A 57671-nucleotide genomic window follows, 5' to 3' on the forward strand; every position below is an offset into this window, starting at 1 on the left:
AAATTACCCTCGAGTTCGGGAACTTCCTCTATTAAAATTTTAGCAGCTTGCTCCGGATTTTGAATTGCAAATTCAAACCCAAGCGAAGTGGCTTTCATGAAATTTTTAACCAGATCTGGTTCCCTTTTTATTTTATTTTCGCTTGTTATAACAAGAGGTGAAGGTTTATTTAATTCAGAAAAATGTTCATTTGGACAATATGTTCCCACCGAGACACCTTTGAGTTCTGCAGCTAAAATATTCCAAGCTCGGTATTCCCACGTAAAATCAACATTTTTTAATGTTGCTGGCAAAAAATCCTGCGCTCCTGTGGTAAGTATTTTTAACTTATTAAATTGCGCGCCATTTTTTTCAAAAATATATTTTAAGGTTGCATTTTCTTCAGGACTTCCCCAACCTCCATAACGCTTTCCTTCTAAATCTTTTATTGATTTAATTTTTGAATTTGTACGCCAAACAAAACAGGAAGAATCTTTTTGAATAATTCCAGCTAAAGAAACAATAGGAACATGAGCATTGCGTGCATAAATAAGATCATTGGCGTAACTAATACCAAAATCCGCTTTTCCCGTGCCAACAAGAGCTGTTGCTGTCGTCTGTGTTGGATTCAAAATCTTTAATTGAATGCCATATTGAGAATAAAAACCTTTATTTTTTGCAACATAAAATCCAATGTGATTGGTATTGGGCTTCCAATCAAGCAAAAGGCTTAGATTTTTTAATTTTATATTTTTTTCATCTGCATTTGAATCCGCATGGCTTTTTAAAGAAACAAACACAATTGATAAAAGTGCCATAGAAACAATTCTAATTTTAAACATAGCAAGACCTCAGGACAAATCATATTCAAAACACATGAATACTACGAGAGTTTTGTCGCGACAAGGGTTTGCAATCAAAAAAGAGAACATGATTTGTTCAATTTCAAAATAAACAAAAGACAAAGTTTTGACCGCTTTTAAGTTTTAGTCATAAATTTAATTTTATAAATTAGAGATATGATTAAAAGTCATTTTATAATAGGAGCTCAAATTGAAGAGTCATACCTTGGTGAAAATAATCTTCGCTATATTGAGCTTTTTTTTATTAATTTCAAACACTTACTCCGAAGATAGTTCGTTTGAAATTTCAGTAGGCCTTTTACCCCCGCAAGTTATCAAATTGAACAAGACTAAGCCGGAAGGATTGTTCATAGAAGTTCTTACTGAGGCATTAGAAAACTCTCATATCCCTTATAAAATCAAAATTTCCCCATGGAAAAGAGCCGTTGAAGAAAATGCGAGTACAAATCAACTCTATTACTTGATTCGCACTCCCGCACGAGAAACTAAATACAGTTGGATTACTTCATTATATGAAGATCCTTCTGCTCTTTACAATTTAAAAGACTCCCCCACTATTAGAAACTTTGATGATTTCAAAAAATTAAAAAATATAGGAACTTTCGCTGGTGGTGCAGGAGAAAGTCTACTAAAATATTTAGGATTTGAAAAACAAATTTATTATTGCAAAGATGATGAACAATGCATTAAATTATTAATAGATGGCACTCTTGATGGTTGGTTTTCGCAAAATTTAAAATCAAAATATTTGATGAAAAAATTAAAAATTGAAAAAATGTTTAACAAAGAGTTTATCCTTTTTAATGGCCAGGGCTATCTGGCTGCTTCGTTAAATATGAGTAAAAAAGACCAAGATATTATTAGAAATTCCATGGAAAAGTTTAAAAAAAATTCGAAATATAGACACATCTTGAAAATGTACGGAGCAAAACCTCCTGAAACTCACAAATAGATCACCTCTCCGTTTGGGCAGTAGAACTCTTTTACAAATTTTGCATTCTTTTGTTTCCAATCGCAATAAAACTGTGATACCTGCAAGTGCTTGGCGTTAGCGTACTATTTTCTCTAACACATCTCCTGTAAAAAAATTATAAGGGGTTTTTTATGATGATAAGTGCAACGGGTGCATATATTTCCGTAAAAAATTTATCAAAAAAGCATGGTCATTTAGAAGTTCTTCGTGACATTAATCTTGAAGTAACACCTGGTGAACTTACTGTTTTAATTGGGCCTTCTGGCTGTGGCAAATCAACTTTGTTACGCTGCCTGAACGGACTTGAAACATTAGATTCTGGGTCGATTATCATTAATGGTATTGTGCTTGAAAAAAACGAAAAAACGCCTTCATTATCTTCGGATTTTGATAAAAAAGCCCGTGCTATTCGTGAGAATGTAGGAATGGTTTTTCAAAATTTTAATTTATTTCCTCATCTCACTTTACTTGAAAATATTACAAAAGCACCCGTTGTCGTAAAGAAAATGGCTGTAAAAGAAGCTCAAGAAAAGGCAAAAGATCTTTTGGTAAAAGTGGGACTGGCTACGCACGCAAACCACTATCCTTGCCAGCTTTCTGGGGGCCAGCAACAAAGAGCCGCTATTGCGCGCGCGCTTGCCATGTCACCTAAAGCTATTCTATACGATGAACCCACATCCGCATTAGATCCAGGATTGGTTCATGAAGTTCTGCAAGTCATGAGAACTCTTGATGATGAGGGCATGACACAAATCGTTGTGACTCATGAAATGCGCTTTGCCCGTGATGTAGCTGACCATATTGTGCACATGCAAGAAGGTAACATTGTAGAAATCGGAACTCCCGAGCAAATTTTTACAGCGCCTAAAGATGAAAGAACTCGTCATTTTCTTCGTAATTTTCTTTAAAAGAGGGGGGTGTTTTTATAATGCTACAACTCCGTTACTTTGTTGTTTCTTTATTTTGTTTCTTTAACTCTCTTCCTGTCTTTGCCCAAGAAGGGCAAAAAACCCTACGCTGGGGCAGCGATGCGGACAGCGGCGCTCCCTACGTCTTTCGCAATGCCAAAGACCCTTCCCAAATCATTGGTCTCGATGCCGACATCATCCATGCTGTTGCCGATCACTTGGGTATGAAAGCCGAATTTGTCCAAAATCAGTGGGATGGCCTTATTCCAGGACTGCTCGCAGGCAATTACGACCTTGTGATTGACGGTCTCGAAATTATTGAAGAAAGAAAACAAAGCATAAGTTTTTCTGACCCCTACTACATAACTCATGAACAAATTGTAGTGAATAAAGAAAACTATGAAATAAACAAATTAGCCGATTTAAGAGGAAAACGCGTCGCGACTTTACCAGCATCTCTCGCCTATAAAATTTTAGAAGATGTTGGTGGCGTACAAGTTAAAATATATGATGAAGAGGTTAATGCCTACGCTGACTTAGCCGCAGGCGATAGACTCGATGCGGTTTTACTCGATCAACCCATTGCTCAATACTATGCCAAGCATAATCCAAAATTAAAATTTGTTGGATCCCCTATTGGTCATATGGAATACGGAATTGCATTTCGTAAAAATGATAAAGAACTGCGCTTAAAGGTAAATAGAGCTCTAAATGAACTCATTAAAAATGGAAAAATTCAACAAATTCACGAAAAATGGGGTCTTTGGAATAAAACCACTGCTGAAACTTGGAATGTTTCAGCTGAATATAAATCAGAACCTTATGGGTATGAAGATTATCTCAGCAACATGGGTCTAGAAAAAACCTGGCTTGATAAAGTAAAGCAATATGTGAGCTTTTTGCCATTATTAGCTAAGGGGGCTGTAGTTACTTTAGAAATTTCTATTTTAGCTATGATTCTTGCTGTTACTTTAGGTCTATTCATAGCTTTAGTGCGTTTATATGCACACCCATTTTTTTCAAAATTAGCGCTTATTTACGTTGAAATAATAAGAGGAACGCCTTTATTAATTCAACTTTACATTATTTTTTATGGACTTCCTCATCTTGGCCTTAAATTAAGTCCGTTTTTTGCCGCCGTCATAGGACTCGGTCTTAACTACGCCGCCAATGAAGCAGAAAATTACCGCGCCGGTTTAACTTCAATTCCTTCCAGCCAAATGGATGCGGCCTTCGCTTTAGGCATGTCGCGCTTGGAATCTTTGCGTCATATTATTATTCCCCAAGCCGTGCGCGTAGTCATTCCCCCTGTGACAAACGATTTTATTTCACTTATTAAAGATTCATCTTTAGTTTCTGTCATCACACTCATTGAATTGACCACTATTTATGGTCAGCTTGCTTCCACCTATTTTGATTATCTTGGCATTGGCCTCCTTGCTGCATCTGTTTACTTTTTGATAGGATTGCCATTCGCACGCCTCTCAAGAATGGCGGAACGTTACTTTGCGGTGTCCAACAGAAGAAATTTCAATAAAAACATTCAAGCACAAGGAAGTGTGAAATGAAAACAAGAATTGCAATTGAATTATTTGAAACTTTACCAGAAAAAGTAGATACTCTTTTTTCTTTAATTTGTGAAAATTCACTGCATTCGCCTTGCTTAACAGATCTTCCAGCACGATTAAAAGAAATTGGTTTTACAGGTACAGCTCAAGAGAAAAAATTAATTTCACAAAGTAACAAAGTAATTGTCGCTATTGGTGCTGGTTCCACTTTAAAAAATACGGAGCTGAGCGGTTTTCGCAAAGCCATTGGAAAAACCATATCCGAAGCTAAAGATCAAAACTTGACTCAAATATGTGTTGAAATTTATCCTACAGAGCATTCGGATTTAGAATATATTTCCTATGTATTCGCAGAAACTGTTACGTTAGCTTTATATTCTTTTGAACACAATTATTCAAATCAAGTATTTCCACAAAAAAAAGCACACTCCGTTGAAGAAATTAAATTATTTATTAGTGGCTCAGCAACAGTGCATGAAAAATTAAAAGAAAATATTACAAAAGGAATGGCAAGAGGACAAAGTTTAAATTTTGCTCGTTACTTAAGTGATTTGCCTTCAAATCAATTGCGCCCTAAAGATTTGTCTTTACTTACCCAAGAAAAATTCTCAGAACTAAAGCATACCAGTTCCACTATTTTAGACAAAATAGAACTTGAAAAACAAGGTTTTGGTGGGATTATTGCTGTAGGAAAAGGCAGCATTTATGACCCTTACTTAGCCATTTTCGACTACAATCCTCCCGATGCCAAAGAAACCATCGTCCTCATTGGTAAAGGTGTTACCTTTGATACGGGTGGTTATTCTATAAAACCCAAAAAATTTCATGATGAAATGAAATATGACATGTGTGGTGCTGCTAATATTTTTTCCGCAGCTTATATTGCTGCTAAAGAAGAAATGCCGTTACGTATTATCTGTATGCTCGCCTGCGTTGAAAATAGTATTGGTGATTACGCGCAAAGACCAAGTGATGTCTACAAAGCTTGGAATGGAAAGTTAGTCGATGTCTACAATACCGATGCCGAAGGACGCCTTATTCTCGCCGATGTCATTGCCTACTCAGCTTCTTTTGCTCCTAAAATGATCATCGATTTAGCCACGCTTACAGGGGGCTCAAGTCAAATTGCAAGCAACATGGCCGCTATTTTATGTGTGAATCAAGAGTCTCTTGTTCCCTTAGTGAAAAACGCTGCCGCCCTTGCTGGTGAAAAGTATGTGCATCTCGAAATTTTACCCGAAGCCACAGAGAGTATTAAAGGAACAGTTTCCGACTACACCAACATGAATAACAAATGGCAAGAGGGTGCTGCGACCATGCATGCCGCCGCTTTTTTACAGGAATTTGTACCTCCCGAATCGCAATGGATTCACCTTGACATTGCGAGCATGGCCTATGGAGGACGCGATAATAGCTATTTATCCACCACAGGTGCCACCTCATTTGGAGCGCGCACCATTGTCCACATTTTGAAAAAAATAGCTGAAGAATAAAATCAAGTCTTTACGTAAGAATATCTAAAAAATTTGTAAATAATAACAGGAATACATTCTGAAAAACTTCCTATAGAAATTCAAACTCCTTTTAAAAATATAGAAAAAATGTTGCCACGCGAAAATAATTTAATTATTTTAGGTTCTGATGAGAATCATTTAAAATCATTAATAACTTATGATAGTAAAACAAAAATATTTAAGACTCTTTATTCTGACAAAAATTTAAGCATTACAAATTTTTCAGTTTCCCTTAATGGTTTGATTACATTTTTTACTCTAACAAGCTGTAAAACAAAGCTTATCAAATCAATGGAAGAAGCTCAGGAACGTATTAACGATTCGCAATTAGCATATCAAGTTTATCCAGAAAGAAATAACAGTGAATTTCAACAAGGAGATATTATATATTTTGATATATCTGAAGACTCAATGAATAATCATAAAAGTTTTTTCAACTACAATTATGCTGTGTCGCCTCAGATATTGGAAAATGAGGAAATAAAAGGGCTCTCACCTAGCAATATGTGCCAAGATTTATTTGGAAAAAATGCCAAAAATAAATGTTTTGAAGTCGTAGAAAATTTTGAATATACTTATAAAATATCTGGTGATTTTCAACACATAGAAAAACCTTTTTCAAGAGCTAGTAAGGGTCAAAGAACCGTTGAAACAGAAGTGAGAACATTTCAAGGGATTGTAAAATTTTTCAATTAAAATAATTTTTAGCTGTATTTATTGCGGTTTCAACCGCACCTTCAATATAACCATAATGATTATAGCTCGTATGTTCTCCAATAAAAAACAATCGATTGTTTAACTCGGGTAAATTAAAATTTCCAAATAGAGTAGTCATTTGTCCCACCAAAGGACAGCTATAAGATCCGTGGGTGTATTTATCGTGTATCCAATATTTTTCGACAAATTAATTAGTGTAATATTGCTGTGATTCTGGCCATACTTTATTATAAAATTCTAAGGTTTTTTGAATAAGATCCTTATCCACTTTTTTTCCAAAGTGACCACCAAACCAAGTGTTCAAAGCACCACTTTTCCCATCTTGCTCAAGCGTAGAATCCCAAAAACAACCCCCAAGTTCATTTGCTGCAAATCTTTCTGAAGTATTATTTAACCAAAAACGATTGTTAAAATTCAATATTAGTTTTCCATTTGTACCAAAACCAAATTGATTTATATTTTTCATTTTAATAGGATTTAAATTTAATTTATCAAAACCATCAATGCGTCTTAAAGCTCCAAGTGGAATTGCCATGACAACTTTTTTTGCTTTGACTTCTTTTTTTCCAAAAGGAGTTATAAAAGTAAGTAAAAAATAAGTTATTCTATCGGAAATTCTTATTAATTTATGTCCTATATTCAATTTAATTTTATGAGGTATTTTTTCTTTTAAAGTTTCAATTAATTTTATATTTCCTCCTTTAATATAATACTTTTCATCTAATGATTCATAAATTGTAAATGTTTCTTCACTGCTAAAATCAGTTGGAAATGTTTGCAAAAATACAATGGAACTGATTTCGCTCATATCGGGGCCCATGAGTGTACTATATGCTTTATTCAGAATTTCAATAAACCAAGGTTCCACGTCTCTGGCATATTGTTCCAAATATTCTGTGCCCGATATGTTATCAAGCTCTTTCAAGGCCTCTTGGTTTGTTTGATAATCGGGCCATATTATTTCATTATCAACTTTGAATTTGTCTAATATGTTTTTATTAATATTTCCTAATTTTTGAGCTTCCTTAAATATTTCTGCGTTGCTTTTCATTTCATTTTGCGCAAAATAAATATCTTTAGAAATATTCTATCCCCTACGAGTTCAATATTCAACTCTTTACACAAATTAAGGGCAAAGAGTTGATCGCTATTTATATGCTCCCCGCCCAGCTCCACATGTTGATCGTCGCCATTAAAATTTAAAATGGTTTGAACACGTTTATCATTTAAGCTCTCATTTGGAAAATAGATTTTTAAAAATCCAACTGCTTTCCTATACAAATATTTGACTCTAATTATTTTTTTGACATACTATTTTAAAAAAATCAGCCTATATTTATTTAGATCCCTAACGCAATATAAATTATAGGAGCATATATGTTTGATTTGCCGCCACAAGTTTATAATGTTGATAACAATCAAATAGAAACCATCACTATACCTGAATATTACCAAATACCTTTAGCAAGTCCCAAACCTACAGTATTGCAAATTAATAATCAAACGGGATATAAAGTCTATATTACTTCGTCTGTAAATAATCCTGCTGACTGGTATAATGGAGCAAATCCGGGTGTTAATTTTAATGGTGTCACTATTGATAGCTCAAATTATTTAAAAAGAAATGAAAATGTTAATTCAACAACAGCAGCAGCTTTTTTTAATATGACTTTAACATTTACAGCCAGAAGCGGTGATGAAGCAATTGGTATGACCATTAATCAATTGGATGTATTTAAACCAAACGCTACAAATATATTTTACCCAACTTTTAGAGTTGGAATTCAAGATTTTACTGGTAGTTATAGAGTCGATCAAACTATTTTAGGTAATGCAAATATATTTACATTAACTCACAATCAATAACATTTACTTTCACTAATTTTAAAATCATAGGGATATATTTCAAGATTTATTAAGCTTTTTTCTCAATTGAAAATGCAGAATTGATTCACTTCTTAGAGTAGCATCTCAATATAACATTATCCTTCTCAAAAGAACAGTTTTGCAATTCTTTTGAGAAATTTTTTTATCATAATGATTAAAAAATTTCTCAATAGCATGATTTAATGAAGTGGAAATTTCAAAACCCTTTCCTTTTCCTAAAGCTTCATTCTCTGGCTTTTTTAAAAATGCCTGAACCTTAGAAATTTGATAAGCTTCCTGTTCCAGTAAGGTCGCCGCATCAAAAAAATCACCATGATTTGAATAAGTAGTATCCTCTTTATTTTTTGTAAGAATCATTTCATAATTTGCACTTCCTAAATTAAAATGAGCTTTAAATTTATCTTTAAAATAAGCAGACCAAATGATCATAGTAGGAAAATTTTGAGGAGGAAAAGGGTAATTATCAAAACCAGAAGAATTTCCAGGATCCATTAATACAACACTTTTAATGGAAGTTATTTTTTGATTTTCTTTTATACTATTAACAATAGACATTCCACACATGGAATGGCCTAAAAATGAATGAGAAGAGGTATTTATTTTATTTTTAATTTTCTGCAGGGAGGGATAATATAATTTTAAATTGACATCGTTGCATATTTTATGAAATTCAGTTTTGAAAATGGTTTTATTATTGGATAAATTTTCAGCACAGTATCTCGGATTTTTAATAAATAATTCTTTATAACCAACATTATAATTTGGATAGACCCAAAAAACTCATACATTCCTCTAATAAATTCAATAGAATGAAATAATATTTTTGTTACTTCAATATCATACATATTAAAAAATAAAAAAAATATCAGATAATATAGATTACCAAAATATTTTTAACTTAAAGAATTAAATTTCTTGCATAATTTACATTTTTTAAGTATAAATCTATATATTAAATATAATAAGGAAAAAAATATCATGAAAATATTTAAATTAAATTCTATTTTATTTCTTTTTTACTCAAATTTTATTCTAAATATATCAAGCAATTCACAAACAATAAATACCAATAAAATAAATGAGTCTCCAACCGAAATATATGGAAATCATAAAAACGAAATCAAAATAAAAATAAGCAATGGAGGTGCTGGGCCTACAGGAATAATTAAAGCACTGGCAGAAGATTACCTTTCACAAAATATCGACAAAAAATTTGCCATAGCCTGGTATCAAAATATTTCCTTAAACAGTTTAAATCTATTAAAAGGAAAAAAAGTAGACATAGCCTTGGTGTACGAACCCATTGACGCACACAAATCAGTGAAAGAGGGACTCACAAGTCATTATACTTTAATATTTTACGATCATTTTTTAATTGTAGGCCCAAAGAAAAATAAAGCAAATATAAATAGGTCAGACTCTCCCAGTGCCGCTTTTGCAAAAATTGCAAAATATGGCGAACAACAAAATTCGAAAAAATTATTTTTATCTCGCAACGATTTTTCGGGAACTAATATAAAAGAAAGGCTCATTTGGACTCTCATTCAAAAAGCACCTTTTGAAGAAGACAATTCCCATTGGTACTTTAAATACTCCACATTTCCAATGGAAGCTCTATTAAAAGCGGACAAAGAAGAAATGTACACCATTACCGACTGGGGAACTTGGTTAAATGCTGCTAAAAAAATGAAAAATACAGAAATTTTTATTCGTGGCGGTGATGACCTTTTAAACCCCTGCGTGGCCTTATTGCAAAACAACCCTTCAAAAGAGGCTCTTGATTTTCTGAGCTATTTAAAAAGCGATCGCGCACAAAAAATAATTGCAAATCATGGCAAGGAAAAATTTGAAAGCCAAAGCTTTTTTACATCAGCACACCAACCAGAATTTGAAAATAAGTTGTAAAACTAATTTTCAATTTGACAATTTAATAATATATAATTAAAATAAAAATGATAAATTTTAAGGGGTTTTATTCATGCAGTGCAAAATATGTCAAAATTCAGTAAAATTTTTCGCTAAAGCTTCTATAATGGTTCAAAATTTTGAAGCAAATTACTATTTATGCGAGCAATGCGAATATGTATTTGTAGACAATCCTCATTGGCTCCCAATAGCTTATGAAGAAGGCATTACCGATTCTGACATTGGCCTCGTGAATAGAAATACAAGATTTTCAGTCATTACATTTGCTTTAATTCGATTATTTTTAAATTATAAAAGTAAATTTTTAGATTTTGCCGGAGGCTATGGTTTATTTGTCAGACTCATGCGCGATCTGGGTATTGATTATTACTGGCAAGATAAATACACAAAGAATTTATTTGCAAAATCATTTCATGCTAGGGAAAAGTTTAATACCTATGAGTTGGTGACAGCATTTGAAGTTTTGGAGCATTTGGAAAATCCCATACCAGAAATTGAAGAAATACTAAAATACTCCAACCACTTTTTATTTAGCACAGAATTGTTACCTAAACATAAGCCTTTACCTCATGAGTGGAATTATTACGCTTTAGAGCATGGACAACACATTGGATTTTTTTCTTTGAAAACCTTAAAGTTCATGGCTAAAAAATACAATTATAATTTTTATACAAATGGAGTCGACCTGCATTTTTTTACAAAAAGAAAAATTTCAAATTTCTTTTTTAAATTAATCACTAAATACTACATCGCTCTTTTTATTCGTTATGCTTTCAGATTAAAATCACTGCAAACAAATGATGAAGGAATTGTTAAAAATAAAATCTGTGTCTGAATTTAAATTCCACGTAAATAAGCAGGGATTTCAAGATCCATCTCAAAATTGATTTTGAGTTTATATTTGCCTTCGTAATTATGCTCTCCTCTTACGATGACATCAAATTCTTCAGATGAAATTTCCTTAATAGAATGTACGAAATCTTTATATTGACAATGAATTTCAACATATAACTCAGCTGCCGCAAGCGCATTGCGCGCAAATACAGTCACATGTTCTGTCCAGACGTCTTTTTTAAGAACATCTTGTTTAAAAATGTGATAATAAAATCCTCTTTCTTTGTATTCCGTTGCCATTTCCACAGATTTTCCGTCCCGTTCAGAAAGCTCAACTTATTGCGTATGTCATGGTTAAAAAAGATAAAAAACTCTCCTGATACCCAGGGCTTTAAAATCTATCCCGGCAGTATACGGCGCATGGCCTATTTTGCAACTCAGACAACCATATCTCCCGTTGCCAAAGGAACACAATATGAGGTAAAGCCTAGAGCATGGGATTCATTCCCTTTTAAATCACTTTAGGAGCCCTTCCATGCCGCACACCCAAAAAGAAGTTCGAGTTCGTATTGCGCCTAGCCCCACGGGTGACCCGCATATTGGAACCGCATATATTGCTTTATTTAACTATGTATTTACTAAAAAAAATAAAGGTAAATTCATTATTCGTATTGAAGATACCGATCAAAAAAGATACCGTTCTGATAGTGAAGCGATGATTCTCGATGCCTTAAAATGGGTAGGTATCCAGTGGGATGAAGGTCCCGACATTGGAGGACCCTACGCACCCTATAAGCAAAGTGAACGCAAAGAAATTTATAGAGAATATGCTGAAGCTTTAATTCAAAAAGGGCATGCTTACCGTTGTTTTTGTACAACACAACGTCTCGATGTTTTAAGAAAAACGCAACAAGCACAAAAACTTCCTCCAGGTTATGATCGACTTTGTCGTGACTTACCTAAAGAAGATGTGGATAAAAAAATTGCAGAAAATATTCCTTACGTCATTCGCATGAAAATGCCGACCGTAGGCAAAACAACGTTTAAAGATACCCTGCGTGGTAATATTGAATTTGAAAACGATGGTATTGACGATCAAGTTTTATTAAAAACAGATGGCTTTCCTACTTATCATTTAGCCGTTGTTGTTGACGATCATTTGATGAAAATAACCCATGTTATTCGTGGCGAGGAGTGGATATCCTCAACACCAAAACACATCATGCTTTATGAAATGTTTGGCTGGGAAAAACCAGATTTTTGTCATTTGCCCTTGTTACGTAATGCAGATAAATCAAAAATATCGAAACGGAAGAATCCGACTTCCATAAATTATTACCGCCGTAAGGGAATTTTACCAGAAACATTGCGTAATTTCCTTGCCTTAATGGGCTGGAATTTTGGAGATAATGTCGAAAAATTTAGCACACAAGACATGATCGAAGGCTTTACTTGGGATCGCATGACTCTAGGCGGTCCGGTATTTGATCTCAAAAAACTTTCCTGGTTAAACGGACAATATTTAAAAATAGAAAGCAATGACAAATGGCTTACCTGCCTAAAAGACATTGTATTTAACGATGAATATTTATTAAAAATCATCCCACTTATTAAAGAGCGCGTTGAAAAATTTGAAGATTTTATTGACAACACAGCCTTCTTTTTTCAAGGCGACTTAAATTATGCCAATGCTCCTTTGGTTCCTAAAGGGCGCACCGCTGCTGAAATAGCAGGCTATTTAAATGATTTGGTGCTTAAACTTGATATCTGTGAAAATTGGAATCATACTGAGATTCACAATATATTTAATGAATATCTTGCGGAAAAAGGATTAAAACCAAAAGATGTTTTTATGCCTATGCGTGTTGCCGTAACAGGAAGTAAAGAAACACCTCCCTTATTTGAATGTATTGAAGTTTTAGGTAAAGATATTGTTCAAAGAAGAGTACGTCTCGCAATTGATTTTTTAAAAACAATGAAAGAGCAATAGGATAATGTTCAATAAAAAAAATCCCATTATACATCGCTATCTGTCCAACGGAATGGAAGTATACTTACATCCTTCTGATTTTGCTCCTGTGGTTTCCATTCAAATCCTTGTTAAAACAGGCTCTCTGGATGAAGAGGATCAGGAAAAAAAAGAAGGCGGCATGGCGCATGTGTTGGAACACATGCTGTTTAAGGGAACAAAAAAATATCCTCTCACAGGTCAAATTGCATCGACGGTGGAATTTGAAGGTGGGGATATAAATGCTTATACCACATTTGACCATACCAATTACCACTTAACAGCTCCAAGCACATTTGCTTTAAAAGGCTCTGAATTACTTCTGGATGTGGTGCAAAATAGCACCTTAGATAAAGAGGAGTTAACGCGAGAACTAGAAGTTATTATTGAAGAAATAAAACGCTATCGCGATAATCCCAACGCTGTGGTATCGCACAATTTGTTTGCTCTCTTTTATGAGGGAACACGCATGGCAAATCCGGTAATTGGATTTGAGGAAGTTGTGCAAAATTTTAAGCGTGACGATATCTATCATTTTTATAAAAAATGGTACATTCCGAACAATATGATTTTTATTGCATCCGGTGACTTTAATTCTCAAGAAATGCTTGAGCACCTTACAAAACTTTCAGAAGATTTTTTACCACAGACCTTACCCCTAAGAGAGCGCCCTGCGCTTTCTGTAAAAAAAGAAAAATACGAGCCTAAAGCTTTAATAGAGCGTGGATCTTGGCAAGAAATACGCGTGCAATTGGCCACGCAGGCTCCAGCATTAGAAGATCACGACATGCCTATCTGGGATGTTTTTGCTTCTATTTTGGGCGAAATTGATACTTCTCGGTTAAATCGTATTTTGCGCGATGAAATGCAAATTGTCACAAGCATTGATTGTTCTTGTTACACCCCCAAATATCCTTGTGGCATGCTTGGGATTGGTTTTTTTGGTATGGCACACAATTCCCTGCATGCCCTAAAAATTATTGTCCAAGAAATTCGGAGACTCTCTGAAGTCCCCCCCACTCGTGAAGAACTGACAAGGGTGTTAAATACTCTTAAAGCACAACGCATTTATTCGCGTGAAAGTATGGATGGTATTTCTCGTTGTGCTGGTTTAAGTTTACAAACATCCCAAAAAATGGAATTTGAAAACTTATATATGCAATCAGTTTCAAAAGTAACGCCAGAACAAATCAGAGCCACTGCTCAAAAAGTGATGACACAACTTGAGCAAGGAAATTTTCACATATCTGTTACATTAGCAAATGAAGCCTTGCCTGAAATTACTGAAAAAGATTTCATTAATGCTGTTCTTCATAGTGCAAATATGATTCATCCCAATAAAGAGCCCTTGGAGTTAAGCTTACGACAAAGTAACAAACCAAATTATTTGAAAGAAGACTGGTTAGCGTTCTATCAAAAAAAATCATCTGAAACGAATCCTGATGTAAAACAAATTAAAATAGCTCTTCCTTTTGGCAAAGTTTTAAAAATTAATTACAGATTATCAAAAAGACTGCCTGTCACAAGTGGGATGTTGTTACTTCAAGGCGGCATGATGTCCGAACCATCTGACAAAAATGGAACCAGTGGACTCATGGCAAGCATGCTGACACGTGGCACACAGCGACAAAATTATCGCAAATTCATTGAAGAACTTGAAGATAATGCTTCCAGCATTAGCGCTTTTGCATCGCGAGATCTTTTTGGAATGCGTTTTGATTCCATAAGTGAAAATAGTTTAAGAACAGCTCAAATGTTGTTAGATTGTCTTTTTAGACCTGAATTTTCATATTCCGAATGGACACGTACTCATAAAGAAACAATTGAAGTGATTATTGCACAGAAAGACAGTCCTAATGCTGTTCTTGCTAAAATATCACACCCTTTATTATTTCCTAGTCATCGTTATTCTTTCTCAGGAATTGGTACAGAACAGTCTTTAAGTAACATTGTAAAAGAAGATATTCATAAAAACTGGTCTGATCTTTTTAATGCTCAGGAATTTGTTTTTTCCATTGCGGGAGATTTCGATTTAAGATCATTTGTAAACTTAATTGAAACAGAATTTAAAACCTTTTTCGATTCCTTTTATGAAAAAAAGGAACACCCCAAACAAAGTACACCGCCCTTCCCCACAGAGCACGATGAACTCGTGGGCTTTCATGAATTGCAAAGAGAACAAGCTCATATCACAGTGTCTTTCCGTTCTTATCCCATTTCCGATCCTCGTCGCACAGCCCTTGAAATAGGAGCCACAATTCTTGCAGGCCAAGGGGGAAGACTCTTTCTCGATTTACGCGACAAAAAGTCATTGGCCTATGCTGTGAGTGCCTCACAATCACCGAATGTTTTAGCAGGAGTGTTTACGGCCTATATTGCCACTGCGGCTCACAAGTCACGAGAAGCCATAGAAGGTCTCAAATCACATATTGAACAACTTGCTCAAGAACTACCTACATTAGATGAAGTAAAAAGAGCCCAACAAACTGTTCTAGGATCGCAAAGTATTGAATCACAGCATCATAGCTATCAGGCTTCGCAATTGGCTATGAGCGATGTCTATGGTCTTGAATTCGATAATTTTTTACGTTTTACAGAACGTGTCAATGCGGTTACGCCTGAAATGGTCAGTAGCGTGTTAAAATCCTTATTGAGTGAAAATCCTCCTGTTATTACAATTGTGGGACCTAAAGAAACATGGATTCCAAATAAAAATGACCCTGTTTTAAAGTGGAATCTTTAATATTACATAGAAAAATACATGAGGGTTTTCTTAAATTAATCGCATCATAAATTAACAATAATTGATGTACATAGGAAGACTCTCATATATGGATTATTCGTTTTTTTTTAATACCTCTAAAGATGCTTTGTTTTTAATTGATAAACAGGGAAAAATAACATCTGCAAATTTTATTGCCAAAAAATATAACTTAACAGAAAATAAAATTTTATATTCTTTATTGGTTCAAAGTGAATCACTTAAAACTAAGGAAACAATTGACAGTCTTATAGAAAAAAACTCTCGAGAATCACAGCTCCTTGAGCTTACATGTTTTCCCGAATTGCTATCACGTACCCGCTGGAAAATCACTTATATTAAAGAATTAGAACAAATTGCTTTTTGCTGCGAAGAACTCAGTCAATTTTCTCCTGAAGATTTTTTACTTCACACCGGACTCATGAAAATCATATTCGATCACGATCCCAATTTAATTGCCATTACAAATCTCAAAGGACATTATTTATTTGCAAATAAAGCAGTTTATGCATTTGCATCACTACCGGAACCTTATAATGTAGAAAAATTAAATCATCTTATTGAAGAAAAAGAATTGTGGCTACCAGGACATGAGTCTCGAAATGAGAATTTGGAAAAAGAAGTTTCTGATATTGAACTCACCACCGATCCTTCAGGTAATGCAACTTGGTTTGAAAATATTCGTGTTCCTATTAAAATGACATTTGGAGAAAATGTACATTTGATCATTTCAAAGAACGTAACAAATTGGAAGTTATCCGAAAAAAGATTAGTTGATCACCAACAAGCTCTTTTCCATTCTAATCGATTATCCTATCTGGGAGAAATGGCGGGACAAATTGCCCATGAAATTAATAATCCCTTATCAATTATATTAGGAAATTCCCAACTCATTAAAAAAAATCTCCAGGAAGAAGGAAGTAAAGAAGAAACTGAAACTCAATTAAAATCGATTCAAAAAATTGAAACCATGGTCGAGCGTATTTCAAAACTCATAAAAATGATGCGTGCTTTAGCAAAACAAAATAATACATTACCACAAACGCATTCAAAAATTGCTGATTTAATCTCAAGCGTTCTCAGTACTTTAAATGATAAATTTAATTCCTATGAAATTAAAATTGATTTTCAAATGAATCACTTAGATAAAATTGAAATCTTATGTTCATCAACAGAAATTTCACAGGTTTTTCTAAATATTCTACTTAATGCTATAGATGCTTTAATTTTATATCCTAATGATATTGAAAGAAAAATATCTGTTAATTTATCGCGTAATCAAAAAAATATTATTATTGATATTTCGAATAATGGTGAAGAAATTCCTGCGGCTATAAAAGATAGAGTTCTTGAACCTTTTTTCACTACAAAACCAGTGGGACATGGAACGGGAATAGGGCTCAGTATTTCTAAAAGAATAATTGATCAGCATCATGGAATAATTACATTTAAAAGCACTCCCGAACTGACAACTTTTACAGTAACTCTTCCTATTGCTGATTGAATTATATTTTTTTAATTCAGTAAATTAGTAACCCCAAAAACAATGGGGGTTTAGCTTTGTTAATTATTAAAAGTGTATTTTTTTTTCGATAAAATTTTACTTATATCACCATTTTTTAAAGCTATTTTATATTTTTCATCGTATTTTTTTAGAATTTTTTTTGCGTTTGGAAAATTTTTTCTTATGCATAATTTAAAAATATTTTTAAATGATTTTCCTAGATTAATTTCTTTAATTTTAATATTATTTAAATTTTCATGTTTTATGATATACTGAGCATTATAAGCAAGAATTCCTGGAATAATATCAGCTCTATTAGCGTTTATCATTTTTAAAGCGTTTATCAAATTTGGTGAAAAATACACATTATTTACCATGCTTTTTTTATTAAACAAATACTCTTTACCCCAACCATTACCAATATAGTCCATTAAATTAAAATTCTCGAAATCTGAAATTTTTTTAATATTTTCAATTTCTTTTATTTTTGAGTTATATTTAGAATAAGCCATAACAATTGGACCTTCATAAGTAATATTTTTTTGGAATAAAAGATATTTCTCTCTTTCTTTAGTGGATACTGTTAAGTGAGCATCAAACTCTCCCCGTCTAACATAATCCTGAGCTCTTTCCCAAGGAAAAGCTTCTTGAATAACTTTATAACCCATCATTTTTCCTAACACTAATTCTGAAATATCAATAAATACTCCAATAGTTACATCATTTTCAATAAAAGATAATGGAGGAAAATCTTTATAATAAGCAATTTTTATTACTTTAATGTCAGGTTCAATTGAATAGACGTATAAACTATTTAATAAAAACACAAAACACAATATACACTTAATTATCAGAGATATTTTTTTTATCATAAAAATAAGTTTTCTCCTTTTTCTATTTTTATTATTCGATTATTTTTAAAAATAAATGAGTTTTTCTTCAAAAGATTGACAAAATTATTTTTAGATATTTTTAATTATACTTCAAAAAATAACACTAATTATAAAATATATTTACACTAATTACTCAAATATATTAAAGACTTTTTAAATAAAAAATGAGAAAAAATATTATTTTTTTAATTATAAAAATTTTAAATGAAAAAAAATCTTATTATTACAAAATGATTAAATCAAGGTTAACAATAATTCAAAATAAGACAGATCAGTGGCAAAAATATTATTTACTAAATAACTCTGGCAATAACACAACTTGTTGTACCGCCTAAACCTAAACTCAATTTTCCACAAATTAACCCTTCTTCAGAAGCGGGAATTTCAATACATTTATCTAATAATAAATTGCGTCCTAAGTTTGATATTTTGAGATTGACTTTGTGAGGCAAAATACCTGAAGGTAACAAATTGTATTTTAAATTATCTAATTTTTTTGTCCCCAAAAGTTGCGCTGTCAATTCCCAACCCCCACCAACGGACATCCCATGACCAAATATTCCTTTACGAGCAGAAATATAGGCAGACTTAGGAACATAATCTTCAATTAAAGTGAACTCATTCCAATCTCCGGGCGTTCCGGTCGCATGCATATCCCAAAGACGAATTTGTGAAGGACTCACCCCTGCATTTTCAAAGGCCCGCTTAATAGCAAGCTTAGGGCCCTCTTTTGAAGGAGTGATAATATGCTCGGCGTCACTGCTCACGCCCGCCCCTAAAATTTCCACAGACAAAGGCTCAATGCCAAAGGCTTGCATGGCATCTTCTGCTGCTATAATCCAAGTGCAAGCCCCTCCTGAAATGTGCGTTCCTCTTAAATCACAGAAAGGCACACCATGGGAATCGCCCAAAACAGCCAAACGGCCATTATAAAATGCAGAAATCAATTCGTTAGAAGGGTTGGCATCGGTGGCACCAATGATGGCCAAATCGGTGCGGCCACTTTGAATTTCTAGCAAAGCATTGTCAATTAATGTTCCAAATGATGCACAAGCACCTGCAAAACCTGTAGAAGTTCCGTGTAAATTGAGAAGCATAGAAGCTTGTGCTGCCGCTACATTGGGAACATTCCAGAGTAAATTAGGAGAAACACATTCCCACGGTGCCTGGGGACACTTATATTTTTCAGATAATAATTTGCGCGCCTTCGTTTTTGAACGGATTAAGGCTAATTTGGCAGCTTCAATATCCAAACCCACAACAGGTTGTGTTTCAATTGCTTTTAATTCCTTGAGATATTCATGATACAACTCAGACTTTTCAGTCCAAAAGGCATTCCATTTTTTAAGAGCCTCAAATCTTTCATGAGAATCTACAGGAAATTGATTTGGATTAGCAGGCGCTAAAGGATCGGTCGTTATTTTTTCCAAATATTCAGCACATGCTTTATTACGTGAAGGGTGAGCCCAAAATGAATTCCATTGAAAGAACCCCGCATCACTTTCGCGTGCCGCCATGCTGATAGTAGGAATATCAGCTAAGCCATTTGCATATTGAATTGTGAGCCGCGGATCTAAAGTTTTAATCACTTTTTCGAGCCCCGGTCGGGATTCAACAGCATCAATGAGAGTACCCACAGCATATTTAACCAAATCACCACTTTTTTCATTTAACAGCGAATAGCGCTTAAAATCATGACGACTTTCAAGCCATTGTTTATATTTAGAAAAATCAAATTTAGGAATACCAGCTAAAAATACATTAGATAGAGATTTCTTTAAAGAAAGAGCGGATTCCCCTTTTTCAACTACAGTTAGAAATTCATCCAAATTGGAGGCACCTGGTGCCACTACGGAAGCAGCGTAAAGAAAAACTTTTCGACGCTTCACAGGAGAGGGAGAATTTATAGTCATGCGCGACACTTCCTCATTGGGGGTTGTGAACATTATATAATAATTAAGCGAGTATAACCTGCTTAGAAAGGACGATACAAGCAAATTTGATAAGAAGACAATCCCTAATATCTGTGCCTTTCATAAAACAAATTAATTTTGCATATCATGTAGACTTATACAAGCTACTCAATTTATTTATAAGAAATAAAAGTAATTTTTATTGAGAAAAGATTTTATAAAGGAAGGAATACTTTATTCATTTCTTTTTTTTACCGGATCATTAATCACGGCAAGCTCGGAAGCGCCCCGACGCACACCATACCATTTTTCAGCGATAATTTTATAATCATCACCTTCTTTGCGTAAATATAAAAATTTTCTACCAAAATCATCCTTATCTGGAGAGGAATATCTCTGAAAAAATTCAACTAATAATTGATTTCTAAAGGCGAGGATTTTAGGTTCACTGATACTCACACGAATATCCCCTTTGCGCATTTTTGCTAAACGGGATTTCATTTCCAGCCAACCATCTTTGTCTTTGCCCAAAGATTGGAAGTTTGCGGAATAAAAGCTCAAATAAGTCTCAAATTGAGAGTCTTCCCAACTTGTACGCCAGGATTCGATCATATCGATAACGCGCGCTTTTTCCTTTTTCACAGATTCATGACTTACGAGTTTCATCTCATCAACAATGACCACAGGTGTTTGGAACTCATAAACATATTGAGTGATATCAAGAACATCTTCATTTTTTAAAGCCACACAACCTTCTGTATCAAAAGGTCTTTGCATGCGATCATTGGTATCAACACCATGAATCCATATCCCTGAACCGGTTTTCCTTTGTCTTTTGTCAAAAATATTAGGATAATCTAAAACAAAGGCACGGGGACCGTATTTGCGTGCGGAATTTCCCCAAATCTGCGTTAAAAAAGAACCTTCTTTTCGCCCTACGATAAAGTAAATTCCTTCCGGAGTTCTATTATCACCTCTAAACTTTTTATCACCTTGTTCTTTCCCTGTAATCGCATGATATGTTTTTACTAAAGCATAATTTCCACTGGCCACAACCTTAAAAACGCTCAAACGATGTAAATTTTTTTCCACCACCATGGCGTAGGTGGGCATAAAAGCACCTAAACTAATAAATGCGGATGGTATTGCTGAAATAAACGAAGGTTTCGCTTCTGTATTCATTTTAGGGATTTGAATATCTGTTTTTTGTTGAATGGGAGCTGGCATAATTTGACTTGGAAATATTTGCTGATAATCCGCATTTTGTACCGGAGTTTGTTGCTGTGGAATAACTCTATTAGGATAAATACAAAATAGAACAAGACCTATATGGAACAATTTTAGGTATTTTTTAATGTAAAACTTTGTCTTCACGCTGCAAAGTCTCCATTTAGGATTTCGCTATTATCTTATAATAGCTTCTACTTGCGAACGGATATTTGAGGATAGCCTTACTCCCATATAGGAAACCGTATCAGAAGCCAAAAGAGTAGCTATTTGTCCGCACTGTTCATAGGTTAGACCCCTACAGAGGCCAAACATGAATCCTCCTGCAAACATATCCCCCGCTCCTGTAGTATCGGCAACTTCTATTTTTTTTGCAGGTATAAATATCACATTTTCATCATGGGCAATATATGCTCCCTTTTCTCCGTCCTTCACAACAACAAGCTCAATTGTTTTAGCTAGTTCCAAAGCAGCCTGTTCAGGGGACATTTCAAGTAAAATGCGGGCTTCCTCAGCATTCAAAAAGACCAAATGAGTTTTTTCTAACAATTTAAGCATGGTTCTTTGACCATGACGCTTGATAACAAAGGGATCAGCGACATCAAACGCAATTTTCACATCATTTTGTAGAGCATGCTTAAAAGCTGCATCAAGAGCATCGATTTGATCTTGAGTATCAAGCATATAGCCTGTTGAAAAAAAGATTTTTGATTGCACAATATCATCAAAAGGAACGAAACTAGGCCGATAACTGCGACAAGCTCCAAGATAGGTGTTTAAAGTTCTTTCCCCATCGGGCGTAACAACAACTAAGCAAGTTCCCGTATGCACACCTTCTACTGTAGAAAGTCTATTGGTAATGCCTAATTCGGTCATTCTTTGCGCAAAAGCTTTACCATATTCGTCATTTCCAACCGTACTGCTATAGCTTGTTTTAGCTCCTAATACAGCTAATCCTCGAATGGCATTGGATGCACTGCCTCCTAATTCCACCTCTGGTTTGGCATTGCCAAGATTTCTAAGCACATTTTTTTGTGTTTCTTCATCCACAAGCTGCATTACACCTTTAGTCATTCCAAAAGATTTTAAATCGGAATCATTCGCGCGGACAAGAAGATCTACCAACGCATTTTCAATAGAAACGACATCAAACACATGCCTAAATTGCTCTGTAGAAAAAAAAGAATTTTGAATCATTTTTCAAACACCTCAATGATTGTTTTCAATGCATCTTGCTTTCACAAGTCATAATTTTTAAGAAAACATTTATTATTGTGCTGTAAAAGGGCCTAAGATTTTAAAATCCACACCACCCAATAAATCACGGACAACAACAAATCCTCCTACCGTTGTCCCAGAGGACACACTCGGATTCCAAGTTGTCGAGCTTGCCGTATCTAAATTCAAATTTCCACTACTGACGTACCATTGCACACGTTGCCCATAGGCATAAATAGGATTTGTAGAATCACGAGGAGAAGGAATGGAAGGTGAATTTAAATTTGCAGTAATAGTGGATTGAAAGCGTCCCGAAATGGTGCTTGATGAAGGAGTCACACTCGTAATTTGTATAGGATTATTTGTAACAGCAAGGCCTTTTTGCACTTGGCTCCATTTTGATGAAGAAATATAAGAAGGAGTATTAGAAGTAGACCACCATGAGTCAGTCGGATCAGGTAAAAAATAAAAGGAATATTCACCTTGATCGCTAGAAATTGCGCTAGACACCGTATAATTCATTTGAAAGCCAGGGAAGTCGCTAACTCCTGCCATGTAGTTATTAATTAAATTTGTTGTTGTTACAATGCATTGCACATCATATCTAAAGACAGTAATTCGAAAAGGTGTTGTTTGGACTGCCGTTATTGGATTTACAGCGGCAGGTTGCAAAAAAGTTGAAGGAGTATAACTTATCCCCGTTGTCCCTGCGGCAACACCACGTGCTCCTCCTCCCCCACTCAAATAATTGTTACCTAAAGCAAATAAGATAATATTATTCATTGTGAGAGAAGGAGTTTCATTTGTTGGAGAAATAACAACAATATTTAATTGCTGTGCAGAGGTGCATCCACTATTATTAATTCTAATAGGAAATTGTTGTGATGCTGTTCCAGAAAATACATTTGCCGATTGAACTAATGACGCCACCACTCTCACTTTGTTAATTTGATAATAATTATTATCTGCTCCGCTACAACCATTTATAAATACCATAAATAACAAAGAGCGTATCAAAAAATTCTTATTCATATTAAAATTAAACATAACCATCCTTAATAAAAAAAGGAATTTAAAACTTTGCAATAACCCCTAATGAAGGAATTAGAGGCAGTCCATAAACCTGAACAGTATTTGAATAATCTCGATTGTAAGTCGTATAAGCAACGTTACTTCTATTAAATAAATTTAAAATATCCAAATATGTGGTGAGCTTCCAATCGGAAAAATAAAAATCATATTCCGTTCTAAAGTCCACTTCCATATAATAGGGATTGCGAGCATCATTTTTATTTATCAAATAAGTATTGCCATCGGCTGTTGGTTCATAGGCACCTGTATTTTGATTATATGTACCACCAGGGACAGAACTGTAAGGAGATCCTGAAATATATTGAATGCGCGTTCCTACATTCCAGCGGCCGGTGATTTTTTGTCCGTAAACGATATTTAAGGAATGCCTTCTGTCATAGGCCGAATAACGCCAAATACCACTTCCCGGATCTCTTTGCTCCGCAATACTGTAACCATAACTGACCCAACCAAACCAAAAATCAGAAGCTTTTTTCTTAATAAAAACTTCCACTCCTCGTGCACGTGACTGAATGGAATTCTCATATTTGTTATTTGCATTACTCACAGCGGGTCCTGTTAAATTTTGACTTGTCTTATACCAAAGTTGAGTATCTGTGCTGTAATTTTCTAAAAATTTAGATTCGTGACCTAATACATATTGCTGACTGCGTTCTAGCTCTAAATTAGGATTACCATAAACAGGAATAGTAAATTGCACAGCTGGTTGTTGACTATAATAACCCCAAGCAAATTTTAAAGTCTGCCCCTTCATAAAATCGAAACGAACACCAATGCGAGGATCAAGGGCTTGTTGTGTCGAAGTGGGACCTTTTAAAACATTTATACCGGGATTTATTTTTATACTTTTAATAGGAGAATAACTAATATCTATAAAAGAATCAGCATAATATTTTGATGCCTTAATCGTGTCATTGGTACGCGGTGCCAATTCGGGATCAAAGTAAACAGTGGGATCGCCACTGGGATATTGCACAACATTAAAACCTACTTGATCATAGGCATATTTTGGTCTCACACCTACAGAAAAAGACAAATCTTCGTTTACTTTTTTATCTAATATAACACCTATACCATATAATTGGCTTTTCGCATCAACAACATCTCCTAATATATTTTGTTGCCATATAAAGTAACGTTGTTCAACAACGAAACGAAGTCCATATCCATTGCTTAAATTTAGACTATAACGCAATCCTGTCAATTCCATAGCATTATAAAAGCTAAACGAATTTTGACCTGAAGACGTGGTGCTATTTCCAATAGGAGCTGATAATGAAGCGCTATCAACAGCCCCTAATAAATACGCTTGCCAAGTGCCATTAGAGTGATTTCCATTTAAAATAATTTGATAGTCTGTTGCTTGGGGCACTGTAAAAACACTTGTATTATTAGATAACTTCTGAATTAATGGCTTGTATAATTCTAAATAAGTGCGGCGAAATCCAACCCGATAACCGATACCATCATTTTCTTTTTCATTAGCTACAGTATTATGAGTTGTATTTGTTACGTTATTATTATGAGTTGTATTTACCTCGGTAGAGGTAGAAGCATCTGTTAATTTAGCATTATTCTCATGACTAGAAAAAGCATTTCCCTCTAAATAAACTCCTGATTGAACTAATCCCAGTTCAAATTCACCGGAAAATCTAGAAGGAATATTTCCCGGACTTCTTAATTGAATGACGCCTCCAATGGTATCAGAATACCTCGCACTAAAAGCACCGGGATAAAAATCCATAGACTCAATCATCCGAGGAGGGATAATTGTTTCTGCACCCCCAAAGTGAAAAATAATGGGTAGAAGCAAATCGTCATAAAAATAGGAATTATCTCCAGGCAATCCTCCGCGCACAACGACATCAGCACTTCCTACATTTGCGGGTAACACCGATGGCAGTGTTTGCAATGCTTTGACGGCATCACCACCTGTACCTGGCAAATGGGATAATTCTTCTTGCTGAAAAGAATTTTGTGAAATTTCATCTTTTTGTTTTGCACGGATAATCCCATAGGTATTATAATCTGCAGAAGGTTCCATTGAAAAGGGCGAACTCAGAGTTAATTTTCCATTTTCAATATTAATATTTAAATCTTGATAATTATCAGCACGAATCAAAATCCCTTTAGAGCTTTTTGTTACCTTAAAAGAAAAATATCCTTTTTTATTTGTCTGCGTATTATTTTCTTTATTGCCCAAATCTATAACAAGGGCATCTGGAATAGGTGCTGAGCTACCTAGTGCCTTCACCATCCCTTCCAAGGCTATGCCATCTACAGTCTGAACTTTATCCTGTTGGGTATTTTGAGAAAAAGATCTAAAATGACTAAATAAAAAAATAAAAATAAGCAAAAAACTTTTTTGCATAAAATTTAACCCATTTTTTAATATAATAGCATAAGTTGAAATGACTTAGATTTACAATACACGACTTGTTTCAAAATTCAAATATCTATGTAAAATTAGGCAATTAAAAAGTTATAATTAAAATTGCTATAAATAAAAGCTTTCCTATAAAATCAGAAAGGAGAATTTACAAACTCGCTATAAAATTATAAAAATCAACTCTCAGTTTAAAAAAATTGAGAATTAAATTAATATAAAAAAATGTTCATAAAAAAATCTAAGGATCGAGAGTGACTAAAACAAAGCTTCAAAAGTATTCGCCCTTCCACACCAAATTGAGTCAATCATTTCAATGGAAAACTCATTGGCTATGGTCAACTCTTTTCTTTTTTCTATTGCTCCGTTTATTTTGGTGCATCAATTTTCCCATGGCAAATGATGAAGTTTATTATTGGGATTGGTCAAGGCATCTTCAATTAAGTTACGTTGACGCGCCTCCTTTTGTGGCATGGATTTCATATGTAGGAAGCATATTATTTTCAGGATCCTTCGGTGCTCGGTTTTTACTGCCCTTTATTCATATTGGAACAACAATTTTTATAATACTCAGTTCAAAGAAAATTGCTGAAATAACCCACCAACAATTTTCAAACGAAACCGTTATTGCCATACTCATTTTAACACAACTTGCTCCCGTATTTAATTTAGAAGGAATTATTTTATTACCAGATGGATCATTATTATTTGGAATTGCAGGTGCATTATATTTTTTACTTAAAGCGTTACATGAAAATATCATAAAAAATCATAATGCGCTTAACATAAAATATGGTTTATTTTTTGGAATATTTCTAGGCATCTCTGCTCTTTCAAAATATCATGCTCTTCCTATAGCTATTGGTTTTTTTATAGGAACGATTTTATTAAGAAGCTTCGAAAAATCTATTAAAGATATTCCATTTTGGATTACCACAGTCATTTCGGCATTCATTATTTCAAGTCCCGTTTTTATTTGGAATTACTTAAATAATTTCGCTTCATTTCACTTTCAAAGTCAACATGGCTTTTCTGGTTTTTCATTTCAAATAAAACCATTTTTACGCTATTTATTTGGCTCAATGTTTTATTTATTACCTTGGTTTTTTATTCCACTCTTTTACTTTGCCTTTAAAGGTATTCAAAAAAAATCCTCTTTAAAATCTATTCATACTATATGCATTTTACCTTTTTTTATTTTATTTTTTATAATTTTATTTTCTTCACTTGGAAAACAAGCTTTGCCTCATTGGGCAATGCCAGGATTTCTTTTATTAATTCCCGCATTTTGTGTAACATGGAAACCATTCACAGGTAAATATAGAAAAATTTGGAAAAAACTTACTTTTACATCAATTGGAATCTGTATTTTAATACCTTCTTTTTTAAGTATTCCTTTAACAAACCAAATTATTGTGAACACTTTTACAAAAATTATAGGCAATGCTGACCCTTTATTTCAGGCATTTGTTTGGCAAAATTTACAAGAGGATCTTGAAAAACAACAAAATATAAAAATAGTGAGTGCACCCTATCAGCAAGTCAATTCCATTGAAAACTGTCAAAATCAATATAGAATTGCATCGTTAAAATGGTACTGGACATCACAAATAGCCTTTCACTTTAAAAATCAACCTAAGGTATATAATTTTGATTTTAATAATTCTTCATTTTATACTTGGCGTGATGAAATTTTTAAATTTGCAGAATGTAAATTTATTATATTAGGAAGCATGGATCATTTTAATCAAAATGAGATTTTTAAAATCATGAATGTAGAAGAAATTAAAGAATTTTATTTATCTCCCTATTATGGAGAAACAATTGTTTATATTAAAGGTGTATTAAAAGAAGAATCAACATTAAAGCAAGTTTATGCAAAAATGAAAGGCGATATCCGCTACTAAATAAATTGTTTTAATTTTTCAAGCACATCATGAAGGGCACAACGGACAATTTCCACTTCCCATGTATGACCTTTGGCATAACGTTCCAAAGTATTTACCCACTCGCTTAATGATTGCGCAACAGCAGGAAAGGACTGATCTTCTTGAATATTGAGATCATCGTCAGACAATTGTTCCAAATAAGACTTCCAAGAAACCAATGGGGCGTCTAGCAAATTTACAAGTCTATTCAAGCGTTTGGTTTGTTCCTGCCCCTCCCAATCACCACTCACCTGAAAAGGATACCAATCGAGTTCATGACGATGTAACCAAAGATGCGCCCCATTACTGAGAGCAATTCTGCGAAAATCGTCGGGTAAGGCATTTTGAAATCCATCAGGCCTTTTCCAAATTACATGCATGATACTATCCCCATCTGCTTAAATAAACAAAGACGCACCCTCCAAAGGGCTTAATTTAAAACCTGATAATACAACTGAAAAAAAAATACACAAGCTCAAAAAATAATTTAGCTTATTACCAAGAAAAGATGACAATATTTGTACTTAGTATTACTCTAATCAAAGAAAACACACATTATTGATGTGCGTGTATTCTTCATTAAAAAAGGAGTCTCGTTTTGGCTAAAGTTTTAATATATACAACAACAATTTGCCCCTACTGCAATGCTGCAAAAAATCTTTTTAAAAGTCTTCATGTTGATTACGATGAAATAAATTTAGACGACAAACCTGACTTAAGAGCAAAACTTTCCATGGAAAACAACGGCTGGCGCACAGTTCCTATGATCTTTATCAATGATAAATTCGTAGGTGGCTTTGATGACACAAATAAACTCCATAAAGAAGGTGAGCTGGTAAAACTTTTGGGGATAGAAAATAAAAATATATAATTATTTAAGAATGATATATATAATTAACTTTAAAAGTAACAATAATGAAAATAAATATTTTAATTTTTACAACAATCGCCTTAATTTCAAATAGTTGTGTTATAGGCTTTAGCAATATGCAAAACCATATCCCCGAAGAGTTTTCTAAGGTTTATTTTCCTTCAACCAAAGATGCATCGGTATATGCTGGAAATTCCAGCCGTTTATCATTTGCTATCAGACAAAAAATAGCTTTGCGCAGCGATATGCAATTAACCACCTTAGAAAACGCCAGATGGGCTTTACAAGTAAAAATTCTTGATAGAAATCAGAGCATTGTGGCTGTTGATTCCTGCAAAAACCCATCCACCCCCTCTGTTGCCAGTGGTTCTTATTTGTGCACATCAATTCACCCCGAACTGACTAACACCGCAGACACGCCGACAACATTCCCCACTTCCTTCAACCAACCCTCAATTTCCCCTTCCCAGGAAAAAATAGATCTCAACGTTGAAGCAAAAGCCATCGATTTAAACACAGGTCAAACCATGTGGGCTAAACTGTATAGCGCAAACAATATCCCCTCTATTGTGTTTAATGAAATTGGTGATACCGACGGCAACACCACTAAGTACACACAGTGGACTCCCGATCTTCACGGCCTCCGCTACCAAGAAGCTATCGACAATACAGTAAAAGCCTATTCTGAAGCCATCGCATTTGATGTTCAAAAAATGATTTTTTCTTCAATGCCTAAAAAAGGCGACTTAGAAAAAAGTAACGCAAAGTAAAATATCTTTCGTAAAAAAGACGGGAGTTCATATTGAAAAAGCAAACATCTGAATGTAGTTTGAGGTCGATTTAGAGACAAGAACCCATGCAGGAGATCTCCGCTTATGTTTTTGAAATTTGTTTCTGACCATAAAAAAGATTTAGAAAATATAGCCCTTGCCGTCCGCATTCTAGGTATGGATGCTGTGTTAAAGGCAAAATCAGGTCATGTTGGATTGCCTTTGGGGGGCGCTGAAATGGGCGCCCTCCTTTATTTTGTAACAATGAATCATTCACCCACAAATCCCCAATGGATCGATCGCGACAGATTTATTCTCTCAGCGGGTCATGGAAGTATGCTGCAATATTCTTTGTTGCATCTTGCCGGCTACAATTTATCAAAAGAAGAAATTATTCAATTTAGACAACTAGGCAGCAAAACAGCGGGACATCCCGAATACGGTCACACCGAAGGCGTAGAATGCACCACGGGTCCTCTAGGACAAGGAATTTCACATGCCGTAGGAATGGCTCTTGCCGAAAGAATGCTCGCTGCTAAATTCAACGAACCACAGCATGAATTGATCGATCACAGAACATATGTGATTGCAGGTGATGGCTGCTTAATGGAAGGCGTAAGTTCGGAAGCTTCTAGCTTTGCAGGCCATTTAAAACTCAATAAATTAATCGTACTTTATGATGCGAACAATATAACAATTGACGGAATTATAGATATTTCATTTACTGAAAATGTGGGTAAAAGATACGAATCCTATGGATGGAATATTTTACAAGCAGATGGCAATGATTTTGTTTCTTTAGCAAAAGCAATGGATAAAGCTTATGAAAATTCTAATTTTCCCAACGGAGAAACGGGACCAACATTAATTATATGTAAAGGTATTCCTGGAAAAGGTTCTCCAAAATGGGAAGGAAAGCCAAAAATTCATGGCAATCCTATGAGCGCTGATGACGTAATCGACGCTAAAAAGCATTTAGGAATTGACAATACAGAGCCTTTTTATATTCCTGATTATTGCATTGCTTCTGCAGCAAAAATCATTTCATTCCGTTCTGAAAAATCTAAAAATTGGCTCAATCAATTTAACGAAACAAAAGCCCATTGGGAAAGCAAAAATCCTGAAAAATTAAATTTATGGAATCAGCATTTTAATAATAACGAAGTGATTCATTTAAACCCTGAATCTTGGAAAATCGCAAAGGGTAAAATGGCAACGCGCATAGCAAGCGGAAAAGCACTTTGTGAACTTGCGTTAAATAATCCCAAATTAGTGGGTGGCTCAGCTGATTTAGCAGGAAGTAACTTAACCACGTTACCTTTCTCCAGTTTCGTAAATGCAAAAGACTTTTCAGGACGTAATATCCATTTTGGCGTGCGCGAACATGGCATGGCCGCTATTTGCAACGGCATCACATTACACGGCGGACTCCAGGCTTATTGCGCAACTTTCGCTGTTTTCTCAGATTATATGCGACCTGCCATCAGACTCGCCGCTCTTATGAAAATTCCAACCTTATTTATTTTAACTCATGACAGCTATGCTGTAGGCGAAGATGGCCCCACACACCAACCTATTGAACACGCCGCATCGCTGAGAGCCATTCCCGATCTCAACGTATACCGTCCCGCCGATGCTCTTGAAACCTTTGTCGCTTGGGAAAAATCCGTTCAGTGTAAAAACAAACCTAGCGCCTTGCTGCTTACAAGGCAAGATTTAGAAGATCTCGATACAAATTCAGCAACACCTCGTTCGCTGGAACAGGTTCAAGATGGATTTATAAAGGGCGCTTACATACTAAAAGATTTTTCAAACAGCAACGATAAAGCTCAAAAAATTGTTTTAATTGCCGCAGGAAGTGAAGTTTCCTTAGCTCTTCAAGCAGCTCAGCAATTAGAAAGTAAAAGTTTTACAACGACTCAAGTCGATAACATCACACTAAATGTGCGAGTTGTAAGTTCACCATCGCCGCAACTTTTGGTCGAACATCCTGTGACTTTAAATCATTTCTTACCTAAAGAACTGCCTTTATTTGCCATCGAAGCAGGCTCACCTCAAAGCTGGGGTGAAATTGTGGGTCGCAGTGGAGCTATTTTTGGAATCAAATCCTTTGGAGCATCTGCTCCCGCCGGAGAACTTGCAAAACATTTTGGATTTGTTCCTGAAAAAATTGTTACGTTTGTACTTAACCAATTACATTTAAGGTAAGAATATGACCTCAGTATTAAAGTGGTTTAATAATTTAAGTTTATATATAACGAAACAAAACACTAATATTCTGTATTTTGTTTGTCTCGCAATTGTTTTTATCATAAACATAATTATTAATATTAAAGAACCCTTTCATATTTGGGTCGAAATCATAGGCTCCATTATTCAAATTGCCATTCCCATGTATGTTTTAGTCCCCATTTTATGGAAAAAAGATGCAGAAGGTACAAAGCAAATGCTCAAACATTTGCTTTGTATTTTAGGAATCACCTGGTCTTTCAAAATGGGTCTGAGCGATGTTTTTGGAATCAATGACATCCGTCCCCGAGGAGGCGGCATGAGCTTCCCCAGCGGCCATACTTCGGGAGCCTTTTCAGGAGCTGTTTTTTTAGCCATCCGCTACGGATGGAAATACGCCTTAATCGCTCTTCCTCTTGCTTGTTTCGTTGGATTTTCTCGAATTTTCGCCATGGCACATTGGCCAAGCGATGTTGCAGCAGCCATAGCATTATGCATCTTTACGGGACTCTGTTTCGTTAGACCTTACAAAAAGAAAATTTAAATCTTAATGCTTTTAAATTTTCTTAATCAACTAGGAAACACGGATGTTACCTCGTTATTTGCAAGAGTATTTATCAAATATTTCAGTTTATTTTATTTTAGAAATATTTACATTAAATACAATAGTATTTTTATTTATATTTTTCTATTCTTTAAGAAATGAAAAATTAAATATCAAAATTATTAATATTATTTTAAATTTATCAATAATAACATCATATTTGGTTCAAACAAAAGAAAAATTAAATATTTTTTCTGATCTATTTTTTATAGTATTTATTATTTTTACTTCACACATAATCACAAAATTAATAATTATTTTAAATATTTGTTTTATTACTTCAAAAAATTTTTTCATATCAACAAAAAAAAGATATTCAAATTTAAATGACAAAAATCAAAAAAATAATTCTCAAGCAAAAACAATCACAGTAAACTCTCCCAAAAGAACTTCACCCTATGGTACACCACAAATTATGACTTCTTTTGGTTTAAAAGTACGCAGTAAAAGTGAAGTATTTATCGCAGAAAAATTATACGAAAAGAAAATTAATTTTAAATATGAACAACCTTTATCTGCAGGTGAAAAGACTTATTATCCCGATTTTACAATTTATTTAGGTAACAAAGAATTTTATTGGGAACATTTTGGCATGCTCAGTGATGAGAATTATGCTTTAAAAACAGAAATAAAAATAAAATGGTATAAAAAGCATTTTCCCGATCGCTTAATATGGACTCAAGAAGATTCTAATTTAGTTCCGCAAATTCATGAAATCGCGGAATGTATGGCAAAATCTAAGCGGCTGCCGCGTCATTTTCCTCATCTTCCAAAGTTCCGTGAGTCAGAGGGACATGCATTTCAAAATCGCCGTACTTAACCTGTAATTTTCCTGCTACATTTTCTATTATAAAGACTTCGTCTTCTACTTGCATTTCAATAACTTTACCTTCTTCAATGTGCTTATATGGAATTCTAAAATCAGAACCATCAGATAAGACAACTGTGACATAATCACCACGAACTTGTATGGAGGTTTTATTGCTTGTCGTCGGTATGTGAGAGGGATCTGCATCTTCATCGAGACCTATGGAAGCATCTTCACCAATACTTTCACTTCCTCCGCCCCCCTCACTTTGTGGAGCGGCATTTTGCAAAGAAACATCCTCTCCCATGCCATGATCAATGGGCTCTGGTGCAGGATGATCTTCTTGAGCCGCCGGAGCAGCACCTGAATCCGAAGTATCATCAACAATTTCAAGATCTTTCATTTCAGCAGAAGCGCCTTCAACAGGAACTTCTTCTGCGGGTTTTTCTTGTTCTGACATAGACTCCTCCCCTTTAGGGACTTCAGCAGCTCCGGCCATCTCCAGGGGAGCTACATCTTCTGAAGCATTTTCAGATGCCTCAATCGCAGGAACCTCTTCTGTTCCCGCCACTTCCAAGGGCGCCTCTTCCTCTTTCACATCTGCAACCGAAGCTTCTTCCGCATCGGCCACAGGTGCGTCCGCTTCTGGAGGCGTCTCACTTGTAGATGCATCCACCTCGGGAACTGCTTCTGCTTCTGCAGCGCTTTCAGCTGATTCGGAAGGAGGAACAGGCTCTGCTGAACTTGCATCTAAGGGAGTTTCGTCCACAGGCTCGGCTGCAATGTCTTCATCGGAAGATTCCGACGCAGAATCACTAGAAACTTCCAAACTTTCTTCTTGAATAGGAACTGCAGCAGCATCTTCTTCCTCAGGTGCTGTTGCATTTTCAGTTTGAGGAGCTTCTTCGGTAGATTCCTCAATAACAGATTCGGTTGCAACACCTTCATCAGCTGAGGGAGGAGCATCGGCTTCTAATGGAACTTCTTCTGCTGCTGCATCAGCTTCTAATGGAACTTCTTCTTCTGCATCCGCTTCGGCGGGCGCTGCTTCCTCAGCTGAGGGAGGAGCATCAGCTTCTAATGGAACTTCTTCTGCTGCCGCTTCGGCGGGCGCTGCTTCCTCAGCAGGAGGAGCATCAGCTTCTAATGGAACTTCTTCTGCTGCCGCTTCGGCGGGCGCTGCTTCCTCAGCAGGAGGAGCATCAGCTTCTAATGGAACTTCTTCTGCTGCCGCTTCGGCGGGCGCTGCTTCCTCAGCTGAGGGAGGAGCATCAGCTTCTAATAGAACTTCTTCTTCTGCTGCTGCTTCTACAGAATCCGCAAGAGCTCCTTTTTCAATAGCATCTTTAAAAGCAGCAATACCTAAACGAGAAACAACTTCTGATAAGTTTTCAGCACCTTGTTTATTTTGAGAATAAGTATCGAGAACATTTGCAATTGCTTGGCCTATTTTTGCCCTAGGAATAGCCTCAATAACAGGCTCTGAGAGTTTTGGTTCACCAGAAACCCGGCCTCCAATGGACATATTGTAGCCTTTTGAATCACCTACAATATGAATATCATCTGTGGCAGAAGCGACACAGGCTACGGCACAGCCGTTCATTCCAATTGTCAAAGCAGTAAAAGAATCTTTAAATTTTTCGTTTAATATAGGTGAGATTTCAATTGCATCTCCAAGGGCATCTTGTTCACATTTAGGACATAACTCTCCCAGACAAGCTTTAGGAGAAAGAATGGAGTGATTTCTATAATGTTTTAATAATATTCCAGCCTTAGATAACTTTGCATGAAGCTCCAGAAGTTTGTCCTTAGGAACCATAAAACCGATACGCTGGTCTTCAGTTACCTTCAAAAACACCGAGACATCATCAGCAACGTCACAAATTAATCTTAATTGGCTGCCATTATAGACCCCTCCCGCCGCTTCTGCGAGAACAAACAGATTCCCATTTTTAAGTTCAAACTGTCCGGCCGCCAAATTTATACCTCCATGCTACAGTTAAGGTATCGTTAGCTGGGGAGAGAACTTGAGGTTGCCTCCATTTTGTTGAAATAATAATTTAATTTAGTTACTAAAGCTGACACGGCAATCAACCGAACACCAGCCGAACGCGATATCTTGTTGTGGTAACTGTTACATTCAGGAAGGAGTTTTCCCTTATGTCCACCTCCTCTGCATCTTCCATGCGGGAATTAATTGAATATGTCGCAAAATCGCTTGTAGACAACGCTGACAAAGTCGAAATTAACGAAATAAATGGAGCTCAAACTAATGTTATTGAGCTTAAAGTAGCTAAAGAAGATGTTGGCAAAATTATTGGTAAAAGCGGGCGTACAGCCGATGCCATTCGAACCATTTTAAATTGTGGTGCTGCAAAACAAAATAAAAGATATATTTTACACATTATCGATGAATAAAAATTTATTATTTCTAATTTATTCACTCTTTATTATCAAAAAATAAATAAAAATTAATCTAAAATCAAAAAATAAATTCAAATAAGATACTTTATATTCCGAAACAAAAATTATAGTGCTTTAAAATTTTAATTATTTTTAAAGTCAGGAAGGAATATAGTGTATAAAATAAAACACTTTATTTTTAAAATAATAATTTTAATATTTTGTATATTATTGCTTTCATGCAGAAGAATTTCAACTCAACAAGCATCTTTTTCTGTAAATGAACCTACTTTTAATGGTGCAAAATATTCTAGCTATGCGGGATTTACAAAAATTCAAATCCCTATACAAATTACAAATAGCAGTGGTTATAATTACCAAGGAACACTGCAAACAGGTGCAAATAGTATTCAAATCCCAAATGGAACAGTAACAATTAAAGTGGGATTTTTAGCTCAAGGTTATAACTCTTCAAGTTCTTCTGCATGCAAATCTTCAAATGATTCAGATAACAACGAAGACCAGTCCGCCCTCTATACTGAATTTAATGGAAATTTTAGCATTGATGACAATACAAATTCAATAAATATAAATTTTCCAAATCCCTTTTCAGTCATTAATTTCGATCATTTTGGATTTATCATTTACACACCGTCGGGATTGCCCGCAGTTAATGCCAATGTTACTTTTTTTGACCCTATAAGCGGTTCTCCCTTATTGGATCCCTGTACAAATACCCCATTTAGTTCATATACAGATTCGCAGGGTCGTCTAGCTCAAGACATCCCGATTTACAATAGTTCAAAATTATTTGGATTTATTGTTACATTGAGCGATGGAACTGTGCAAAAATTTTTACCGACTCTCCCAAGGGGAGCGACAAATGCTCAATTTTATAAAATGAATATGTCTGATGGAACTTTGGCTTCAATGAATGATCAATCAGATAGTTTTTTAGGAGATGGAAATACAATTGCTTACAGAAGAGATACTCTTCATAAAAATCCTCGTTTCCCAGACTTTTCAAATTATACATTGAATTATCCAGATTATAGCTCGGGAAAAATGAATCTTTATCCTAATAACTCATCCGCACAACAATATGATCTTATCAACAGTAGAAAACTTATTTTTTATTGCCAAGTTTATAATTATACAGGTCCTGTACCCTCACCACCTTATCCTATATGTAAACGCGATATTTCAAATATATTGACTTATCCTTTAGCAATAACTGCTAATGGAAGTTATGTCATAAATTCTTATATTACTGATACAGAAGGTTATAATGCTTCAGATAAATCGCCCTCAAATCCAGCAACAATAACATTTTCAGTTCCACTCAGTCCTCCTTAAATAGAATTTTATAAAATATTTTATTATTTATCACTGGAATAAAAGTTATTAATGCAGTCAACCGCTTTTAGCCAGCGGTATAAATTCGCATTAGCTAGTGCTTCGGGCATATGAGGTTCAAACTCTTTGCCAATTTCTGATTTGATAAAACCCACATCCTCTTCAAGAATACCAACATATGCCGCTCTTGCAGCCCCTAAGGAAGTAGTTTCAATATTTGTCGGGCGGACAAGTGTTGTTTGCAAAATATCTGATTGAATTTGCATAAGAAAATCATTACGCGAGGCACCCCCATCGACTCCTACACGCACAATTTTTTGTTTACTTATTTTCTCCATTAAACGTAACAATTGTACATTTTGCATGGCAATACTTTCTAATACAGCGCGAATAATTTGTGATTTTTGTGTTCCTCTTGTCATTCCAAAAAGAACTCCTTTGGCTTGAGGATTCCAATAAGGCGCCCCCAAACCCGCTAGAGAGGGCACAAATAAAACCTCTTCATCCCTAGGATAACTCATTGCTAATTCCGCACTTTCAGCAGAGTTTTTTACCCAACCAAAATTATCTCGTAAAAATTGTACCGCTGCTCCTGCCACAAAAGCGGAGCCTTCTAACGCAAATACACGCTTTTGTGATGTGCTATAAGCTACGGTCGCTAATAAACCATTGTCTGCTTCCACAATATTTTCGCCCGTATTCATTAATAAAAAAGCGCCTGTTCCAAAGGTTATTTTTGCTTCACCTGGATTCACACAATTTTGTCCAAAGAGAGCCGCTTGCTGATCTCCTAAAATCCCCGTAATGGGTATTCCATCTGGCAAACACGAAATATTTTTTGTGATACCAAAGCGACCCATGCTTGGTTTTATTTCAGGAAGAGTATGAGTAGGTATTGAAAAGACTTCTAATAATTCAGGATCATATTGACCTAAATGTAAATTGTACAACATGGTTCTGCACGCATTGGTATGATCTGTCACAAAAGACTGACCACCCGTAAGTTTCCAGGTAACGTAACAATCCACAGTTCCCAGTGCCAACTCTCCTGCTACGGCCCATTGTTTTGCTTTAGGGTACTGCTCGATCATCCAACGCATTTTTGAAGCACTAAAATAAGGATCACAAACAAGTCCTGTTTTGCGTAAAATCATTTTACGCATTATTTCATTATTCTTTAAGGAATCACAAAATTCTGCCGTTCTGCGATCTTGCCAAACAATAGCATTGCCAGCAATTTCTCCGGTATTTTTATTCCAAGCAAGACATGTTTCTCTCTGATTTGTGATTCCAATTGCTGAAATACGATTTATACTAAATTCATGATTTGATTTTTGAGTTAATTCAATGGCATTTTTAATAGCAGCTAAAGTCGTCTCCCAAATATCGTTAGGATTATGTTCTACCAGACCCGAGCGCGGATAAATTTGTGGAAATTCAATTTTATTATTTCCATACATTGAAAAATCATTCATACTAAAAAAAGATGCTTGAATTCCAGTTGTACCTTCATCTATTGCAAGGATAAAATTATTCATTTTCAGGCTCCTTTATGTTAAGAGATCGAGCTGATACTTTATCTGGAGGATAGTAACGTGAGTTCTTTATCGCGACAAATAATTCCTAAAAAATTTGAAAAATATTTTTATTCTTTACCTATATTAGAACAAGCCGGATTTTTTTTATGGCCGTCTTTTTCAAGTGGAGAATTAACTCTTGAAGAAATCAAATTATTAAATAAAATCAAACCATCGGGATGTATTTTATTTAAAAGAAATATGCAAAATTTAGCACAATCACGCTCCCTTATTAAAAAAATAAAAAAGAATTGTAGCCAAAAAAAATCATCTTTTTCAATGCCTTTTATTACTTCCATCGATGAAGAAGGAGGTCGTGTTTCCAGATTACCTCCTCCTTTTATCCGTGGAAAACCTGCTTTAGAGTTTGTAGATCAAAACGATTTTCAAGGATTAGAAGGGCAACTTTTACATCAAATATTTGTTGCAAAAAGTTTGGGAATTAATTGTTTACTTAGCCCTGTAGCTGATATTTTATCGGAACCAAGCAACCCTGTCATAGGAGATCGTTGCTTTGGTAGGGATGCTGAAACTGTTTCTCTTTTTTCTTTATTTGTAAATGATATTTTATTAAAAGAAAAAATTTATTCCTGTGCTAAGCATTTTCCAGGTCATGGAAATACAAAAACCGATTCACATAAAGAGTTAAGCATCAGTGATGTTTCTTTAGAACAATTAAAAAAAAGAGAGTGGGTTCCATTTCAAAATTTAATTCATCACAATGTCCCTTTTATTATAACGGCACACGTCATTATTCCCAGTCTCGATAAAAATAATCCTGCGACACTGAGTAAAACAATTTTAACAAAATATTTACGTAATGAACTTAAATTTCAAGGCCTTATTATAAGCGATGATCTGCGCATGAATGCCTTAGCAGAACATTACAAATCAAAACGAAATGTAGAATCTTCAATAACAGAAGAATCACCCGTCTCTCAATCAGAAGAGGATAGTTACCTTAAAAAGGCTTGTATCGATGCCCTCAATGCAGGATGTGACATATTATTAAGTTGTCAAAGTATTTCCAGAGAATTGAAAATCGCTGAAGCTATTGCCGATAAAATGCGGCATAATAAAATTTTCCACAGACAAATGCTGGAGAAAGCATGGAATATTTTTTTGATATTAACAAAAAAAATAAAGACCAAAGCTCATTAATCATATTGTTATATAGTATTATTTTCCATGCTATGCTTATTCTAGGCTTATCCTTAGTTAAACCAGGAACTCCCGAATTCATAAAAATCACAGTTGCTACCAATACCATTCAACTCTCTGCAAAAGGAACAACTTCAAATAAACAAACACCATTAAAACACCAAGATAAAAAGTTACCTAAAGAAGAAATTGTAAAGTCGCACTCGCAAAAACAAAGTATTCAAAAGGAAATTCCAAGCGATAATAAACCAATGAAACCCGATCAAAAATCTCTCCCCAATCCCACCCCTACAGGACAATCACCAAATGAAAGTAAAGAGTTTTTCTCTTCTGAAGCAACAGTGGATAAAACAGCGCAATGCACTCTACCTGAAATCAATTTAACTGAAGATGCCATCAATGCGGGCGTAACAAGCGGATCGGTTATTATTGAAGTTCATATTAACAGTCTTGGCAAAGTTGTTGATTCGAAATTAATAAAAGGAACAGGCTATAAAATTGATCAAGTGGCTGTCAATGCTGCTAAAGAATTAAATTGCAAAGCTGCATGGCGAGAAAAAGAAAATGTCGGCGTTATTAAAAGAATCAATTGGATTATTGTTCAGTAATTACAAAAAATATTTTCTTTTTAATAAGCCCAAATATTTCTTCCAAATAAATAGGTCACCCAAAAATTAAGTAATAAAATAGAAGTTATAATTAAAATTTTTAAAAATTTTGATGCAATTTTTGATTTCATTGATTTTAAAAAATTTGAAACAAAATCCCCTAAAACAAACCACAAAGGAAATAAAATCAAATGATACCGAAATGTATTCTCTAAAAATCCTTGCATGGGAATTAATGCAGAGCATACAAATATATATAACCCAAAATAAAAAGTGTAATTTATATTGTCATTCAAATTATTTTTATGATTTTTTTTATAAAAAACTAAATAAACAGCGACAGCTATTCCAATATAAAACAATATCGCCCTAAACGAACGCGTCCCATTAATAAGTTGCACGACATATCTAAAATTATAAATCCATGTATAAAAATAGTCTAAAATACCTTTAGCATGTTGCCAATTTTCTTGCACAGCCAAAAAAGTAAACGGATTATCTGTTTTTACATATTGAAATAAAGGCCAAATCATAAACATAAAACCGCTTATCAAACCTGAATAAATAAATTGAATTATTTTTTCTTTTATGTTTTTTCCTTTTTTATTTGCTGCCATCAAGGCAATGATAATGGATAAAACAACTCCCTGATTTTTAATTAAGGCGCACAAACCAGCTAAAAAAGCAGAAAGAAAATACTTTTCTCTAACAATTCCAAAAAACGCAAACCAAGATAATATTAAAAAAAGAGCTTCCGTATGGTTTGTATGAAAAACGAAACTAGCAGGAGAAAATATCAAAAAAAACCATCCTAAGTTCGTTTGTGGACGCATTTCGCTAGGTAAATTTTTTGATCTAAAAGCAACAATAACAAATGATAAAAACAATAAAATTGCGACTACAGCTCCTATAAGAGAATAGGGATTGGCAACTGATAAATTTAAAATTTTCTGAAATATTAATATAATTCCTGGCCACAATGGATAAAATGCATATAAATTTAACCAATTTTCATTTGGATTATTTAATAATATTTTTTCTTTATCATAAAAGGTTTTTGAAATAGAATTATAAATCCCTGCGTCCCAATTATTTAAAATTGTAAAAAACGCAGATTGATTAAAAGAAGCCGCAATTTGCCAAATGATGAAATGCGTAATCAAATAAACTGAAAGAAAAATTATGATATAATTTAATATTTTATTTGATTCCTGAAGTTTTTTAATCAAATTCAAGTCCCTTCATTTTATAAATAGAAATTTATTTTTATCTACATGAAGCCTAAAAAAAAAGACTAAAAATATAGAAAAAATTAAGAAAATCCAAGAAAGAAACAAAAAAAATAGTATTTATAAAAATACTATTTTTTTTGTAACGCGGTAAAGAAGATTAATCTCTATTTCCACCAAAAACTTTTAACAAGCTGATGAATAAGTTAATAAAGTTCAAGTACATAGTAAGAGCACCAAAAATCATGAATTTTCTAATGGCTTGGGTATCACCTGCATCATGAAGTGCAAGTTCATAAGCACCTTCACGAATACGTTGAGAATCATAAGCAGTTAAACCAGAAAATACCAAAATTCCTGCCCAACCTGTAAATGATCTTAAAATAGGGCTATGTATAAAAATATTAACAATATTTGCGCCTAGAATCATGAAAACACCCATAATTAAAAAGGTTCTCATAAATCCTAAATTCTTTTTAGTTACAGCACCAAAAACCGCCAGAGCAGCAAAGCCCATGGCCGCCATAGCAAAAAGTGCTATAAAATTACCAATTGGATAAATTAACATAAGAATAGCAAAGGTAAAACCCGTTAATACAGCATAAAATAAAAACATTCCCTTTAAAGCAGCCGCACTCATTTTTTCTGCTGCAAAGCTCATAACAAGAACAACACCTAATTGAGCTATGATGACGCCATAATAAAAATTACCTAAGGCTTGAATGATTTGAGTTTGCACCAAAACCAGACCCATAAGTGCGCTGATTAAAACGCCAAATGACATCCAGCCATAAACACCCGCTATTGTTTTGCTTGCGGATGCTTGTACATGTGCGTTTTTACTCGCATTTTCCATCCAATTGCCATTGCTATTTTGAAATCCATTGAAGTTCATTTTGGAATCCTTTTCTTCTGAAAGTAATTGCGCAATTATAAATACCTACGCACAATTTAGAAGTTAAACGAATCTTACAAAAAGACAAGGGGATGAGTTTAGGACTCCATTCCCTCATCACCAACCCCACGATCTAACGTTCGATCCATTTCAAATTTGGGATCATATTGAGAACTTAATTCACTGCCTGAGCTTGTATAACGAACATATTCCTTTGCCACATTTTTAGCATATTCTAATAATATTTCTCGCGCCTGTGCCAAATCCTCTACGCGATTTAACGTGTCACGAACACTTTTGCTGGAAGGAAAACCTTTTGTGTACCAAAGCAAATGTTTACGAGCTAAAATAGCAGACAATTTATTTTTACCGTAGTGCTCTTCTTGGTACGATAAGTGCCTCATAACCACATCGAGCCACTCTTCAAAAGTAGGATTAAAGGACTTTCCCTCAATTATTTCTTTAAATATCCAAGGATTACCCAAGGCTCCCCGACTGACCATGACCGCGTCGCATCCTGTTTCAAGTCGCATTTTTTCAGCATATTCATATGAAAAGACGTCACCATTTCCTACTTTGACAAGGCGAGAAGAATGATTTGTTCCCACTTCAATCCCTTTTTGAATGCCAAGCAAATCACATGGTGTTGAATAGCTTTCCGAACGGGTACGACCATGAATGGTAAACATATCCACTTGTGCAGCAAGAACTCTTTGGGTGGTTTCTTCCACATTTATATTTTCACGGGTATAACCCAGGCGAAATTTAGCAGATAAAGGCGCTTGAGTCGCAGCGCGCGATTGCATAACTGTATCTGAAATACGCTCCGGATCCTTTAAAAAAGCACTGCCACATCCGGCACCAACAACCTTACGTACGGGACACCCCATATTAATATCAATAGTGTCAAACCCTTGCTTGTCCAACACCGCAACAGCGTGAGCCACTTGAGCCGCCGTGGGCCCTGTGACTTGAACACCGAGAACGTTTTCACTCTTATGGCGCGCCATCATTTCAAAAGTACGTTTATTATTATAAGAAATAGCTACTGCAGAAAGCATTTCCACATAGGTCAATCCAGCTCCCAATTCCTGACAAATACGTCGAAAAGGAACATCGGATACACCCGCAAGAGGAGCTAAGAAAACGCGATTTTTAATAGTTAAATTTTTAACTTGAATAGGTTGATTAAAAAAACTCATTATTTTGATACCTTGTCTTGAATCAACTGACCACAGGCCGCTTGAATATCCCTTCCCTTGGACAGACGCACTGTTGCGACCATACCTGCTTGCTTCAATTCCTGTTGAAAAGCATAAACTCTTCCCAAGTCCGGTCTGCGGAAAGATGCCCCTTCATGCTCATTTAAAGGAATTAAATTAATTTTAGCGGGCACTTCTTTTAGCAATGTAACTAAAGCGTGGGCGTGTTCCTTGGTGTCATTAATACCACGAAGAAGTGTATATTGAACCATAAAAGATCGATTTGTTCTTTTTTTGGAATGATTTTTTATAACTTCAATGACTTCGGTTATGGGGTTCTTAACATTGACGGGCATGATTTTGCTCCGTTCCGCTTCAAAAGGAGAGTGCAAAGAAAGAGCAATAGCAACAGATGTCTTTTCCAAAATGGTATTGAGAGCCGGAAGCAATCCCACTGTGCTGATTGTCACCTTATTGGGAGAAAAATTAAGTCCTAAATTGTCACAAAATATATTCGTACTATTAATTACATTATCAATATTATCAAGAGGTTCTCCCATACCCATATAGACGATATTGGTTATATTTTTATAGCCAGAAACAGAGGCCGTTGGATTTTCACGACGCCATCTTTCAGCAAGAAGGACTTGCCCGATAATTTCTTCAGTTGTGAGACTCCGCATGAGTCCCATGCGTCCTGTCTGGCAAAAGCGACAGGCTTGAGCACATCCCACTTGAGTTGAGATGCATTGCGTTAAACGCCCCCGCTCAGGAATAAGAACACTTTCCACAAGACGCCCATCGCTTTTCAAGCGCATGGCAAATTTCACGGAACCGTCATGGGTACTTAATTGTAAATCTTCAATTTCAAGGGGAATGTCTAAATAATAGGCGTTAAAAAACCACTTTTTAACATCCTCACTGAGACCTTCAAAGTGAGAAGGTTCCAAGGCTTGATACTTGTAAATATTTCGATAGAGAAGATCGGCTCTAAATTGAGATTTTGGCGTTCCAAAATGGTTTGCAATGTCGTGGGTTAACACGGTTCTATTTTGCCCATAAAATGATTTCATTTCTTTAAATTCCCGTCTCCAATGCACCAAAGGGTGATCTTTTATCAAACAAAGTATAAGGATGGGGTCAAGGGATTTTTGCTCAGGCGCAAAGAGCTATGATACCTTGTTATCCTTGATTCATTTTAGAGGAGAAACTCAATGCACTTGGAAAGAGAGTCGCCAATGGACGAAAAACAATCCCCATTTCAAAATACGATTTCTCCTGAATTGCTGCGCGTGCATCAGCTCGATCCCCATCGAATTGCTATACACCATAAACGAATTATTCAAGCTATCCATAAACAAATCAACACAACAATTCCCGTTATGGGGGCTTGCACAACAAGCAATGGTGGTGTTTTATCCTGGAAATTGATTACAAGATTGCTTTCTTCAACGTACCATCCAGCTTTGCGCAAATTTCAAAAAAGCTCACTAAATTATTGGCGTGAAAACTTTTTAATTACCTGTATCCCAGCAGCAGGTGCTGCTTCCCGTTTTTTTAGTGATCTCCATAAATTTGCTTTAAATTTTGAAAGTCAAATTCCCGATTTAAAAAACGCCTTTGACAGTATTTTTGAAAAAAGTCGTATTCTTAACGTTTCTTTTGAAAAAAGAAAGTACATTCAAGAAATTCTTGTTAATTTAAGAATTTCTCCCGAGCTTTCTTCATTATACGATAATTTATGTGAACATGATTGTGAAAATATTAAGGAACAATGCACTTCTTTTTACAATTATTTAAATCAAACATTAAAAACAGGCAAGGCAACATATCATTTTTCTGAGTATAAAAAAAATAAAATAAAAAATAGCACATCCCATTCAAATTTCCTAAGAACTCCTTGGGATTATGGCAGTATAAACTTTAAAGTCAAAAATAAAAAATCAGCTAAAGAAACAAATTTTTCTAATAAAAACACTCACTGGATGGAAAGAATTTCTCCACAATATGTAAATAATAAAAAAGATCCTATTAATAGCAATGATCACCTTGTATTTATTGGAAATCATGAAGAAAATATCTTAAAAGCTTATACCGCATGTCGTGTCATATTATATAAATACGGATCGTTACCTAAAGCTCTCGTACCGACAACCCTCGAAGGCGATTCTTTTTTAATGTTAAAAATAGCAGAACAAATTAAATTGTTACCTTGTCATGGGAATGTTTTAGTTGTTCCTACCAATATGAAAAAAGAATTTGAAGAAAAAATTAACGACTTAAGCCCCATTCTTCAAGACAGTACCAATGATATTTTTTCATTAAGAAACACCCCTTTTGCACCAAAATGGCTAAAAAGTAACAACAATATCAATGGAAAATGGGTTTTCTTTGAACAAGGATGCGATCTTTCTACCATTCGCTTCAATATGGATGGATCTCCTTTTCAAGATGAAAAGGGAAATTATGCGCCCGTTTCGGCTGGTCACGGAGAACTCATTCATCTTTTCGATAAAATGGCGGATGAGTTTCCCAATGCAGAATGCTTACATATTCGAAATGTTGACAATGTCATAGGCACATCAAACGATCGCTCCGAAGAGCTCAATATCCCCGCAGAATCTTTTCGAATTATACGAGACTGTATTGAATATCTCAGATCAAAACTTGAAGATTTCTTATTCGATGAAAAAGCTAAAAAAAGTAACTCACGTTTACACGACGAAACCACATTTAAAATATTAAGCTATTTAGGAAATTTTATAGATCATAATTTGAGCGAAGAAGGCTTACAAATTTGCTTCGATTCAAACAATCGATTAATAGGAATTCCGTATCAAAGTTTTCATAAAATTATAGGTAATTTATTTCATTGGCAACAGCTTTCTCCATCACTTTCCGATTTAGAATGCTGGGAGCAAACACTATCTTGGCTAGAACTTCCCGTTTCGGTATTTGGCGTCGTACGCAAGGAAGTGGCTGATGTAGGAGGAGGACCTATTTTTGCTGAACTTCCCGATGGGACAAAAATCAAACTCTGTATTGAAATGCCTCATGCCAGTGAAGAAGATGCTATTGAATATTTTGGATCACGCGGCAAAGCCACTCATTTCAATCCTGTACTCGCCTTTTTTGAATTGCGCACCCATAAAAGATCCTTTGATAAGGAAGCCAGTGTGGGAAAAAAAGTAAATTATTCAAAACTTTTTGACGAACGCTTTTGGCTTCTGACAAAAAGAGAATACAAAGGCAAGCCGGTATGTTATCATGAAACCGTGCTTCATGAACTTATTGGAAATTCAGCAACAACAAATTTAATTTTCATTGAAGTTCCACGCACATTATTTCGACCACACAAGTCATATTTTGACTCTTTAGGAAATGACAGGCGCTCATATGGGTTTGATGAAACTCTGGCAACAACCGAAACAAGAAATTTCTAATATAGAAGTTCCACACAAAAGCAAAGGTGAATTGTTTTTTTCCTCTTTACAAAATCAACTTGAAAAAGATCTCCTCTTTATTCGCAGTCAAAAGGATTTGGGTAAAGAATTTTTTTTTAGTCAAGTAAAAATTTCTCATGGTTTAATTTCCCCTAAAGCAAATACAAAAGACAAAGACTTTAAAGATGGCAAAAGCTATCTTTTTATGCATATTCCGGGGGAGGCTGGTTTTTTAATTGAACCCAATATAAATTTTGAATTGTTTCATATGTATCGTGCTTCAAAAGTTCACCAGCATTTAGGTAACGGAAACCTAGATACCCCTCCTGCACCTTTTTTTATTTTAAAAAGCAAATCAATTAGTGAATTTAAGCTTATAGATGAAAATTATGTGCGCGTCGTAGAAAATGGAAAAACACTTTCAGTGGCACAGATGAGTGAAATGTTATTGCTTCTGGCGGACTCTATAAAGTAACACTTTAGAATCATCAGAGAATTTTGCTCCTATATAAATGGACATAAGAACAAATAGCATTCCTAAAATTGTGGTTATATGAATAGGCTCTTTTAAAAAAATGATTGAAAGAGTAGCAGCACTAATAGGGATCACACCCGTTAACAGAGCTGCTGTGTTGGCATCAATTTTAGCAATTCCTTTATTATAAAAAATGTAAAATAAAGCCCCACTAAAAAGTCCCACACAAAAACTAAATATCCACACAATATAGTCTAAACTAAAAATATTGATTTTATTTAAATAAAATAAAGCAAATGGTAAACAAAAAAGTGCATTTAAAAAATTAATAAGTAATCCAGAAATAATAGGACAAACTTTGACTTTAACCATTTTTGCAAAAATAGTAAACAAAGCTTCAGGTATCATTGCTAAAAATACAATTAAATTACCAACAAACATTAAAACAGAGTCGGGATTTAAATTATCATTCACAGATATTCTAGATAAATTCAACATAGAAACGCCAAGTACAACTAAAATAATACAAAAAATATGAACTCTTTTTAAAGGTTGCTTTAATATAAAAAAAGAAAAAATAGCAATTAAAGTGGGTATGGCACTACTTATAATACCAACCGAAGAGGCTGTCGTATTAAGCATACCTAGCATATAAATAAAATTAAAAAAAGCTCCTCCCGAAAGAGCCATCAAAATATAAATAATCCAATCTTTATTTGAAAACCTTTCCTGAGTTAAATAAAATTGAAGCTTTGGCTTCATAAAAAGAGAAATAAATAGCAATATGACAACACCAAATAAATAGCGCATTTCTAGCAAAATAAAAAGAGGAGCTTTATCTAATAAAAATTTATTAAGAATGATATTTACACCAACAAATGAGTTGGCAATCATCATTTCAACAACACCTAAATAATATCCTTTATTATTTTGCTTTAACACACAAAACCTTCTCTATTTATAACTTTATTCATTATAAGTATTTAATAAAGTCGAGAGAAGGAGAACTTGTTTTTTTGCGGGTGACAAAATCTAAAGCACTCGATGCTTCCCAATAACTTTGCTTTTGGTGAATAAAGTTTTTATAAGCCAAAACGGCATTCTTACCTTCATGTTCTTTATATTGATCTAAAATTTCCGCAGCAAAGTCAAGTAAGGGAGCATGTAAAAATGAAAATTCGTTTTCAACATGTTTTGTATTAAAAATTTCTTTCACATTAATATTATTTTTATTTAATAAACTCCAGACTTCTTGTCTTACTTTTTTACATTGTAACAACGCAAGAAAAAATGCAATGGGAGCTAAGGAATGTTCAAATGGTTGAGCATCAATATGTCTAATTTCTAAAAAGTCACGCAACCGCAAATGGGGGAATAAAGTACCAAGATGAGTTTCCCAATCGGAGATTTCTGGCCACGTTCCTTTATATCCATTCTGCAACCAACTTTCAAAAGTCAGCTCATTGAACAGAGGTTGATCTTGTATGGGTAAACCATCTACAAAAAAGACATTGGCTCTTTTAGCCCAAGTTGCATAGGTGCATTCTGTGTTTTCAGCAAAGGGTAAGCCAGAAGGAACCCCAGAACGGGTCGGATCCATTTTATTCCAAACTTCTTGTCTTTCCGAAAGAAAATTACTCTTTTTTCCTTTAAAGTAACAAGAGTTTGCGAATAATGAACTTGTTATTGGAATAAGAACGAGAGTTAAATTAACAGCATCTTGCCAGTTTTCATCACCAAATATATCTAAATTAGCTTGGATAGTTGCTGTATGCCTCATCATATCAATGCCGCGAATTTGTGGTGCTGACTCAAAGTAACGAGTCATTATTTGATAGCGTTCTTTAGGAAGGACTAAAGGATGATTTTCATGTGAAATGGGATTTGTACCATGCGATAAAAATACCAGCTCACCATCTGCCGCGTTTTCTAAAACTTTTAAACCTTTTACTGTATTTTCAATTAAATCAGACAAATGCTCAAAAGGTGCTGAGGAAAATTCAAGTTGTCCGCCTGGTTCGACACTAATATTTCCACCTTGTTTTAGAAAAATATCTGTAATTAAAGAAGAAGATTCATCATATTTAATTTTTAAAGGAGTTGATATTTCAGCAACACGTTTTAACAAAGACTGCACATCAATTTTGGAATCTGCGGTACCAATTGGCGCTAACGTTTTGGAATCATAAGCATGCATTTCCATTTCAAGTCCGATTTTTTCTACTCCTTCACGCGAACCTTTTATTTGTTGAGTCCAAATTCGAGAACATATATTTTGATTCATTTTTAATTTTTGATTCGGCATTGCATAAGCTCCATGCAAAAAGGAAACAGGAGCTTCATCTTATTTTTTTTGTTGGGCGGGATCAAGTTGTAGCGCAAAATCGGAGACTCCTTCCGATCTTAACGCATCCATAACAGTAACAACCGAATTATATGAAGAATTTTTATCTGCACTAACCATAGCAACAATTTTTAATTTTTTCTCTATTGCTGCATGCGCCGCTGCCTTTAACTGATCAATATTAATTATTTTACCATCCAACATAAAATCACCATTTTTATCAATTGAGATATTAAATGTTTTTTGATTTTCTAGTTGTTCTGCAGTAGCAGCCTTAGGAAGCTCTAATTTCATTCCTTTATTTACAATAAAATGGGCTGTAACCATAAAAATGACTAATAGTACGAGAACGACATCAACAAAAGGGGTGATATTAATATCGACTATGAGATCGTCATCACCGCTCATTTTCCCACCAGCCATAGTTATTCCTTTCCTTTATGTCTTTGATTTGATCCTAAATGTGTCATAATAATTCGTGATGTGGCATCACTATTTGCCATTTTCTTTTTAATCGCACGATTAAAAAAATTGTAAGCAACGACAGCAGGTATGGCAACTAAAATACCAAGAGCAGTAGCAACAAGTGCCTCAGAAATGGAAGCCATGATGACTTCTGGCCCCGGATTTGCCGATGTCGAAAGTGCATGAAAAGCTTCAATAATACCTATAATTGTTCCAAATAATCCGACAAAAGGAGTATTGCTGCCTAAAGTTCCTAAAACTACAGTGCCTTTTTCTAATTTTGTTTTTGCCGCAATCATAGTGGCGTTCATGGATTCTTCTGCAGCACGTAGATTATCACGACTGCGCTCCAAACCAACTGCAGCAACGTTAGCCTCCAGCATATTTTGCCCGGAGCACCATGCTGAAGTTTGTTCAACAGGCTCATCAGAATTTAAGCGCGCACTCAAATTTTTGATAAATTCAGCAAAATCGCCCCGCATTTTTTGAAAAAAGATTATGCGATCAATAATGATAGCAACATTGACAATGCTACACAAAATGAGCAAATACATAACCCATTGAGCGCCCGTAGCCAGTGCAAACTTTAAAAACTCTTGCGTAAGGCTCATATTAACTCTCCGTGATGTTTCAATAATTAGGTGCTAAATTCAAGGTTTTCGTAAATTCTGTACAAATGCTCTCGCGCACGATGCAAGGCGGGACGAACCAACGCCTGTTCCACATCTTCAACATAGACTTCTTTTCGGATGCCACACAAAACACTTGTGACGCCGGGATACCATGCAAGAGTGGAAACGACAAACTGGGATAGAGTTGCATCGTCATACCCAGGTACATCAGCCAATTGATCTCGAGCTAAGGACTCGAGATCTGTAGCTAACTTTGTCCAATTTGCCAAACCTAAACGCATTCCTTCGTCTAATTTTTCCACTTCTTCTTTTTTAACTTGAGGACGTGACAAGCGAATAAGTCCATCATTAAACATCGCATTAAAAGGACGATTCAGCATCACTCCAATGTCATTCTTTTGAGCGTAGGACAGCGTCGATTCCCCTGTTCCATCAATATCATAAAATGCGGGTGACACTTCGAGCCAATTCATAGGAAACTGAGCTACTTTAAAATGATGATTTTCAGAAATTGATTTTGCAATTTCATGCACAGTTCTAATAGAAATAGAAGCATATTCATCATCGGGAGCGCCTAAATTATTTGAACTGACTCCATAAGCTTTAATTTTTCCTTCCAAAACCAAAGACTCCAGTGCCATAAAACTTTCTTTTAATCGAGAATAAAATAATTTTTTTGCATTAAGAACATCCATTCCTTCAAGCTCAAATTTTTTAAGCATATACTCTGGATTATGAAGCAAATAAACATCGATGGTTTCGAGTCCTAAACGGCTGAGAGAACGATTTATTTGATCGAAAATAAAATCGGGATGAATGCAGTGCCAAATTTCCTCACCAAATTTACTCACTTCGAAAAATCCGTTACCTTGTAATTCTTTTGATTTTGCTAATTCTATATTTGATGCCTGAATATAGCCAACTTTAGAAACAACAACAATATTTTCGCGACGAATGACGCCTTCTTGAATTAATTTTGTCAATGTTTTTCCAATTAACATTTCAGATTGGCCATAGCCATAATTTGAACTTGTATCAATTAAATTAATTCCCTTTTTTAAAGCTGATTCCAGAGCTTGCGCACACTCAGGATAACCCAAATGTTTTGACATTCCTACGCGATAAGATCCGAATCCCACAGGAGAGACATGAGGGCCTTCTTTGTACAAAAGACGGCGGCGTGATTCAAAAACCCGCCCCAAAGAATAGTTCGAAGGCTTGGTTGCTTGAAATGTGGCAAATCCATTATGAAATGTCATTCATTTTTCCTTTTCTATTTTCTAATTTCCTTGGGTTAATCCATGCATAGGGGAGACTCTTGAAGCTTTCCAAGCAGGATACAAGGCACCAATAAACGATAAAAAGATTGAGGTAATAAATGCAATTACGATTAATTGCAAATCAATCTGTACCGGTATTTTATCGAGATAATAAAATTCTTGAAAATCTCCAAGAGGAATTCTTGAAAATATTTTTAAAATAATTAAACCGGAGAGCACTCCGAGTAAAGAACCCAGTATTCCCAAAATAATTCCCGAATAAACAAAAGTACTAATGACTAAAGATTTTTTTGCTCCCACAGCCCGTAGCAGTGAAATTTGCTTTGAGCGATCAATTACAGTTAAACTTAAAGTCACAATAATATTAAATCCAGCAACAAAAGAAATAATTAAAACAATTAATTTGATTGTCATTCCATCTCTTTCAATTTTTTCGAATAACCCGGGATCAATTTGCTGCCAAGCAACAACATTATAAGGAATTTCTTGATTTAATTTTTTGGAAACCAAAAGAGCATCCTCGGGATTTTTCAATTGAACTTCAATACCACTAGACCAACTTTCGATTCCAAATAACTTAACACCATCCTGAAAATTCATAAATACTTGCTTTTTATCATATTCAGACAGACCTGTATTTGCGACACCACTGACATAAAGTTTATTATAACGCACACCTAGGGCGTTTTTCTCATTACCAAATGTCATTAATGTAACAGTGCTTCCCACTTTAGCATCCAAATTTTCAGCAAGTTCTTTACCTAAAATAACATGAGGAAGCTTTTCTGGATTTCCTGAAAAATCAATTGTATTTCTATTTTTATCTATTAATTGACTCGACTCATTTAAAGAATTTAAAGCATCATGAGGTAAAATATATCGATTTAAATTATGAGCAAATGAAGAGCTTGTACCTTCAATGGCTCGAAGATAAACTGCTGATGTCTGCTTTCCAAGTCCCATTACAGATTCTTGTAATATAAATCGACTCATTTTTTCAATAGGAACAGGAATTAATGTCTCTAGTTTTTTTTCAAATTGTGTTGGATTGCTAATTCCAGAAGGAGAATAAATAATTAGATTTGGATTAACAGACGAAATCACATTTTTAATTTCAGCTTGAAAACTATTTAATACCGTAATAACAACTAAAAAAGCAGCCACTCCAAAAGAAATACCAACAATGGAAACAAGCGATGTAAAACTTAATAATTTTGAATTTTTTTTACAGATGAAATTTAGTGCAAGCCTTGATAAAAGATTCACTCCTTTTTGACCTCATTCTAAAATAAGTTAGGATAAATTTACAAAAATCATAAATAAACGTCGAAGCTCCCGCCTCAAATCTTTGTTTATCATACAATCACATTTCTTGAAGTCCCCAAGTTCAAAAAGATTCTCATTAATTCCAATTACCAACCCTTGACAAAAATGAGAAAAGACAAATCATTGTATTGAAAAGGAGTGCATCCTGCTCATTACCAAAAGGTAACAGTGAAAACTCCACACTAAATAAGGAGATTTTATTTATGGCACTTAATTTAACAAATCGATCCCAAAATGCTGTAAATGAAGCCCATACGATAGCGAAAAAAAATGGCAATCCTGAGCTTATGCCTTCCCACATTCTTTACGCCCTTTTCAAGGACGAAGAAGAAATCATTCGGATGGCTTCCCAACAATTAGGTTTGAAAACATCAAATATTACGAGTGAATTAAAAAAAATAAACGATCTTTTACCAAGAGTTTCAGGAGGAAGCGAACCTTCAAGTAGCCCTTTTCTCGCTTCTTACCTAGAATCTGTGGAAAAACTTCGCAAAGAATTTCAAGACGAATTCATCTCTGTGGAACATTTTTTAATTGCAGCTCCTATCTGCAAACAACAGTCTGTTTCAAATCTTTTCCAAAAATTTAACCTGGATACAGACACACTTCAAAAAACAATTCTGAGCATACGAGGCAATAATAAAGTGACCGACCAAACCCCAGAAAACAAACTTGGCGTGCTCGACAAATATGCACGTGATCTCACCAAACTTGCCGAAGAAAACAAACTCGACCCCGTCATTGGTCGCGACACCGAAGTACGCCGTGTAATTCAAATTCTTTCGCGCCGCACCAAAAATAACCCTATTTTAATCGGTGAGCCCGGAGTTGGTAAAACAGCCATTGCAGAAGGACTGGCGCAACGCATCATCCGTGGGGACGTTCCTGAAACTCTTAAAAATCGTCGCTTACTTAGCCTCGACATTTCAGCCATGGTAGCTGGTGCTAAATTTCGCGGCGAATTTGAAGAGCGCTTAAAAGCTGTGTTAAAGGCAGTTCAAGACGCCTCCGGTAATATTATTTTGTTCATCGACGAAATCCACACCATGGTAAAAGCAGGTGGTGGTGAAGGCTCTATGGATGCCGGCAACATGCTCAAACCCGCACTTGCTCGAGGCGAGTTGCGATGTATTGGGGCAACAACTCTGGATGAATATCGCATTATTGAAAAAGACACCGCATTGGAACGCCGTTTTCAGCCCGTGATGGTCAATCCCCCCAGCGTTGAAGATACCGTTACTATTTTGCGCGGCTTAAAAGAGCGCTATGAAATTCACCACGGAATTCGTATTAAAGACAATGCTTTATTAGCAGCCGCAACGCTTTCTGACAGATATATTCCTGATAGATTTTTACCCGATAAAGCTATCGACCTTATCGATGAAGCTTCTAGTCGTTTAAAAATACAATTAGACAGCGTGCCAGAAAAAATCGACACCATTGATCGTAAAATATCTCAATACAAAATTGAACTCGTCGCTTTATCTAAAGAAACAGATTATCAAGCATTGGGTCGCAAAGCAGATATTGAAAATCAACTTAAAGAAATGGAAGCAGAATCAAAAAAACTTCGTGAAAAATGGCAAATGGCTAAAGGTAGTGTGAATGAAATTAACACATTGAAAAAAGAAATCGAACAAGCCCGCGTAAAAATGGAAGAGTTTGAAAGACGCGCTGATTACGCCAGAGCAAGTGAAATTAAATTTGGAGAGATGCCAAAACTCCAACAACGTCTTCGTGATCTCACGCAAAATTCAAGCGGTGAGGGAGAAAATAAAAACGATGAAAAATCTGTTTACTTAAAAGAAGAAGTCGATGCCGAAGATATTGCGACCGTTGTATCTACTTGGACAGGCATTCCTGTTAATAAATTATTTTCCGCAGAGCGCCAAAGATTACTCAAACTTGAAGATGAATTGCGAGACAGTGTCGTCGGTCAAGATCACGCTCTCCGCGCCGTAGCAAATGCTATCCGTCTTACCCGCAGTGGCCTTAAAGATCCCAATAAACCCATGGGCTCTTTCCTCTTTTTAGGCCCAACGGGAGTAGGAAAAACAGAAACAGCAAAAGCTCTCGCAAAAAGCTTATTTGATAGCGATAAAGCCATGATTCGCATAGACATGTCAGAATATATGGAACAACACTCCGTATCCCGCCTCATCGGTGCCCCTCCCGGCTATGTGGGATTTGAAGAGGGAGGTCAATTGACCGAAGCTGTGCGCAGAAAACCTTACAGCGTCATTTTGTTTGATGAAATTGAAAAAGCGCATCCTAAGGTTTTAAATGTCCTGTTACAAATGCTTGACGATGGACGCTTAACCGATGGCCAAGGCCGCACAATTAGTTTTCAAAATTGTATCGTGATCATGACATCAAACATCGGTGCTCATCGTATTTTAGAAGCCCCTGCCGATCAACGTAATAGTGAACAACTCAAACGTGCTGTCATGGAAGAACTTTTAACTCACATGCGTCCCGAGCTGTTAAACCGCATTGATGAAACCGTTATATTTAATGCGCTACATGAAGATGTCATTGAAAAAATAGTTAAAATTCAAATTGCAAAACTCAGTCAAAGACTTTTTGCACAACAGCATATGCAGCTTGAAGTGGCACCAGAATTGGTAACACACATTGCAAAAGAAGGTTGGGATATCAACTTTGGTGCCCGCCCCCTAAAACGAGCTCTTCAAGAGTTTGTTGAAGTTCCTTTATCCATGGATCTTTTAGATAATAAATTTGCGGAAGGTGACACCATTATCGCTTCACAAAATGCAAATCATACCGTTACTTTTAACAAAAAATAATTTCTTGCAATTCAAATGAGTAAAGTTCTTATGCAAATTATAAGAGCTTTACTCATATTATCTAAATCATCTGCAAAATAACAATAATTTCTTATCAATCATTTCTTTTAAATTTGAGCATCTAATTTTAAATTTAAATATAATAATAAAATTGGGAATCAAAAAAGCTCATTTTACGCAACACTTGAATTAACGGTATTTAATAATAAAAAATCTCGAAAATAAATATTATTTTAAAGAAAAATATGAATATATAATATTTACAAAATGAGATATTAAATATTATTAATTTAACCCGTTACATACTTTCAAAAATTATTCCACTATGCTAGATTTTTCATATTCTCTCATATATGTGTATGTCAAAGCAAATCCTATAGTTTATAGGATCATGCGCCAAATGATTATTGCTACTCGAGTTTAAAGGAGTGAGTTTCAATGGAAACACGCCGCGTTTTGAAGTCTCCTAATGAAAAGTATTCATTTTCAGTTGAAGAAATCATTGCTGATTATCGGATGGCTATCCGCAGCCGATATGCAAGCTTATCTGGCAGAAAAGAAGTTCTTACAGGAAAAGCTAGTTTTGGAATTTTTGGTGATGGAATCGAACTTCCACAAATTGCTGCCGCAAAAGCATTCCAAAATGGAGATTTTAGAACCGGTTATTATCGTGATCAAACCTTTGAAATGAGCCTCGGTAACGTCAACGTAACACAATTTTTTTCGCAGCTTTATGCTGATCCCGATACTGGAAATGATCCTCATTCAGGCGGCAGGCAAATGAATTCCCACTTTGCCACAAGACTACTTGATGAAAAGGGTTTATTTAAAAATCAATTGGAAACAAAAAATTCAATATCGGACATTTCCCCAACGGCAGGACAAATGAGCCGCATGTTAGGGCTCGCCTATGCTTCAAAACTTTATCGCAATGAAAAATCACTAAATAAAGACACTAACACCTTTTCAAAAAATGGGGACGAAATTGTTTTTGGAAGCATTGGCGATGCTTCCACTTCGGAAGGAATCTTTTTTGAAACTATGAATGCGGCTGGCGTGTTGCAAGTTCCGTTACTTATGTCGGTCT

At 35.0% G+C, this 57671-nt stretch carries 47 protein-coding genes and 1 pseudogene (2 of these 48 cut by a window edge); 25 read left to right on the forward strand and 23 right to left on the reverse strand.

Annotation, left to right across the window (positions count from 1 at the left end; translation table 11 throughout):
- Positions 1–821, reverse strand: the 5' portion of a protein-coding gene (locus AXG55_RS07725; RefSeq protein ID WP_148697549.1) for an ABC transporter substrate-binding protein. 172 nt of this gene lie to the left of the window's left edge; only the first 821 of its 993 coding nucleotides appear in the window; its start codon is at positions 819–821; its stop codon lies beyond the left edge, outside the window.
- Positions 822–1032: 211 nt separating this feature from the next.
- Between AXG55_RS07725 and AXG55_RS07730 the strand changes: the two genes are divergently transcribed.
- The 5 genes from AXG55_RS07730 (at position 1033) to AXG55_RS07750 (ending at position 6501) form a co-directional block, all read left to right on the forward strand.
- Entirely contained in the window at positions 1033–1794 is a 762-nt protein-coding gene (locus tag AXG55_RS07730) for a substrate-binding periplasmic protein (RefSeq protein WP_148697550.1), read from the forward strand.
- A 152-nt stretch (positions 1795–1946) separates the two neighbouring features.
- Positions 1947–2723 (forward strand): amino acid ABC transporter ATP-binding protein, encoded by a 777-nt coding sequence (locus tag AXG55_RS07735; protein WP_272866899.1) that lies wholly within the window; start codon positions 1947–1949, stop codon positions 2721–2723.
- A 20-nt stretch (positions 2724–2743) separates the two neighbouring features.
- Positions 2744–4291, forward strand: coding sequence for an ABC transporter substrate-binding protein/permease (locus tag AXG55_RS07740; protein WP_148697551.1), 1548 nt, complete (start codon positions 2744–2746; stop codon positions 4289–4291).
- Positions 4288–5784 (forward strand): M17 family metallopeptidase, encoded by a 1497-nt coding sequence (locus AXG55_RS07745; protein WP_148697552.1) that lies wholly within the window; start codon positions 4288–4290, stop codon positions 5782–5784. The genes AXG55_RS07740 and AXG55_RS07745 overlap by 4 nt, the downstream gene beginning before the upstream one ends.
- A gap of 108 nt (positions 5785–5892) precedes the next feature.
- The gene (locus AXG55_RS07750) at positions 5893–6501 is read left to right on the forward strand and encodes a hypothetical protein (RefSeq protein ID WP_148697553.1); all 609 of its coding nucleotides are present in this window, start codon (positions 5893–5895) and stop codon (positions 6499–6501) included.
- On the opposite strand, the pseudogene AXG55_RS07760 reads toward AXG55_RS07750, so the two are convergent.
- Positions 6494–7573 (reverse strand): annotated as a pseudogene (locus AXG55_RS07760) (flavin monoamine oxidase family protein). The gene AXG55_RS07750 and the pseudogene AXG55_RS07760 sit on opposite strands and share 8 nt — an antisense overlap.
- A 326-nt stretch (positions 7574–7899) precedes the next feature.
- On the opposite strand from AXG55_RS07760, the gene AXG55_RS07765 reads away from it, so the two are divergent.
- Positions 7900–8388, forward strand: coding sequence for a hypothetical protein (locus AXG55_RS07765; protein WP_148697556.1), 489 nt, complete (start codon positions 7900–7902; stop codon positions 8386–8388).
- A 105-nt stretch (positions 8389–8493) separates the two neighbouring features.
- Here AXG55_RS07765 and AXG55_RS07770 read toward each other — a convergent pair whose 3' ends face one another.
- On the reverse strand, positions 8494–8964 hold the full coding sequence (locus tag AXG55_RS07770; protein ID WP_148697557.1) for a hypothetical protein: 471 nt from the start codon (positions 8962–8964) through the stop codon (positions 8494–8496).
- Between the two features lie 423 nt (positions 8965–9387).
- On the opposite strand from AXG55_RS07770, the gene AXG55_RS07775 reads away from it, so the two are divergent.
- Positions 9388–10314 (forward strand): substrate-binding domain-containing protein, encoded by a 927-nt coding sequence (locus AXG55_RS07775; protein WP_148697558.1) that lies wholly within the window; start codon positions 9388–9390, stop codon positions 10312–10314.
- Positions 10315–10387: 73 nt separating this feature from the next.
- Entirely contained in the window at positions 10388–11170 is a 783-nt protein-coding gene (locus AXG55_RS07780) for a class I SAM-dependent methyltransferase (protein WP_148697559.1), read from the forward strand.
- Positions 11171–11172: 2 nt separating this feature from the next.
- Here AXG55_RS07780 and AXG55_RS07785 read toward each other — a convergent pair whose 3' ends face one another.
- Positions 11173–11469 carry a hypothetical protein gene (locus tag AXG55_RS07785; RefSeq protein ID WP_148697560.1) on the reverse strand — a complete coding sequence of 99 codons (297 nt, stop codon included), beginning with the start codon at positions 11467–11469 and terminating at the stop codon, positions 11173–11175.
- Positions 11470–11704: 235 nt separating this feature from the next.
- Here AXG55_RS07785 and gltX point away from each other — a divergent pair, with 235 nt between their 5' ends.
- From gltX to AXG55_RS07800, 3 genes are all read left to right on the forward strand, one after another.
- On the forward strand, positions 11705–13159 hold the full coding sequence (gene gltX, locus AXG55_RS07790) for a glutamate--tRNA ligase (protein WP_148697561.1): 1455 nt from the start codon (positions 11705–11707) through the stop codon (positions 13157–13159).
- Positions 13160–13163: 4 nt separating this feature from the next.
- Entirely contained in the window at positions 13164–15920 is a 2757-nt protein-coding gene (locus tag AXG55_RS07795; protein WP_148697562.1) for a M16 family metallopeptidase, read from the forward strand.
- A gap of 88 nt (positions 15921–16008) precedes the next feature.
- The gene (locus tag AXG55_RS07800; RefSeq protein ID WP_233231082.1) at positions 16009–17442 is read left to right on the forward strand and encodes a sensor histidine kinase; all 1434 of its coding nucleotides are present in this window, start codon (positions 16009–16011) and stop codon (positions 17440–17442) included.
- 59 nt (positions 17443–17501) lie between these two features.
- Here the strand turns inward: AXG55_RS07800 and AXG55_RS07805 are convergent, their stop codons facing one another.
- The 6 genes from AXG55_RS07805 to AXG55_RS07830 form a co-directional block, all read right to left on the reverse strand.
- Positions 17502–18314, reverse strand: coding sequence for a substrate-binding periplasmic protein (locus AXG55_RS07805; RefSeq protein ID WP_148697564.1), 813 nt, complete (start codon positions 18312–18314; stop codon positions 17502–17504).
- A gap of 314 nt (positions 18315–18628) precedes the next feature.
- Positions 18629–20248 carry a beta-ketoacyl synthase N-terminal-like domain-containing protein gene (locus AXG55_RS07810; RefSeq protein ID WP_233231083.1) on the reverse strand — a complete coding sequence of 540 codons (1620 nt, stop codon included), beginning with the start codon at positions 20246–20248 and terminating at the stop codon, positions 18629–18631.
- A gap of 234 nt (positions 20249–20482) precedes the next feature.
- Positions 20483–21622 (reverse strand): L,D-transpeptidase family protein, encoded by a 1140-nt coding sequence (locus AXG55_RS07815; protein ID WP_148697566.1) that lies wholly within the window; start codon positions 21620–21622, stop codon positions 20483–20485.
- Positions 21623–21652: 30 nt separating this feature from the next.
- Positions 21653–22672, reverse strand: coding sequence for an adenosine kinase (locus AXG55_RS07820; protein ID WP_148697567.1), 1020 nt, complete (start codon positions 22670–22672; stop codon positions 21653–21655).
- Positions 22673–22744: 72 nt separating this feature from the next.
- Positions 22745–23740, reverse strand: a complete 996-nt coding sequence (locus AXG55_RS07825; RefSeq protein WP_148697568.1) for a hypothetical protein — start codon at positions 23738–23740, stop codon at positions 22745–22747.
- A 25-nt stretch (positions 23741–23765) separates the two neighbouring features.
- A complete protein-coding gene (locus tag AXG55_RS07830) occupies positions 23766–26156 on the reverse strand; it encodes a TonB-dependent receptor (RefSeq protein ID WP_148697569.1) in 2391 nt (796 codons plus the stop codon).
- A gap of 269 nt (positions 26157–26425) precedes the next feature.
- Here AXG55_RS07830 and AXG55_RS07835 point away from each other — a divergent pair, with 269 nt between their 5' ends.
- Entirely contained in the window at positions 26426–28078 is a 1653-nt protein-coding gene (locus AXG55_RS07835) for an ArnT family glycosyltransferase (protein WP_148697570.1), read from the forward strand.
- Here AXG55_RS07835 and AXG55_RS07840 read toward each other — a convergent pair.
- Positions 28075–28479 (reverse strand): hypothetical protein, encoded by a 405-nt coding sequence (locus tag AXG55_RS07840; RefSeq protein ID WP_148697571.1) that lies wholly within the window; start codon positions 28477–28479, stop codon positions 28075–28077. The two genes, AXG55_RS07835 and AXG55_RS07840, sit on opposite strands and share 4 nt — an antisense overlap.
- Before the next feature lie 218 nt (positions 28480–28697).
- Here AXG55_RS07840 and AXG55_RS07845 point away from each other — a divergent pair, with 218 nt between their 5' ends.
- From AXG55_RS07845 to AXG55_RS07865, 5 genes are all read left to right on the forward strand, one after another.
- A complete protein-coding gene (locus AXG55_RS07845) occupies positions 28698–28970 on the forward strand; it encodes a glutaredoxin domain-containing protein (RefSeq protein ID WP_148697572.1) in 273 nt (90 codons plus the stop codon).
- Between the two features lie 116 nt (positions 28971–29086).
- Complete coding sequence (locus AXG55_RS07850; protein WP_148697573.1) at positions 29087–29740, forward strand: hypothetical protein; 654 nt, start codon at positions 29087–29089, stop codon at positions 29738–29740.
- Between the two features lie 105 nt (positions 29741–29845).
- On the forward strand, positions 29846–31948 hold the full coding sequence (gene tkt / locus AXG55_RS07855) for a transketolase (RefSeq protein WP_148697574.1): 2103 nt from the start codon (positions 29846–29848) through the stop codon (positions 31946–31948).
- Positions 31949–31952: 4 nt separating this feature from the next.
- Positions 31953–32513 carry a phosphatase PAP2 family protein gene (locus AXG55_RS07860; protein ID WP_233231084.1) on the forward strand — a complete coding sequence of 187 codons (561 nt, stop codon included), beginning with the start codon at positions 31953–31955 and terminating at the stop codon, positions 32511–32513.
- A gap of 43 nt (positions 32514–32556) precedes the next feature.
- The gene (locus AXG55_RS07865; protein ID WP_148697575.1) at positions 32557–33393 is read left to right on the forward strand and encodes a hypothetical protein; all 837 of its coding nucleotides are present in this window, start codon (positions 32557–32559) and stop codon (positions 33391–33393) included.
- Here AXG55_RS07865 and AXG55_RS07870 read toward each other — a convergent pair.
- Positions 33311–35359: a hypothetical protein gene (locus AXG55_RS07870; RefSeq protein ID WP_148697576.1), complete on the reverse strand. Its 2049-nt coding sequence runs from the start codon at positions 35357–35359 to the stop codon at positions 33311–33313. The two genes, AXG55_RS07865 and AXG55_RS07870, sit on opposite strands and share 83 nt — an antisense overlap.
- Positions 35360–35565: 206 nt before the next feature.
- Between AXG55_RS07870 and AXG55_RS07875 the strand changes: the two genes are divergently transcribed.
- The gene (locus tag AXG55_RS07875; RefSeq protein WP_148698833.1) at positions 35566–35799 is read left to right on the forward strand and encodes a KH domain-containing protein; all 234 of its coding nucleotides are present in this window, start codon (positions 35566–35568) and stop codon (positions 35797–35799) included.
- A 159-nt stretch (positions 35800–35958) separates the two neighbouring features.
- Positions 35959–37140, forward strand: coding sequence for a hypothetical protein (locus AXG55_RS07880; protein WP_148697577.1), 1182 nt, complete (start codon positions 35959–35961; stop codon positions 37138–37140).
- Between the two features lie 23 nt (positions 37141–37163).
- On the opposite strand, the gene AXG55_RS07885 is transcribed toward AXG55_RS07880, so the two are convergent.
- On the reverse strand, positions 37164–38678 hold the full coding sequence (locus AXG55_RS07885; RefSeq protein WP_148697578.1) for an FGGY family carbohydrate kinase: 1515 nt from the start codon (positions 38676–38678) through the stop codon (positions 37164–37166).
- A 57-nt stretch (positions 38679–38735) separates the two neighbouring features.
- On the opposite strand from AXG55_RS07885, the gene AXG55_RS07890 reads away from it, so the two are divergent.
- Together AXG55_RS07890 and AXG55_RS07895 are read left to right on the forward strand one after the other, a co-directional pair.
- Complete coding sequence (locus AXG55_RS07890; RefSeq protein WP_233231085.1) at positions 38736–39878, forward strand: glycoside hydrolase family 3 N-terminal domain-containing protein; 1143 nt, start codon at positions 38736–38738, stop codon at positions 39876–39878.
- A complete protein-coding gene (locus AXG55_RS07895) occupies positions 39827–40486 on the forward strand; it encodes an energy transducer TonB (protein ID WP_148697580.1) in 660 nt (219 codons plus the stop codon). The genes AXG55_RS07890 and AXG55_RS07895 overlap by 52 nt, the downstream gene beginning before the upstream one ends.
- A 20-nt stretch (positions 40487–40506) precedes the next feature.
- Here the strand turns inward: AXG55_RS07895 and AXG55_RS07900 are convergent, their stop codons facing one another.
- The 4 genes from AXG55_RS07900 to rlmN all read right to left on the reverse strand — a co-directional run bounded on the left by AXG55_RS07900 (position 40507) and on the right by rlmN (position 44885).
- On the reverse strand, positions 40507–41715 hold the full coding sequence (locus AXG55_RS07900) for a hypothetical protein (protein WP_148697581.1): 1209 nt from the start codon (positions 41713–41715) through the stop codon (positions 40507–40509).
- Positions 41716–41875: 160 nt separating this feature from the next.
- Positions 41876–42610: a Bax inhibitor-1/YccA family protein gene (locus AXG55_RS07905; RefSeq protein WP_148697582.1), complete on the reverse strand. Its 735-nt coding sequence runs from the start codon at positions 42608–42610 to the stop codon at positions 41876–41878.
- A 98-nt stretch (positions 42611–42708) separates the two neighbouring features.
- Positions 42709–43812 carry a tRNA dihydrouridine synthase gene (locus AXG55_RS07910; protein WP_148697583.1) on the reverse strand — a complete coding sequence of 368 codons (1104 nt, stop codon included), beginning with the start codon at positions 43810–43812 and terminating at the stop codon, positions 42709–42711.
- Positions 43812–44885 carry a dual-specificity RNA methyltransferase RlmN gene (gene rlmN, locus AXG55_RS07915; protein WP_148697584.1) on the reverse strand — a complete coding sequence of 358 codons (1074 nt, stop codon included), beginning with the start codon at positions 44883–44885 and terminating at the stop codon, positions 43812–43814. The genes AXG55_RS07910 and rlmN overlap by 1 nt, the downstream gene beginning before the upstream one ends.
- 141 nt (positions 44886–45026) lie before the next feature.
- Here rlmN and AXG55_RS07920 point away from each other — a divergent pair, with 141 nt between their 5' ends.
- Positions 45027–47255: a DUF4301 family protein gene (locus tag AXG55_RS07920; RefSeq protein WP_148697585.1), complete on the forward strand. Its 2229-nt coding sequence runs from the start codon at positions 45027–45029 to the stop codon at positions 47253–47255.
- The gene (locus AXG55_RS07925; RefSeq protein WP_148697586.1) at positions 47209–47730 is read left to right on the forward strand and encodes a hypothetical protein; all 522 of its coding nucleotides are present in this window, start codon (positions 47209–47211) and stop codon (positions 47728–47730) included. Before AXG55_RS07920 ends, AXG55_RS07925 begins: the two co-directional genes overlap by 47 nt.
- Here AXG55_RS07925 and AXG55_RS07930 read toward each other — a convergent pair.
- The 6 genes from AXG55_RS07930 to AXG55_RS07955 are packed head-to-tail and all read right to left on the reverse strand — an operon-like array spanning position 47701 to position 53717.
- Positions 47701–48672 (reverse strand): DMT family transporter, encoded by a 972-nt coding sequence (locus AXG55_RS07930; RefSeq protein ID WP_148697587.1) that lies wholly within the window; start codon positions 48670–48672, stop codon positions 47701–47703. The genes AXG55_RS07925 and AXG55_RS07930 overlap by 30 nt on opposite strands.
- 31 nt (positions 48673–48703) lie before the next feature.
- On the reverse strand, positions 48704–50035 hold the full coding sequence (locus tag AXG55_RS07935; protein WP_148697588.1) for a glutamate-cysteine ligase family protein: 1332 nt from the start codon (positions 50033–50035) through the stop codon (positions 48704–48706).
- A gap of 39 nt (positions 50036–50074) precedes the next feature.
- The gene (locus tag AXG55_RS07940; RefSeq protein ID WP_148697589.1) at positions 50075–50497 is read right to left on the reverse strand and encodes an ExbD/TolR family protein; all 423 of its coding nucleotides are present in this window, start codon (positions 50495–50497) and stop codon (positions 50075–50077) included.
- A gap of 2 nt (positions 50498–50499) precedes the next feature.
- Positions 50500–51150 carry a MotA/TolQ/ExbB proton channel family protein gene (locus AXG55_RS07945; RefSeq protein ID WP_148697590.1) on the reverse strand — a complete coding sequence of 217 codons (651 nt, stop codon included), beginning with the start codon at positions 51148–51150 and terminating at the stop codon, positions 50500–50502.
- 26 nt (positions 51151–51176) lie between these two features.
- Complete coding sequence (locus tag AXG55_RS07950) at positions 51177–52430, reverse strand: aldo/keto reductase (RefSeq protein ID WP_148697591.1); 1254 nt, start codon at positions 52428–52430, stop codon at positions 51177–51179.
- 21 nt (positions 52431–52451) lie between these two features.
- Entirely contained in the window at positions 52452–53717 is a 1266-nt protein-coding gene (locus AXG55_RS07955; protein WP_148697592.1) for an ABC transporter permease, read from the reverse strand.
- A gap of 263 nt (positions 53718–53980) precedes the next feature.
- Here AXG55_RS07955 and AXG55_RS07960 point away from each other — a divergent pair, with 263 nt between their 5' ends.
- Both AXG55_RS07960 and AXG55_RS07965 read left to right on the forward strand, forming a co-directional pair.
- Positions 53981–56584, forward strand: coding sequence for an ATP-dependent Clp protease ATP-binding subunit (locus AXG55_RS07960; RefSeq protein WP_148697593.1), 2604 nt, complete (start codon positions 53981–53983; stop codon positions 56582–56584).
- Between the two features lie 438 nt (positions 56585–57022).
- Positions 57023–57671: the start of an alpha-ketoacid dehydrogenase subunit alpha/beta gene (locus AXG55_RS07965; RefSeq protein ID WP_148697594.1), read on the forward strand. Its footprint extends 1883 nt past the window's final position; only the first 649 of its 2532 coding nucleotides appear in the window; the start codon lies at positions 57023–57025; its stop codon lies beyond the right edge, outside the window.

This window comes from Silvanigrella aquatica (genome assembly GCF_001907975.1).
GTDB lineage: Bacteria > Bdellovibrionota_B > Oligoflexia > Silvanigrellales > Silvanigrellaceae > Silvanigrella > Silvanigrella aquatica.

Coding starts and splice junctions, on each gene's coding strand:
- AXG55_RS07840 (WP_148697571.1), bottom strand. CDS start 28,479: ATGCATGTAATTTGGAAAAGGCCTGATGGATTTCAAAATGCCTTACCC.
- AXG55_RS07875 (WP_148698833.1), top strand. CDS start 35,566: ATGCGGGAATTAATTGAATATGTCGCAAAATCGCTTGTAGACAACGCT.
- AXG55_RS07825 (WP_148697568.1), bottom strand. CDS start 23,740: ATGTTTAATTTTAATATGAATAAGAATTTTTTGATACGCTCTTTGTTA.
- AXG55_RS07925 (WP_148697586.1), top strand. CDS start 47,209: ATGGGTTTGATGAAACTCTGGCAACAACCGAAACAAGAAATTTCTAAT.
- AXG55_RS07920 (WP_148697585.1), top strand. CDS start 45,027: ATGCACTTGGAAAGAGAGTCGCCAATGGACGAAAAACAATCCCCATTT.
- AXG55_RS07745 (WP_148697552.1), top strand. CDS start 4,288: ATGAAAACAAGAATTGCAATTGAATTATTTGAAACTTTACCAGAAAAA.
- AXG55_RS07850 (WP_148697573.1), top strand. CDS start 29,087: ATGCAAAACCATATCCCCGAAGAGTTTTCTAAGGTTTATTTTCCTTCA.
- AXG55_RS07895 (WP_148697580.1), top strand. CDS start 39,827: ATGGAATATTTTTTTGATATTAACAAAAAAAATAAAGACCAAAGCTCA.
- AXG55_RS07935 (WP_148697588.1), bottom strand. CDS start 50,035: ATGCCGAATCAAAAATTAAAAATGAATCAAAATATATGTTCTCGAATT.
- AXG55_RS07810 (WP_233231083.1), bottom strand. CDS start 20,248: ATGACTATAAATTCTCCCTCTCCTGTGAAGCGTCGAAAAGTTTTTCTT.
- AXG55_RS07820 (WP_148697567.1), bottom strand. CDS start 22,672: ATGATTCAAAATTCTTTTTTTTCTACAGAGCAATTTAGGCATGTGTTT.
- AXG55_RS07800 (WP_233231082.1), top strand. CDS start 16,009: ATGGATTATTCGTTTTTTTTTAATACCTCTAAAGATGCTTTGTTTTTA.
- AXG55_RS07795 (WP_148697562.1), top strand. CDS start 13,164: ATGTTCAATAAAAAAAATCCCATTATACATCGCTATCTGTCCAACGGA.
- rlmN (WP_148697584.1), bottom strand. CDS start 44,885: ATGAAATCATTTTATGGGCAAAATAGAACCGTGTTAACCCACGACATT.
- AXG55_RS07780 (WP_148697559.1), top strand. CDS start 10,388: ATGCAGTGCAAAATATGTCAAAATTCAGTAAAATTTTTCGCTAAAGCT.
- AXG55_RS07940 (WP_148697589.1), bottom strand. CDS start 50,497: ATGGCTGGTGGGAAAATGAGCGGTGATGACGATCTCATAGTCGATATT.
- AXG55_RS07735 (WP_272866899.1), top strand. CDS start 1,947: ATGATGATAAGTGCAACGGGTGCATATATTTCCGTAAAAAATTTATCA.
- AXG55_RS07740 (WP_148697551.1), top strand. CDS start 2,744: ATGCTACAACTCCGTTACTTTGTTGTTTCTTTATTTTGTTTCTTTAAC.
- AXG55_RS07770 (WP_148697557.1), bottom strand. CDS start 8,964: ATGTCTATTGTTAATAGTATAAAAGAAAATCAAAAAATAACTTCCATT.
- AXG55_RS07865 (WP_148697575.1), top strand. CDS start 32,557: ATGTTACCTCGTTATTTGCAAGAGTATTTATCAAATATTTCAGTTTAT.
- AXG55_RS07885 (WP_148697578.1), bottom strand. CDS start 38,678: ATGAATAATTTTATCCTTGCAATAGATGAAGGTACAACTGGAATTCAA.
- AXG55_RS07765 (WP_148697556.1), top strand. CDS start 7,900: ATGTTTGATTTGCCGCCACAAGTTTATAATGTTGATAACAATCAAATA.
- AXG55_RS07775 (WP_148697558.1), top strand. CDS start 9,388: ATGAAAATATTTAAATTAAATTCTATTTTATTTCTTTTTTACTCAAAT.
- gltX (WP_148697561.1), top strand. CDS start 11,705: ATGCCGCACACCCAAAAAGAAGTTCGAGTTCGTATTGCGCCTAGCCCC.
- AXG55_RS07905 (WP_148697582.1), bottom strand. CDS start 42,610: ATGAACTTCAATGGATTTCAAAATAGCAATGGCAATTGGATGGAAAAT.
- AXG55_RS07860 (WP_233231084.1), top strand. CDS start 31,953: ATGACCTCAGTATTAAAGTGGTTTAATAATTTAAGTTTATATATAACG.
- AXG55_RS07910 (WP_148697583.1), bottom strand. CDS start 43,812: ATGAGTTTTTTTAATCAACCTATTCAAGTTAAAAATTTAACTATTAAA.
- AXG55_RS07750 (WP_148697553.1), top strand. CDS start 5,893: ATGTTGCCACGCGAAAATAATTTAATTATTTTAGGTTCTGATGAGAAT.
- AXG55_RS07950 (WP_148697591.1), bottom strand. CDS start 52,430: ATGACATTTCATAATGGATTTGCCACATTTCAAGCAACCAAGCCTTCG.
- AXG55_RS07945 (WP_148697590.1), bottom strand. CDS start 51,150: ATGAGCCTTACGCAAGAGTTTTTAAAGTTTGCACTGGCTACGGGCGCT.
- tkt (WP_148697574.1), top strand. CDS start 29,846: ATGTTTTTGAAATTTGTTTCTGACCATAAAAAAGATTTAGAAAATATA.
- AXG55_RS07960 (WP_148697593.1), top strand. CDS start 53,981: ATGGCACTTAATTTAACAAATCGATCCCAAAATGCTGTAAATGAAGCC.
- AXG55_RS07805 (WP_148697564.1), bottom strand. CDS start 18,314: ATGATAAAAAAAATATCTCTGATAATTAAGTGTATATTGTGTTTTGTG.
- AXG55_RS07785 (WP_148697560.1), bottom strand. CDS start 11,469: ATGGCAACGGAATACAAAGAAAGAGGATTTTATTATCACATTTTTAAA.
- AXG55_RS07830 (WP_148697569.1), bottom strand. CDS start 26,156: ATGCAAAAAAGTTTTTTGCTTATTTTTATTTTTTTATTTAGTCATTTT.